Raw genomic sequence first — 43,836 nt, 5'->3', positions numbered from 1 at the left:
GCATGTCCGTGGCCCGCGGGTACTGGAATCGGATCGCGTGCCGGATCCGCTCGAAGTCCAGACCGAAGTCGTTGGACATCATCCAGAACTGGTTCGCCGCGGCGAACTTGATGTACCGCCAGGTGTTCGTGAAGAGCTTGGCCAGCTCCGCCTCCTCCGGCTCGAGGATGACGATCTGGCTGGCGAGGTTGCGGAAGAGCTTCTCGGCGCGCTCGGCCGCCTCCGGCGTGCGTGCGGCGACGATCTGCGGCAGCTCGAACAGCTCCGTCATCGCCTTGCCCTCGGCGATGCGCTCCGGGCAGAAGGCGACGTCGGCGTTCACCCCCAGCTTCTTGATGAGCTTCTCGGTGAGCGCGGTCACCCCCGGGTGAACGGTGCTGCGCAGGACGATGAGCTGGCCGTCGCGCAGGTACTCCGCGCAGCGCTCGATCGCCTTCGGCACCGCCGCGATGTTCGGGTTGAGGTGCTCGTCGACCGGGGTGCCCACGATGACGACGAGGTTCTCGGCCTCGGCCACCGAGGCCGGGTCGGTGCTGGCCTTGAGCCGCCCCTCGGCCACCGCGCGGGCGAGCGGCTCGGCGGCGCCCTCCTCGTCGAACGGCAGCGTGCCGCTGTTGACCACGGCGACGGCGGCCTCGTTGATGTCGTACAGGGTCACCTGCAGCCCACGGGAGGCCAGGGCGATGCCGAGTGGGAGCCCCACCCGGCCGCAACCGCCGATCACCACGACGTCGGTGGTGAACCCCGCCGATGCACTGACGTCTGACACGCGCTACCCCTTCAGGAAGATCGTGATCGGATCCGGCGTCATGACGCGGGCCGACCCTCATACGACGCCGCGAGCTGCGCGGAAAGTTGGGCTCGGCGCCGTGACGGTACCATCTCCGCTCCGCACCGGCCCGATCGCACAGGCCACACTGAGTCCGATATCGGATGCACGTGACGGCGGCCACATCCCAAGCATGTGACCGCCGTCGATGCTCTGGTCACGGCGCGATCACGCGCCGCGCAGCACCGCCCCGAAGCGCTCGGCCGCGACCGACACGGCGGCGTCGCGCGCGGCGAGCGCCTCCTCGCCGGTCAGCGTGCGGTCCGCGGCGCGGAACGTGAGCTTGTACGCCAGGGACTTGCGCCCCTCGCCGAGCTGCGCACCGGAGTACACGTCGAACAGCCGCACCGACTCGAGCAGCTCCCCCGCGCCCTCGGCGAGCGCGGCCTCGACGTCGCCGGCCGGGGTGGCCGCGTCGACGACGAGCGCGACGTCGATCAGCGCCGTCGGGAAGCTCGACAGCCGCGGCGCGATCCACACGCCGGGGATCGGCAGCGCGTCGAGGTCCAGCTCCATGGCCACGGTGCGCCGGGGCAGGTCCAGGTCGGCGCAGACCGCCGGGTGCAGCTCGCCCGCGTGCCCGACGACGGTGTCGCCGACGACCAGCGCGGCGCAGCGCCCCGGGTGCCACGGCGCCTGCGTCGCGGCGCGGACGGTCAGCTCGGCGCCGGCCGCCGCGGCGACGGTCCGGGCCGCCTCGACCGCGTCGGCCCAGTCGGCCGCGCGCCCGGCGCCCCACCAGCCGGCCGGCTCGGCGTCGCCGGCGATGACCGCGGCGACGTGCCACGGCTGGTGCGGCAGCAGCTCGTCGATCGCGGCCAGGTCCGCCTCGCTGGGCGGCCCGTCGATGCCGGCCGCCGGCGCGACCGGCACCGGCCCGCCGGGCAGGATGACCGGCGCGATCTCGAACAGCGCGACGTCGCGGTGGCCGCGGCCGAGGTTGCGCCGCAGCGCCGCGAGCAGCGGCGGCAGCAGCGTGGTGCGCAGCCCGGGCTCCTCGTCGGAGATCGGGTTGCGCAGCAGCACCATGTCGCGGCGCGGGTCGTCCTCGGGGATGCGCAGCGCCTCGAGCGTGTGCGCGCCGACGAACGGGTAGCTCAGCGTCTCGACGTAGCCCGCGTCGGCGAGCGCCCGCCCGACCGTGCGCCGGCGGCGCTGGGTCGCGGTGAGCCCCCGCCCGGGCGGCGCGACCGGCAGGACGCTGGGGATCCGGTCGTACCCGTCGAGGCGCAGCACCTCCTCGGCGAGGTCGGCCGGGTCGTTGAGGTCGTGCCGCCAGCTCGGCGGGGTGACGGTGAGCCGGTCATTCACGGCCACGACCTGGGTGCCGATCATCGCGAGGATCTCCAGCACCCGCTCCGGCGTGTAGTCGACCCCGGCCAGCTCCGACGGGCGGCGCACCGACATCGTGATCGACGCCGGCGGCACCACCGCGTAGACGTCGGTGACGCCGGTGGACACGGTGCCGCCGCCGTACTCGGCGAGCAGGGCGGCCGCGCGGGCGCACGCCGCCGCGGTGATCTGCGGGTCGACGCCGCGCTCGTAGCGCTTGCCGGCCTCGCTGGGCAGCTTGTGCCGGCGGATCGTGCGCGCGACCGAGCGCGGGTCCCAGTGCGCGGCCTCGAACAGCACGTCGACCGTGTCCGGCGCGACCTCGGTGGTGGTGCCGCCCATGACCGCGGCGAGCGAGACCACGCCGGTGCCGTCGGTGATGACGATGTCCTCGGGGTCGAGGACCCGGTTGACGCCGTCGAGCGTGGTGAGCTTCTCCCCGGCCTTGGCGCGGCGCACGACCAGCGGGCCGGTGAGCCGGCCGAGGTCCCAGGCGTGCATCGGCTGGCCCATCTCGATCATCACGTAGTTGGTGATGTCGACGGGCAGCGAGATGGACCGGATGCCGGCCGTGGCCAGGCGGGCCTTGATCCAGGCCGGGGTGGCCGCGGCCGGGTCGACGCCGCGCACGGCGACGGCGGTGAACCGGTCGCAGGCGACGCTGTCGAGGACCTCGATCGGGTAGGCCTCCGACCCGTCACCCTCCAGGGGGAGCACCGCCGCGACCGGGTCGCGGTAGGCGCCGCCGAGGGAGTGCGACAGCTCGCGGGCGATGCCGCGCACCGAGAAGCAGTACCCGCGGTCGGGGGTGATGTTGATCTCGACCACGACGTCGTCGAGCCCGACGATCGGCCGCGCCTCGTCGCCCGGCTTCGAGCTGTCCGGCGGCAGGACGATGATCCCGTCGTGGTCGTCGCTGATGCCGAGCTCCTGGCCCGAGCAGATCATGCCGTTGGAGACGTGGCCGTAGGTCTTGCGTGCGGAGATGGCGAACCCGCCGGGCAGGACCGCGCCGGGCAGCGCCACCACGACGAGGTCGCCCTCGGCGAAGTTGCGCGCGCCGCAGATGATGCCCTGGGGCTGCTCGCCGCCGACGTCGACGAGGCAGTACCGGATGGGCTTCTTCAGCCCCTGCAGCTCCTCGATGTTCTCGACGCGGCCGACGACGAGCGGCCCGGTGACGCTGGCGCCGGCGTCGAGCAGCTCCTCGACCTCCAGGCCGACCTTGACGAGGGCCTTCTCCAGCCCGTCGCCGTCCAGGTCGGCCGGCAGGTCGACGTGCTCGCGCAGCCACGAAAGCGAAACGCGCACCTCAGGCCTCCCATCCGAACGCCCGCGCGTACCGCACGTCGCCCTCCACCATGTCGCGCATGTCCGGCGCCTCGTTGCGGAACATCAGCGCCCGCTCGATGCCCATGCCGAACGCGAAGCCGGAGTACTCCTCCGGGTCGATCCCGCACGCGCGCAGCACCCGCGGGTTGACCATGCCGCAGCCGCCCCACTCGACCCAGCGCGGGCCGTCGCGGTGCTGCGGGAACCACAGGTCGATCTCGGCGCCGGGCTCGACGAACGGGAAGTACGACGGGCGGAGCCGGGTCCGGGCCTGCTCGCCGAACATGCCCTTAACGAACTTGTCGAGGGTGCCCTTGAGGTGGCCCATCGTGATGCCCTTGTCGACGACGAGGCCCTCGACCTGGTGGAACACCGGGGTGTGGGTCGCGTCGAGCTCGTCGGTGCGGTACGCCCGGCCGGGGCAGACGATGTAGATCGGCGGCCGGCGGGTCGTCATCGTGCGCGCCTGCACCGGCGAGGTGTGGGTGCGCAGCACGATGCGCGAGTCCTCCTCGCGGTGCGCGCCGGCGCCGTCGGAACCAGCGGCGACGAAGAACGTGTCCATCATCGAGCGCGCCGGGTGGTCCGGGTGCATGTTGAGGGCGTCGAAGTTGTACCACTCCCACTCGACCTCGGGCCCCTCGGCGACCTCGTAGCCCATGCTCACGAACAGGTCGCCGACCCGCTCCATGATCTTGGTCAGCGGGTGCTGCGCCCCGGCCGGGCGCCGCCCGGTCGGCAGCGTGACGTCGACCGTCTCCTGGACCAGGACACGCTCCTCGCGCTCGGCGGTGAGCGCCGCGAGGCGGGCGTCGAACGCGGACTGGATCGCCACGCGGGCGAGGTTGACGCGCTTGCCGGCGTCGGCCTTGGCGGCCGGCGGCAGCGAGCCGATCTCGCGGCGGGCGAGGGACACGGGCGCCTTGTCGCCGAGGTGCTGGTGCTTCAGCGCGGCGAGCGCATCGAGGTCGCCGGCACCGGCGAACGCCTTGTCGGCCCCGGCCACCGCGTCGTCGAGCGCGGTCTGGTCGAGCAGGGCCGGCTGCTTCGGATCGTACGGATCATTGCGGTAGGTCATCGGACTCTTCCCACGGGAGATTGGCCTCGGACAGTGTAGTGAGGTCCGCCCGCCGGCCGTGGGAAGGTGTCAGGGGGTGCCGCTAGAGAACGCGCTGCCCTGTCCGCCCACCGTCACCGGCGGGCTGCATAAACAGCGTCATCACGCACCCCTCATCGCTTTCGCGGAACTGTACAAGCATACTGCCGCGGCCGCAGCCAGATTCAGGCTCTCGGCGCCCCCGTACAGCGGCACCCGGACGCGGCGGTCGGCGTCGAGGTCCTTGGGCAGCCCGTGCGCCTCGGAGCCGAACAGCCAGGCGGTGGGCATTGAAAGGGCTTCGTCGAGGTCGAACAGGTCACTGTCGCCGTATCCGTCGGCGGCGAGCACCTGGACGCCGGCGGCGCGCAGGGCGGCAACGGTACCGGCGGTGTCGCGGGCGCGCACCACGGAGACGTGGAAGAGGCTGCCGGCGGAGGAGCGCACGGCCTTGCCGTTGTACGGGTCGACGGCGTCGCCGGCGAAGATCACGGCGGTGGCGCCCGCCGCGTCGGCGGTGCGCAGGACGGTGCCGGCGTTGCCGGGGTCGCGGATGTCGACGCAGACGGCGATCAGCCGGGGTCCGCCCGAAAGGACCGTGGCGAGCGGGACGTCCCGCTGGCGGCACACGGCGACGAGGCCCTGGGGCTGCATGGTGTCGGCGAGGGCCTGCATGGCGCTGTCGTCGACGAGGGAGGCGTCCTGGGCCAGCTCGGGATAGCGGCGGGCGGCCTCGGCGGTGGCGAAGAGCTCGGTGACGACGCCGGTGCGCAGCGCCTCGCGGACGGCCTGCGGGCCCTCGGCCAGGAAGCGGCCGGTCTCGTCGCGGTCCCGGCGGCGATGCAGGCGCCGGGCGGCGACGACCCGGGGCGTTCGAACGGTGAACACCCCGGGTCGCGACTGCTGTGCGTCAGACTGCGGCGGCAACGGCCGTCTTCGCCACCTGGACCAGGCCGCTGAACGCCTTCGAGTCGCTGACAGCGAGCTCGGCGAGGATCTTGCGGTCGACCTCGACGCCGGCGAGGCGCAGGCCCTGGATGAGGCGGTTGTAGGTCATGCCGTTCGCGCGGGCCGCGGCGTTGATGCGGGTGATCCACAGCTGGCGGAAGTCACCCTTGCGGTCGCGACGGTCGCGGTAGGCGTACTGCATCGAGTGCAGCACCTGCTCCTTGGCCTTGCGGTACAGCCGCGAGCGCTGCCCGCGATAACCGCTGGCGGTCTCCAGGACGGTGCGGCGCTTCTTCTGGGCATTCACTGCCCGCTTCACGCGTGCCACGGTTCTAACTCCTCATGCGAGACCGGCCCGGGGCCGTGGGCCGGTCGAAAGTCGAAAAGGTCGGGGGGAGAAGCGCCGCTGTTATCGGCCGAGGAGCTTGTTGACCTTGCGGGACTCCGAGTGCCCGAGCTCGACGTTGCCGCTGAGGCGGCGGGTGCGCCGGCTGGACTTGACCTCGAGCAGGTGCCGCTTACCCGCCGGCTCGCTGAGGATCTTGCCGCGACCGGTGATCTTCACGCGCTTCTTCATCCCGGAGTGCGGTTTGAACTTCGGCATGCTTGTGTTGCCCTTCATTCATCGGGTGCACCGGCACCCCGCCAGTTCTTCAGGACCGGTAGGGTGCCTCGGCGCTCCGGCGCGCAGCCGGGAACTCCGCGTTGTGCGGGGCCCGCCCGCACGACGCGGCTGGTTGATATGACGGTGCTGTTACGCCTGGTCGGCGGTGACGACCTCGGGCAGCTCGGCGACTGGTTCGCCCTCCGGGCCCGGTGCGCCGTCCGCCTTGGTTTCGCGGCTCTGCGTGGCCGCGGCCTTCACGTTGCGGTGCGGTGCCAAGACCATGATCATGTTACGGCCGTCCTGCTTGGGCGCGGCCTCGACGAAGCCCAGCTCCGAGATCTCCTCCGAGAGCTTGCGCAGCAGCCGGAAACCAAGCTCCGGGCGGCTCTGCTCGCGGCCACGGAACATGATCGTTACCTTGACCTTGTCGCCCGCCTTCAGGAACCGCACTACGTGACCCTTCTTGGTCTCGTAGTCGTGCGGATCGATCTTCGGGCGGAGCTTCATCTCCTTGATGACGGTCTGCTGCTGGTTACGCCGGGCTTCCCGGGCCTTGAGCGCGCTCTCGTACTTGAACTTGCCGAAGTCCATGAGCTTGCAAACGGGCGGGCGTGCCATGGGCGCAACTTCGACCAGGTCCAGGTCCACGTCGGCGGCCAGCTGGAGTGCGCGCTCGAGCGGGACGATGCCCACCTGCTCACCCTCCGGGCCGACCAGCCGGACCTCACGTGCCCGGATCTGTTCGTTGACGCGTGGCTCGACGCTGATGTGGCCTCCTCGATAGGTGTTTCAACTCCTGCGGTCAACGCATCCCGCAAGTCCGAAATTTCCGGCAACGCAAAAAACCCCGCCGCGCAAACGCGCAGGCGAGGGCCGCTTCGACCGGACCACAGCAGACGCTGCGGATCGATCGGACCGGACCCGGCCGCCTGAAAGCTGCGCGGGTGGGGACCTTGCGGCCCCGCTTCGGACACCCCGGTTGGGTCGGGATGCGGTCGACGCTGGCTACTCTACCACGGTCGGTGTCAAGCTCGCCGTGTGCAGGGCCCGAAGGGCGCGGGCGGCCTTGACGGCGTAGTCCTTGTCGGACATCTGCACCGCCATGACCGCCACGCGCTCGTCGTCGTGCAGGTCGAGGGTGAGCCAGGGCGCGCCGCGGCCGAAGGTGACCCCGCGCACCACGTCCCAGGGCAGGTCGTAGCTGCCGATGATGTTGCGCACCCGCACGCCCTGCTCGTCGGCCTCGACCCGGGGCCGGGTCATCAGCAGGATGCCGGCGGCGGCGCACAGGCCGAGGCCGATCATCGCCGCCTGGTCGCCGCGCTGGAAGTACCCAGGCCCGTCGCCGGTCTTGCCGTGCAGGCCGAACGCGATGAGCGTGAAGACCACGACGACGACGAAGGCCAGGACGTAAGCGATGAAGCGGGCCCGCTGGGGCCGTGCCGTCACGGGCGTAGGGGTGCTGCTCACGGCCCTAGTCTGCCACTACAGCCGGCAGGCGTGGATTCCGGTCACCAGGATGGCGCGGGCGCCCACGTCGTAGAGCTCGTCCATGATCCGGTGCACGTCGGCCTGTGGCACCATCGCCTGCACGGCGACCCAGCCCTCGCGGTGCAGCGGGGAGATGGTCGGCGACTCGATGCCGGGGGTCAGCGCGACGGCCGCGTCGAGCGAGTCGGCCCGCACGTCGTAGGCGAGCATGACGTACTGCCGGGCGACGAGCACGCCCTGCAGGCGGCGCAGCAGCTGCGGCACCCCGTTGGGCAGCTCCTCGCCCTCCCGGCGGATCAGCACCGCCGAGGACGTGAGGATGGGCTCGCCGATCGTGTCCAGGCCGGCCTGGCGCAGCGTCTTGCCGGTCTCCACCACGTCGGCGATGACGTCGGCCACGCCGAGGCGGATCGCGTTCTCCACGGCGCCGTCGAGCCGGATGACCTCGGCGGTCACGCCGTGCTCGGCGAAGTAGCGCTCCATGACGCCGGGGTAGGCGGTGGCGACCCGCAGCCCCTCGAGGTCCGACGGCGCGGAGCCCTTGACGGAGCCGGGCACCGCGGCGAAGCGGAACGTGGCGCGGCCGAAGTTGAGGTCGAGCACCTCCACGGCCGGGCTGCCCGCGTCGATGAGCAGGTCACGGCCGGTGATGCCCAGGTCGAGGTCGCCGGAGCCGACGTAGGTGGCGATGTCGCGCGGGCGCAGGTAGAAGAACTCGACGCCGTTGGGCTCGTCGCGGCAGAGCAGGTCCTTCGGGTCCGAACGCTGCCGGTAGCCGGCCTCCTGCAGCATCGTGGCGGCGGGCTGGGCGAGGGTGCCCTTGTTGGGCACGGCGATGCGAAGCATGTGAGCTGGTCTCCAGACGGGTGACGGGGATGTGGCAGGGGCGGCGACCGACCTACAGATGTCGGTAGACGTCCTCCAGCGACAGCCCTGTCGCCAGCATCAGGCACTGCACCTGGTACAGCAGCTGCGAAAGCTCCTCGGCGGTGCGCTCCCGGCCCTCGTGCTCGGCCGCCATCCAGCTCTCGGCGGCCTCCTCGACGACCTTCTTGCCGATGAAATGCACGCCCTTCTCCAGCGCCGCGACGGTGCCGGATCCGGGTGTGCCGGCCGCCGCCTTGGCGCTCAGCTCGGCGAACAGCTCGTCGAAGGTCTTCACGGGCACGAATTCTCGCAGGCCTTGCGCCCGAAACGGAATCCGATTGATGACAGGCGTGGCGCGGCTCACCCCACCGAGAACTCGTGGTCGTCGACCCACTGGACGCTGCTGTCCTTCGGCGAGATGTAGAAGGACTCCACCGTGTACCGCCCGGGCGGCAGCGTCACCGGGACCCGCGCCTCGCCGAGCGCCGGCGCACCGACGCTGAGCTGCACGACCTTCTCGTACACCACGCGACCTCCGTCGCCGCGGATGCGCAGGTTGACCGTGCCCTCCCAGACGATCCCGGCGAGGTACACCGTGAAGCTCTTGCCGACCTGCGCGCCCTGCGCCGGCTCGATCACCCAGACCGGGGCCTGCACGTCGAGCATCGGGGCCTGGTGCAGCACCCCGGCGGTGTCGGCGCTGCCCCACAGCCGCGCCACCGGCGCGCCGTCGACGAGGATGCGCACGCCGTCGCTCTTCCTGATGGAGGTGTACGTCGAGACGGCCGAGACCGTGTACACCAGCTGCTGCACGGCGAGCGCGGCCGGCCCGTCGTCCGCCGGCCCGGAGCCGACGTCGCCGAGGTCGACGGTGACCGTCGCGCCGTCGATGCCGATCCCGCGCACGGTGACGCCGGCGGGCCACAGGGTGCGGTAGTCCGGGTCGGCGGCGCGGCCCTGCAGCGACATCTCGACGGCGGCGCGGATGCGGCCGCGGTCGGTGTCCTCGGCGAGCGTCGCGGGCCGGAACTCCCGGTACAGGCGCCCGTCGCGGGCGAAGTACACGGGCAGGTTGACCGGCCTGGCGCCGGGCCCGACGCTGGTGCTTGGCACCGCGGACGTGTCGGGAACGACGGTGCTGCTCGTGGCGGGCGTCGGCGGACGGTCGGAGCGGTTGTCATTGAACACCACCACGCCCGCCGCGATCGCGGTCGCGACCGCCGCCACGGCGCCGATCATCGCCCAGCCGCCGCGCCGCCGCGCCCGGGCCGTGCGCATCCGGATCCGGGGCAGGGCGTCCGGCGACGTCTCGACCTCGTCCGCCCGGGCCCGCAGCGCCGCGCGCAGCCGCTCCTCGGGCGTGGCTCCCTGTGGCGTCATAGCGTCCGCTCCAGGCTCTGACGCAGCGCCGCCATGCCGCGGGCCGCGTGACTCTTGACGGCGCCGCGGCTGACCCCCATGGCGTCGGCTATCTCGGCCTCGGACAGCTCGCCGTAGTACCGCAGGACGATCGCCTCGCGCTGGCGGGTCGGCAGGCGGCGTACCGCATCCAGGACCTCACGGTGTGCGAGCAGGCTCAGCGCGCCCGTCTCCGCGCTCGCCACCACCTGCAACTGTGCCTCCTCCCGGGCGAGGTGGCGCTCGGCCACCCCGCGCTTGCGCAGCGCCGAGCGGGCGCCGTTGACCACGCTCGTGCGCAGGTATGGCAGCGCCTTGTCCGCGTCGCGCAGCCGCCACCAGCGGCGGTGCAGGGCGACGTACGCGTCCTGGACCACGTCCTCGGCCAGCCCGGAGTCGTGCAGCAGCAGTACCGCGAGGCGCACCAGCCCGCGGTAGTGCGCGGCGAACAGCGCGCCGATCGCGTCGTCGGCGCTCCAGCCCCGGGCGTTCTCGTCGCGCGCCGGTTCATCGGGGGTCGCAACCTGCACCGGCCCACCGTCCCATGCCGCGGCTGCGGCGTCGGCCATCACATCCAATCGACGCGCAGGTGTGCCCATCGGTTTACCGGACTGATCGCGTGGTTACCCTGTGCCTCGTGGATACGGAGCCGAAGTACACCGACGAAGAGTGGGGCCTGCTCGTCGGCCTCCCCCAGTCCGTCCTGATCGCCGCGTCCCAGGCCGAGGCCGACGGCAGCCGGCGCACGCGCGAGGAGTGGACGGCCGGCATGACGACCATCGCCGACGGCCGCGGCTCGTCCAGCCCGCTCGTGGCGAAGGTCGCGGACGAGGTCGTCGCGCGCCAGGGCGACGTCACCCACGGCGACGAGCCCCCGGTCATCGAGTTCCCGGACCGCGAAGCCGGCCTGGCCGACGTCATCACCCGGGCCCGCTCGGCGAACGAGCTGCTGGCCGGGAAGGCCGCACCGGCCGACGCCGAGGCGTACCGCTTCTGGCTCGTCACCCTGGCCGACGAGGTCGTCGGCGCGGCTCGCACCGGCGGCGTCCTGGGCCTCGGCGGCGATCAGGTCACTCCCGCCGAGCGCACCTTCCGCGACGAGCTGGCGACCGCGCTGGAGGTCTAGGAGTCCTCGACCAGGAACTGCCCGCGCCGCCCGTCGGCGGACAACAGCGCGAACGCGAGCGGCGCCGCACCGAGGTTCAGATAGAACGGGGTCCAGTTCGTGGCGAGCCGCAACAGCCCTCGCCACGCTCCCCCGTCCTTGTGCGGCGGTGGCGCCGCCCCGCCGATCGCATCGTCCTCGGGCTGCGCACCGAGGACGAGCTCGACGGTGTACTCGGCGGCCGACCCGTCCGGGTCGTAGAGCGTGGGCCCTTCGCGCAGGTCGCGCACCTCCCCGCCGTAGTCACCGCCCGGCTGGACGATGACGGCGTTCTCTCCCCCGTCGGGATAGATCACGTCGGGGTCGAAGTCCTCGACGTCGCGCCCGTGCTCGCCGTGCGTCACGAACACGTACGCGAGCCCTTCGCCGCCGACCAACCGCAGGTCGATCTGCGCGACGAACCGCATGGGCGTGCCCCAGCCGGCGCTGACCGGCCACTGCGGCTCCCCGATCCAGTGCGGCTGCCCACCGAACTTGGTGACCGCCCCGACGACGGGCTCCTCGGCCCGCTCGAACCCCGCGATGCGCCACTCAACCGGCATCGCCATAGCGTTCACCCTCATCTCGATGCAACGAGCGGCGCCCTGAGCGTTGCGTTGATTTTCAAGTGTTGCAACGATATTCGGCATCTGAACTGCGCTTATGCCTGCCTTGCGCAACGAGTATGTTGCACACTCTGCGAACGCAACGTAGCGTTTCTGACATCGGAAACAGCGCAGCCACAGAGGAGAACACGATGAACACCTTCGACACCACCGCCCCGATCGCCGCCGTCATCGACGTCCCCGCCGGGCGGGTGCAGGTCATCGCCGCCGACCGGGCGAACGCCACGGTCGAGGTCCGCCCGGCCGACGCCGGCAAGGGCCGCGACGTGAAGGCGGCCGAGCAGACGACGGTCGAGTTCCGCGACGGCGTCCTGCACGTCCAGGCTCCCCCGGCCCGGCACCAGGTCCTCGGCCCCTCCGGCTCGGTCGAGGTGACCGTCCAGCTGCCGGCCGGCTCCAAGGTCACCGCGAAGGCCGCCGCCGCCGAGTTCCGCGCCGTCGGCCGCCTCGGCGACGTCGCCTTCGACGGCGCGCACGGCACGGTCAAGGTCGACGAGGCCGCGAGCCTGAAGCTGACCGCGCACGTCGGCGACGTCGTCGTCGGCCGCCTGACCGGCCCCGCCGAGATCAGCACGGCCAAGGGCGACATCCGCATCGCCGAGGCCGCCGCCGGCGCGGTCGTGCTGAGCACGCAGGCCGGCAACATCGAGGTCGGCGCCGCCCGCGGCGTCTCGGCGTCGCTGGACGCCGGCACCGGCCTGGGCCGCATCGACAACTCGCTGAAGAACGACGGCGCCGCGGACCTGGACATCCGCGCCACCACCGGCTACGGGGACATCACCGCCCGCAGCCTGTGAACAGAGCGACAGATCCGGACGGCGGGGCCGTCCGGATCTGTCGTGCGTGGGTCAGGACTTGGCGACCAGGCGCAGCGCGACCGCCGCGTCCAGTGCCGCCAGCGCCGCGCCGTAGCCCTTGTCCTCGGCGGAGTCGGGGAAGCCGGCGCGTGTCCGGGCCTGCTCGTAGTTGTCCACCGTGAGCACGCCGTGCGCCACCGGGGTGGACTCGTCCAGGGCGACCCGGGTGAGGCCGTCGGTGACGGACTGGCAGACGTACTCGAAGTGCGCCGTGTCGCCCCGGATCACCACGCCCAGTGCGACCACCGCGTCGAAGCGCTGCGCCAGCGCCTGGGCCAGCACCGGAAGCTCGACGGCGCCGTCCACGCGCGCGACCGCGATGTGGTCGACGTTGGACGCCTCGCCGGCCTCGATCGCCCGGTTGAGCATGTGGTCGACCAGTTCGCCGTGCCAACGGGTGGCCACGATGCCGAGCGTCAAACCCGTGCCGTCCACCCGTTGCAGGACGGGTGCCCCACTCCCAGCCATTACGCCAGTCCCTCCGCGACCTCGTCGAGCTCGTCCAGCAGGTGACCCATCCGGTCCCGCTTGGTGCGCAGGTAGCGCACGTTCTCCGGGTGCGGCCGGGTCGGCAGGGGCACGCGACCCAGCACGGACAGACCGTACCCCTCCAGGCCCGCCCGCTTGGCCGGGTTGTTCGTGAGCAGTCGCATCGTCTTGATGCCGAGATCGACGAGGATCTGCGCGCCGGTGCCGTAGTCGCGGGCGTCGGCGGGCAGGCCCAGGTCCAGGTTGGCGTCGACAGTGTCCCGGCCGAGGTCCTGCAGCTGGTACGCCTGCAGCTTGTGCATCAGGCCGATGCCCCGGCCCTCGTGCCCGCGCATGTACAGCACCACGCCCCGGCCCTCGGCCGCGACCATCTTCATGGACGCCTCGAGCTGCGGGCCGCAGTCGCAGCGCACGGAGCTGAACACGTCGCCGGTGAGGCACTCGGAGTGCACGCGGACGAGGACGTCCTCGCCGTCGCCGAGGTCGCCGTAGACGAGGGCGATGTGCTCGCCGTTGCCGAACTGCTGCGTGTAGCCGACCGCGCGGAAGACGCCGTGCTCGGTGGGCAGCCGGGTCTCGACGACGCGCTCGATCTGCTTCTCGGTGTGCCGCCGGTACGCGATGAGGTCGGCGATGCTGATCAGCGCCAGGTCGTGCTCGGCGGCGAACCTGCGCAGGTCGGGCAGGCGCATCATCGTGCCGTCGTCGTTGACCATCTCGCACAGCACGCCGGCCGGGCTCAGGCCGGCCATCGTCGCGAGGTCCACGGCGGCCTCGGTGTGCCCGGCCCGGCGCAGCACGCCGCCGTCCTTGGCCCGCAGCGGCACGATGTGCCCCGGGCGGGAGAGGTCGTCCGGCCGGGTGTCGGGCGAGGAGAGCAGCTTGATGGTGCGGGCCCGGTCGGCTGCGGAGATCCCGGTGGTACCGCCGAAGCGCGCGTCGACGGTCACCGTGTACGCGGTGCCGCGCCGGTCCTGGTTCGTGCGGTACATCGGCGGGAGGTCCAGCCGGTCGGCCTCGGCTTCGGTGATCGGCACGCAGATGTACCCGGAGGTGTAGCGCACCATGAACGCGACCAGCTCCGGCGTGGCGAACTCGGCCGCGAAGATCAGGTCGCCCTCGTTCTCGCGGTCCTCGTCGTCCACGACGATGACCGCCCGACCGGCGGCGATGTCCTTGACGGCCCGCTCGATCGGGTCGAGGCCGGTGACCGGGGCGCTCATGACCGGGCCTTTCCGAGCAGCTTCTCCACGTACTTCGCCATGATGTCGACCTCCAGGTTGACCCGCTCGCCGACGCCCTTGGCGCCGAGCGTGGTGAGCTTGAGCGTTGTCGGGATGAGCCCGACCGAGAACGTGTCGTCCGTGACGGACGCCACGGTCAGCGAGATCCCATCGACGGTGATCGAGCCTTTCTCGACCACGTAGCGGCCCAGCCCCTCCGGCAGCGCGAACGTCACCGTCTCCCACTGGTCGCCGGCCTCCCGCGACAGGATCGAGCCGACCCCGTCGACGTGGCCCTGCACGATGTGCCCGCCGAGCCGGGTGGCGACGGTCGCGGCGCGCTCGAGGTTCACCGGCGCGCCGGAGCTCAGCGCGCCGAGGGTCGAGCGCTTGAGCGTCTCGCCCATCACGTCCGCGGTGAACACGCCGTCCTCGTTGTCGACCACGGTCAGGCAGACCCCGTTGACGGAGATCGAGTCGCCGTGGGCGGCGTCGGAGGTCACGGTGGCCCCGCGGATCGCGAGCCGGGCGGAGTCGCCCAGCTCGTCGATCGCGACGACCGTGCCCAGCTCTTCGATGATGCCGGTGAACACTTGCTCACGCACCTTTCACTGTTGCCGTCAGGCGCACGTCCGGCCCGATCCTGGCAAGGTCGACAACGTCGAGCGTCAATGCTTCGGCGATGCTGGAAATTCCCGCGAAGCCCAGCGCCGCGGGTCCGGCGCCGAGCAGCTTGGGCGCGAGGTACGCCACGACCCGGTCCACCAGCCCCGCCGCCAGGAACGCGCCCGCCAGCGTCGGGCCACCCTCCAGCAGCGCGACGCGGACCCCGCGCGCGTACAGCTCGCGCAACATGGCGGGCAGGTCGGCCCGCCCGTCCTCCCCCGGCGCGACGACCCACGTCGGCGCCGAAGAGTCGAAAACCTGCAAACCGGATTCGGTACCCCGTGAGCCTGCGACGATCACGCGCAGCGGCTGGCGGGCCGCGAGCTCGCCCTCCGGCGACCGGACGGTCAGCTGCGGATCGTCGGCCAGCACGGTGCCGATCCCGGCGATGATCGCGTCCACGCCGCCGCGCAGCCGGTGCACGTCGGCCCGGGCGGCCGGCGACGTGATCCACTTGCTGGTGCCGTCGGCCGCGGCGGAGCGCCCGTCGAGCGTGGCCGCGAACTTCCAGATGACGTAAGGGGTGCCGCGCGTAACGGCGGTGAGCCAGCCCTCCATGGCGTCGTGGGCGAGCTCGTGCAGTACCGAACCCATGTCGACGACGACCCCGGCGGACCGCAACGTCTCGGCACCGCCCGCGGCCAGCGGGTTCGGGTCGCGGACGCCGACCACGACGCGCGCCACCCCCGCCGCGACCAGGGCGCGCGAGCACGGCCCGGTGCGCCCGGTGTGGTTGCAGGGCTCCAGCGTGACGTAGGCGGTGCCGCCCCGCGCCCGCTCCCCCGCCCGCTCGATCGCCCGCACCTCGGCGTGCGGCCCGCCGGCCGGCGCCGTGCGCCCCTCGCCGGCGATCCGCCCGTCGGGCCCGACGATGACGCAGCCGACGTTGGGGTTGGGGCTGGTCTCGCCGAGGCTCAGGCGCGCCAGGTCGATGGCGCGCCGCATGAACGTCTCGTCGTCTGCCATGTCCCTCTCCGCTGGTCCCTCATCCGCGTGGTTCGTGATCACACGCGGGGGGACGCCACGGAACCCGGCAAAGCGCCGGGGAGCGCGCAGCAGCCCACCGGACCGCCCGCGAACGGACGGCACCGGATCCCGCGCGCTGAACTCCCATCCGGACTATGACCGTCGGCCCTGGACTCACACCAGGTCCACCGGCCGATGGCTTCGACCGGGTCGCGGGCTTCCGGCCCGTGTCGGGCCGATTACCGCCGGTTCGGAATTTCACCGAGCCCCGCCAGCGCGTGGTGGGTACGTAACTTGAGTCTTGCACACAACCCCCGGTCCTTACCGGGTCAAGTCCGGGATGTGCGTCACAGCTCCACGGCGCTGCGGCGGTCGACCGCCACGTAGTTGCCGTTGTGCTTCTTGGCCACCTTCTTCATCTCGGTGGCGATCGCGATGATCTCCCGCGGGTCGGTGAAGTTCCCGCTCTCGGGCGTGCCGATGGCCACCCCGATCGACAGCGTGACCAGGTTGGGCTGCTGGACCTCCCCGGCGCGCGAGATCACCTCGATGTAGCCGCGCTCGGCGTCCACGGGGTCGTAGAGCGCGTCGGAGGCCGCCTGGAACTCGAGGATCGCCTTGGTCGTGAGCTCCTTGAGCTGCTCCGGCGTGCACACGACCAGGAAGTCGTCCCCGCCGATGTGCCCGAGGAACGCGGGCGGCAGCCCGACCTCGACGACGGCCCGGTGCAGGGCCCGGGCGAGCGAGATGATGAACTCGTCCCCGCGCGCGAACCCGTACACGTCGTTGACCGGCTTGAACCGGTCGATGTCGACGTGCGAGACCGCGAAATCGCTCCCCGCCCGCGCCCGGTCGGTGATCTCCCGCAGGATCCGCGTGTTGCCGGGCAGGCCGGTCAGCGGCGAGACCTCCCGGTTCTCCTGGTTGCGCCGCAGCGTGGAGCGCACCCGGGCGACCAGCTCCAGCGTGTCGAACGGCTTGACCAGGTAGTCGTCGGCACCCGCCTGCAGCCCGATCACCTTGTCGGCCGTCTGGCCCCGCGCCGTCAGCAGGATCACCGGCATCGAGGCGGTCATCGGATCGGCCCGCAGCCGCCGCGTGAGCTCGAGCCCGTTGAGCTGCGGCATCATCCAGTCCACGACGGCGAGCGCCGGCTTGTACTCCAGGATCAGCGCGAGCGCGGTGGCCCCGTCGTGCGCCAGCAGCGTGTCGAACCCCTCGAGGTTGAGATTGACCTCGATGAACCGCGCGATATCGGCATCGTCGTCAACCACGAGAATGACGTCACGTTCGCCCACTGCCGTCAGGTCTCCTCACCGCACCATGCAAGCCGTGCTGTTGGACCGTACCCCGCCGGTCGCGCTGCGTCAGCTCCCCGTTGCGATGGCCCGCAGCTTCCGCACGGCCGCCGCGGGGTCCTCGGCCCCATAGACCGCCGTCCCGGCGACGAACGTGTCGGCCCCCGCCTCGGCGCAGGCGTAGATCGTGTCGTCGGCAACGCCGCCGTCGACCTCGATGCGCAGCTCGAGATGCCCGCTGTCGATGTACCGCCGGGCGGCCCGGACCTTGTCCAGCAGCTGCGGCATGAACGCCTGGCCGCCGAAGCCGGCCTTGATCGTCATGATGAGCAGCAGGTCGAAGTGCGGCAGCAGCTCGAGGTACCCCTCGACGGCGGTGTCCCGGTCGATCGCCAGGCCGGCCCGGCTCCCCGCGGCCCGCAGGTCCTTGGCGATCGCCACCGGATCGGTGGCCGCCTCGGCGTGGAACGTGACGTTGTACGCCCCGGCGTTGGCGTAGTCGACCGCCCACCGGGCCGGGTCGGCGATCATGAGGTGACAGTCGAACGGCAGCGTGGTCGCCTTGCGCAGGCTCTGCACCACCGGCAGCCCTATCGTCAGGTTGGGCACGAAGTGGTAGTCCATGACATCCACGTGCAACCAGTCCGCGGCCCCTTCCACGGCCCGGGCCTCATCGGCCAGCCGAGCGAAGTCCGCAGCGAGAATCGAAGGCGCGATCACGTTGTCCGACACAGCGTGATGCTATCGGCCCGCCTACCTGGGCGCGTTCGTTCGGGTGTTGTCCGGCGGATCGGCCGCCGGGGCTGCGAGAATGGTCACCATGGATGTGGTCGAGGCGATCGTTGGCGATCACGTGCGGTTCGAACAGCTGCTGCGCGCGCTGCGGGTCCGCGACGTCGACCTGGACGCCGTGCGGGAGCGGCGCGCGGCGCTGCGGGCCGAGCTGGCGCACCTGCTCATCGGGCACGCGATCGCCGAGGAGTCGGAGGTCTACCCGAAGCTGCGCGAGCTCGCTGGCGGCGGGGCGCACGTCGAGCACGGCGCGGACGAGCACGTCGAGGGGCACCGCAGGCTGCTGGCGCTGCTCGACGTCGGCGACGTGCTGTCGCCCGCGTTCGACCGGGCCGTGGGCAAGCTGGCCAACTCGCTCGCGCACCACGTCGACGAGGAGGAGCGCACGCTGCTCAACGACGCGCGGCTCCACCTCGGCGGGGCCGCCCGCGAGGCGCTCGGCGCGGCCTGGCTCGCCGAGCGCGACCGGCTCATCGCGACGGGATGCGGCAGCCGCGCGGCCGTCGCGGCGCTCGTGCCGGACGCGCCCTCCGGAGTGCCTGCGCAGCGGCGATCGGCCGACGCCCCGCTACGCGGACCGGCGTAGGAGCGCCACGAACATCGCGTCGGTGCCGTGGCGATGCGGCCAGAGCTGCACCGTGGGCCCGCTGCCGATCTCCGGCAGCGAGGACGGCAGATACGGGCGGGCGTCCACGAGATCCACGTCGATCGGCGAGCGCCGGGCCGCCTCCGTGACCGAGACCTCCGTCTCCGCCTGGTGCGGCGAGCACGTCACGTAGGCGACGACGCCGCCCGGTCGTACCGCGGAGAAGGCCGCCTGCAACAGCTCCCGCTGCAGCCGGGTCAGCGGCGGCAGGTCCGACGGCTGGCGGCGCCACCGCGCCTCCGGGCGCCGGCGCAGCGCGCCGAGGCCCGTGCACGGCGCGTCGACCAGCACGCGGTCGAACGCGCCGAGCGGCAGGTCGGGGTCCTTGCCGACGTCGCGGCCGTCGGCGTTGATCGTGTAGACCGGCAGGCCCTTGGTGGCCTGGGCGACCAGCGCCGCCCGGTGGTGTGCCACCTCGACCGCGGTGACGTGCGCTCCCCGCTCCGCGGCGATCGCGCCGAGCAGGCCCGCCTTGCCACCGGGGCCGGCGCACAGGTCGAGCCAGCGCTCGTCCGGGCCGTCGAGCGGCGCCGAGGCGAGGACGGCGGCGACGAGCTGGCTGCCCTCGTCCTGCACGTGCGCCAGGCCCTCGCGGATCGCGGGGATCGAGCCGGGGTCGCCGCCACCGGACAGGATCACGGCATAGGGCGAGTAGCGGCCCACCGTGGCGCCCCGCAGGGAGGCGGCGAGGTCGGCGGTGGCGATGCGGCCGGGGCGGGCACAGAGGTGTACCGCCGCCGGAAGATTGTCGGCGTCGAGGGCCAGCTCCGCCTCGTCCAGCGAACCCAGGGCGTCGGTGAACGCGTTCACGATCCACTGCGGGTGCGCGTGCACGAGCGCGGCGCGGGCGGCCGGGTCGGCCGGGGCCAGGCGCTGCATCCACTCGGCGCGATCGGACTCGCCGACCCGGCGCAGGACCGCGTTGGCGAAGCCGGCGGCGCCCGGCACCAGCGAGCGGACCAGGTCGACCGTCGTCGCCACGGCCGCGTGCGCGCCCACGCGCATGTGCAGCAGCTGGTAGGCCCCGATCCGCAGCGCGTCGCGCACCGGCGGGTCGATGCGCTCGACCGCCCGGTCCGCGGCCGCGGCCACGATGGCGTCCAGGGTGCCGGTCTGGCGCAGCGCGCCGTACGTCAGCTCGGTGGCGAACGCCGCGTCGCGCCCGCTGACGCCGTTCTCGCGCAGCAGGCGCGGCAGGACCAGGTTGGCGTAGGCGTCGTCGCGGTGCACGGCGGCGACGGCCTCGTACGCGACCTCGCGCGCCGGGTCGATCGCCGGGCGGCCACCGCGCGGCGGCCGGGCGAGCCGGTCGTCCCGCCCGCCGGCCGGGCGCTGGCCGGGTCCGCGCCGGGGCGCAGACCTCATCAAGACACGCTCTCCATCAGCACACTCTCCCCCGACTCCACCCGGGCGCCGCGCGCCCAGGCGTCGGCGGGCATCGGCTTCTTGCCCGGCGCGGTGACCGTGCCGAGGACGACCGGGACCGTGCCGGTGCCGGCGAGCACCCGGTTGCGCTCGACGGTGAGCACCCCCGGCGCCGTCGCGGGCGGCCCGGCGATGACGGTGGCGGCGGTGAGCGGCGTCACGGGCCCGAGCTTGAGCCGCTCGCCCCGGAACGTCGTCCACGCGCCCGGCGCCGGCGTGCAGGCCCGGATCCGCCGGTCGACCGCGAACGCCGGATCGGCCCAGCGCACCGCCGCGTCCTCGACGGAAAGCTTCGGGGCGCCCGAGATGCCTTCATGCGGCTGCGGTACCGCGGACAGCGCACCGTCCCCGATCCCGTCCAGGACCCGCACGAGCAGCTCGGCGCCCGAGACCGAGAGCCGCTCCAGCAGGTCGCCGGAGGTGTCGCGCGGCCCGATCGGCTCGGTCAGCGTTCCGTAGACCGGGCCGGTGTCCAGCCCCTCCTCCAGCAGGAAGACGCTGGCCCCGGTGATCTCGTCGCCGTGCAGGACGGCGTGCTGCACGGGCGCGGCGCCCCGCCAGGCGGGCAGCAGCGAGAAGTGCAGGTTGACCCAGCCGTGCCGCGGGATGTCGAGGGCGGCCCGCGGTACAAGCGCGCCGTATGCCACCACCGGCGCGCAGTCCGGCTCCAGGGCGCGCAGCTGCTCGAGGAACTCCGGGTCCCGCGGCTTGGCCGGGGTCAGCACCGGGATGCCCCGCTCGCTCGCCCAGGCGCTGACCGGGGAGGGCACGAGCTGGCGGCCCCGGCCGGAGGGCGCGTCGGGGCGTGTGACGACCGCCACGAGCTCGTGCTGCGAGGCGGCGATGGCGTCGAGGGCGGGCACGGCCACGGCCGGGGTCCCCGCGAAGACCAGCCTCACCGGATGCCGAACAGTCCGTGCGGGCTGGCCTTGACGACTGGCGGCGCATCGGGGTTGTACCACTCGGCCGCCCGGATCTCCTTCATCGCCTGCTTGCGCCGCTCGGCGTCGAGCCGGTCGACGAACAGCACCCCGTCGAGGTGGTCGGTCTCGTGCTGCGCGCAGCGGGCCATCAGCCCGGTGCCGACGACCTGGATCGCCTCGCCGTGCTTGTCGAAGCCCTTGGCGATGACGTTCTGCCGCCGCTTGGTGTCGACGTACACCCCCGGGATGGACAGGCAGCCTTCGGGGCCGTCCTGCTCCTCCTCGTCGGGGAACTCGAGAACCGGGTTGATCAGGTGCCCGACGACGTCGTCGACGTCGAAGGTGAACACCCGCAGCCCGACCCCGATCTGCGGGGCGGCGAGCCCGGTGCCGTTCTGCTGGCGCATCGTGTCGAGCAGGTCGCTCACGAGCTTGCGCAGCTCCTTGTCGAAGTCGACGACCGCGTCGGCGGGCGTGCGCAGCACAGGGTCGCCGAACAGGCGGACGGACTGGACGGTCAAGCGGCACCTCATTTGTCCGATTTGCAAGTTTCCCCGAATTCGGGTCGTTCAAGTCTAGGCTAGTGCTGTCACCACGAACGCTGACCGGATGGTGACGTTCGCGGTTCCTCGCCGCGCGATGCGGTCGAGCGACTCCTCATCACGGTGAATGGTGAGGCGGGCCACAGCCGGCCAGCGGATCCGTCACCGTCGGACCGCCCACGCAACGTGGCCGGCGACGACGGCGCGGATCACGCCGGGACGACCCGGCACCAGGTAGGTGCCGACCGACTCGACGGTGCGTAACGGCGCGCGGCAGGACTGCCGCCGCGGTGCGGACGCCGCCTCGGTTGGCTCCAGGAGTCCGAGTGGCGATGGTGGCGGCCGCGAAGAGGTCGCGATGCCCGCCGGTGCGGCACCATCCCGCGACGCCGTCGCGGGAACCGCGCCGTGGTGCAGCCTGTCCGGCGCCGCTTTGCGGCGGCGAACCAGGCATCGGCGTAGCGCCGCAGCACCGATCGGGCTCCGACTGTGTCCAGGTCGCCGAAGGTGGCCGGCCCCGCCGCGGTGAGTTCGCGGCACAACGCCTGATAGGACGCGAGCGGCGAATCGCCGTGCCGCCTTCGCCGGCTATTGATCTCCAGCACACAAGCCCAGACATCACCGGCCGACCGCAACAACCCGTAACAGCGGCCTCGTTGGGCCCGAGTCAGACGCAGCCCGACCCTGGCGGTGCGAAGCACCACCGGTGGGGCATCCGAATCGCGTCGGCGAGGCATGCCGCGATCCCATCACATGGGTACGACAAAACGGTGCCCAGCGGAAGCGGTCGGCACCGGCGGGGGCGCATTACCGTTGGAGCGTGTCCGACACGCCTCGCGTCTCGTTGCGGTCGTTGCTGCCCTACCTTCGCGATCACCGGGCCACCCTCGTCGTCGTCGGGGTCCTCTCCCTCTTCGGTTCCGTCACCACCCTCGCCCAGCCGCTGCTCACCCGGCAGGTCCTCGACGGCCTGCAGGCCTCGCACCCGGTGTGGCGCACCGTCGCGTTGCTCGTCGTGGTGCTCGCCGCCGTCGCGCTGCTCAACGCGCTGCGCGACTTCCTGCTCCAGCGCACCGCCGAAGGACTGGTGCTCACCTCGCGCCGGCGGCTGACGCGGCACCTGCTGCGGCTGCCCATCAGCGAGTACGACCAGCGCCGCACCGGCGACCTGCTCTCCCGCGTCGGCGCGGACACCACCCTGCTGCGGGCGGTCGTCACCTCGGGCCTGTTCGAGACGGTCACCGGCGCCGTCATGGTGGCCGGCGCCGCGACCGCGATGGTGCTGCTCGACCCGATCCTGTTCCTCACCGCCGGCGGCGGGCTGGCGCTCGGGCTGTCGATCGCGGTGGTGTTCTCCCGCCGCGTGCGCCCGGCGTCGGAGGCGGCGCAGGCGCGCATCGGCGAGATGACCAGCGCCGTCGAGCGGGCGCTGTCGGCCGCGCGCACGATCCGGGCCAGCAACGCCGAGGAGCGCGAGATCGCCACCGTCGAGTCGAGCGCCGAGGAGGCGTACGAGGCGGGCGTGCGCATCGCCCGCCTGCAGGCGCTCGTCGGCCCGGCCAGCATCGCCGCGATCCAGGGCGCGTTCCTGCTGCTGCTCGGCGTCGGCGGCGCGCGGGTGGCCGCCGGCACGATCAGCGTCGGCGACCTCGTGGCGTTCGTGCTGTACCTGTTCTTCCTGGTCATGCCGCTGGGGCAGGCCCTGCACGCCTACACGCAGCTGCAGACGGGCCTGGGCGCCCTGCAACGGATGGAAGACATCCTGGCGGTACCCCTGGAGCCCGACGCCGGCACCGCAGGCCCCGCCGGCGGCCTGCTGGCGGTGTCCTTCGACCGCGTCACCTTCGGGTACGCGGCCGCGTCCGAGCCGGTGCTGTCCGACGTGTCGTTCACGGTCCCCTACGGCACGCGCACCGCCCTGGTCGGCCCGTCCGGCGCCGGCAAGTCCACGCTGCTGCAGCTGGTCGAGCGCTTCTACGACGTGACCGGCGGCGCGGTGCGGGTGGCCGGTGTCGACGTGCGCGAAATGCCCCGGCAGGCGCTGCGGGCCCAACTCGGGTACGTCGAGCAGGAGGCGCCCGTCCTCGCCGGCACACTGCGGGAGAACCTGCGCCTGACGATGCCCGGCGCGAGCGAGGCGCAGATGCTGTCGGTGCTGGCCGCCGTCAACCTCACCGACATCGTCGGGCGCACGCCGCAGGGCCTGGACGCCCAGGTCGGCGAGGGCGGCGTGCTGCTGTCCGGCGGCGAGCGCCAGCGGCTCGCGATCGCGCGCACCTTGCTGGCCGCGCCGCCGATCCTGCTGCTCGACGAGCCGACGTCCAACCTGGACGCCCGCAACGAGGTGGCGCTGCGCGAGGCCATCGACACCGTCGCCCGCGACCGCACGATGATCGTCGTGGCGCACCGCCTGTCGACGGTCGTGGACGCGGACCAGATCGTCGTCCTCGAGGCCGGCCGCGTCGCCGCCGTCGGCCGGCACGAGGAGCTGCTCGAGACCAGCCCGCTGTACCGCGAGCTGGCCACCAACCAGCTCCTGGTCGCATGAGCCCCGACAACGCGCCCGCCTGGGTCGTCGCCGGCCCTCCGGGCGCCGGCAAGTCCACGGTCGCCGCCCTGCTGCTGCGCCTGCTCGCCCCGACGCCCGCCCTGCTGGACAAGGACACCGTCTACGGCGACTTCGTCGCGGCCACCCTCGCCGCCGCGGGCCGCCCACCGGGCGAGCGCGAGGGCCCGTGGTACGACGCCAACATCAAGCTCCACGAGTACGCCGGCCTGGCCGCGACGGCCCGCGAGATCCGCGCGCACGGCTGTCCAGTGCTGCTGTCGGCCCCGTTCACCGGCCAGATCTCCGACCCGGCCCGCTGGGCGTCGTTCGTGTCCGCACTCGGCGGCGAGCCGGTGCGCCTGGTGTGGGTCCGCTCCGACGCGCAGACGCTGCGCTCGCGGCTGACGGCCCGCGGCTCCTACCGCGACGGCCAGAAGCTGGCCCGCTGGCCGGAGTTCCTGGCCGCGATCCCGCCGGACCGCCCACCGGCGGTGCCACACCTGGAGGTCGACAACCGCGCCGGCGCCCCGCCACTCCTGGAGACCCTCCGCTCAGCCCTGACCTGACGCCCCGCGCACCACTCCCACGCGACACCACGGCATCGACCACCGTCCACGCACCGCCGCACCCTCACCTCGGCCTCGACCTGAACACATGATCGTGGAGACAAACGCCGACAGGCCCCGCCCGGCTGGCATTTGCCCGTATTTATCGCCTGACGAGGAATAAATCCGACAAGTCGTGGCGCGGAGCGCCCGACTTGTCGGGAACCAAACAAAACCAGAGCGACCAGAGCGACTAGAGCAGGTTGAGTGGGTCGATCTGGATGCGCACCGGGTCGGCGGACTTGCGCACCGAGCGCGCCCCGGCCGCCGCCTTGAGCGACAGCGCGAGCGCCTTGCCGGCCGACCGGGCGGTGCGGACCAGCATGCGCTCCTGGCCCTCGGCGGCGGGTACCGGACCGAGCACCTCGGCGCCCGGCGGCAGCTCGGCCAGCGACAGCAGCTCGGCCACCGCCGCGGCCGGCCCGGTCAGGGCGGCGATGCGCACCGCGGGAGGAAAGCCCAGCTCGCGGCGGTCGGCGAGCTCCCGCGCGGCCAGCCAGGCCGGGTCGAAGCGCAGCAGGGCCTGTACCGCCGGCAGGCCCCCGTCGGCGACGACCACGACCGGCGCGGCGGCGCGGGCCAGGGACGCCGCGGCGAACCAGCGGCGCAGCGCCTCCTCGGTGCCCCGCAGGTCGGCGCGGGTGAGGAAGGCCCACGCGTCGAGCAGCAGGATCGCGCCGTAGCCGCCGTCGGCCACTGGCTCGGCGCCGGGGGTGGAGACGACGAGGGCGGGCTCCCGCGGTACCGAGGAAAGGACCTCGTCCCGGCCCGACGTGCGCACGACCGTGCCGGGGAAGGCGCGCGCCAGCTCCTCGGCGGTGCGGCGGGCGCCGACGACCGCGGCGCGCAAGCGGCGGCCGCCGCACTCGGGGCAGGCGTGGCCGGCGGCGGGGCGGCCGCACCAGCGGCACGACGGGACGCCGTCCGCGGCGGGCAGGGCCAGCGGGCCGGAGCAGTGTGCGCAGCGCGCGGGGGTGTAGCAGTCGGCGCAGGCGACCGCGGGCAGGTAGCCGCGGCGAGGGACCTGGATGAGCACCGGGGCGCCGCCGGCCAGGGCGTCGCGCGCGGCCCGCCACGCGACGGACGGCAGGCGCGCGGCGGCCGCCTGCGGGTCGCGGGCGCGCTCGTGCTCGCCGACGGTGAGCACCCGGGGCATGCGCCGGCGCAGCTCGTCGCGGGCGGCGCCGACCTCGATCGCCCAGCCGGTCTCGACGAGCTGCTGTGCCTCCGCGGTACGACCGAAGCCGCCCACGATCGCCGCGCAGCCCTCCTGCTCGGCGCGGGCCAGCAGGACCTGCCGCGCGTGCGGGTAGGGCGCGCGCGGCTCGCTGTGCAGGTCGTCGCCGTCGTCCCAGATCGCGACCAGGCCCAGCGCGGCGACCGGGGCGAACGCGGCGGCCCTCGTGCCGATGACGATCCCGGCGGTACCGCGGGACGCCGCCAGGAACCGCTTGTACCGCTCGGCGGGGCCCAGCGCGGCGGACAGCGCGACATGATGCCCGGGCCCGCCGAGGACGCGCAGCAGCGCGGCGTCGAGGCGGTCGAGGTCGCGGGCGTCGGCGACGACGATGAGCGCGCCGCGGCCGGCGAGCAGCGCGGTGGCGGCGGCCTCGGCGAGGCGTGCCGGCCAGTCCTCGCCGGGCATGGCGGTCCAGACGGCGCGCGGCATCCGGCCGCCGGCGAGGGCCCGCAGCAGCGCGGCGCCGGCCGTGTAGCGGGCCCAGCCGTCGGGCGGGACGGCCGGCGCGTCGAGTTCGGGTGCGGTCGCGGGCGGGGCGGTCTCGGCCCTGGCGTGCCGCGGCGGGACGGCCAGGCGCAGCACGTCGGAGAGGGTGCCGGCGTAGCGGTCGGCGATCTCGCGGGCCAGGCGCGCGACCTGCGGTGTCAGCACGGGTTCGGCCGACACGGCGCGCTCGAGGAAGTGCAGCCGGCCCTCGTGCTCGGTCTCGGCGGTGCGCTCCAGGACGAAGCCGTCGACGAGCTGGCCGGCGAAGCGGACCCGGACGCGGGTGCCCGGCAGGGCCGTGCCGGCGGCGTTGTGCGGCACGAGGTAGTCGAAGGGCCGGTCGAGGTGCGGCAGCGGGCTGTCGACGCACACGCGCGCGATCGGGGAATCGTCGGCGGCGCGTTTCGGGGGCGCCTCGGCGCGGGCGGCGCGGGCCCGGCCGCCGGCATTTCCGGCAATGCGCTCGGCGGCGGCGCGCGGCTTGGCGTCCGACTCGGGGAAGAGCGCCGCCTCGACATCGGCCGAGGCCGACTCAATGGGCTCCGACCGGTCATCGCCGGGCGGTGACGCAATAGGCTCCGCTCGATCGGCGACCGGATCGGAGAATGACGTTGGCCGATCAATCCGGGGTGCGGGCTGATCGGCCAACGTCGGGTTGCTGTTGGAGCGTCAGGCGCCGGCGGCGGACTTCAGCTCGGACGTGCGGCTGGCCTGCTCCCACGTGAAGCCGGGCAGCTCGCGGCCGAAGTGCCCGTAGGCGGCCGTCTGCTGGTACACCGGCTTGAGCAGGTCCAGGTCGCGGATGATCGCGGCCGGGCGCAGGTCGAAGACCTCGTTGATGGCCTTCTCGATCCGCTCGACCGGCACGACCTCGGTGCCGAAGGTCTCGACGAACAGCGAGACCGGGTGCGCCTTGCCGATGGCGTAGGCGACCTGGACCTCGCAGCGCTCGGCCAGGCCGGCGGCCACGACGTTCTTGGCGACCCAGCGCATCGCGTAGGCGGCGGAGCGGTCGACCTTGGACGGGTCCTTGCCGGAGAAGGCGCCGCCGCCGTGGCGGGCGTAGCCGCCGTAGGTGTCGACGATGATCTTGCGGCCGGTGAGGCCGGCGTCGCCCATCGGGCCGCCGATCTCGAAGCGGCCGGTCGGGTTGACCAGCAGCCGGTAGCCGTCGGTCTCCAGGCCCAGGCCCTCGAGCTCGGGGGCGATGACGTGCTCGCGCACGTCCGGGGTCAGCAGCGAGTCGAGCGAGATGTCCGGGGCGTGCTGGCTGGACACCACGACGGTGTGCAGGCGCACCGGGCGCAGGCCGTCGTACTCGATGGTGACCTGCGTCTTGCCGTCCGGGCGCAGGTAGGGGATGGTGCCGTCCTTGCGCACCGCGGACAGGCGGCGGGCCAGGCGGTGCGCGAGCGCGATCGGCAGCGGCATGAGCTCGGGCGTCTCGCTGCACGCGAAGCCGAACATCATGCCCTGGTCGCCGGCGCCCTGCAGGTCCAGCGCGTCGCCGCCGGCGCCCTCACGGACCTCGATCGCCGAGTCCACGCCCTGCGCGATGTCGGGCGACTGGGAGCCGATCGACACGCTCACGCCGCAGGAGGCGCCGTCGAAGCCCTTCTTCGACGAGTCGTAACCGATGCCCAGGATCGTCTCGCGGACGATCTTGGCGATGTCGGCGTAGGCGCTGGTGGTCACCTCACCCGCGACGTGGACCTGGCCGGTGGTGATCAGCGTCTCAACGGCCACCCGGCTGCGCGGGTCCTGCGTGAGGAGCGCGTCCAGGACGCCGTCACTGATCTGATCGGCGATCTTGTCGGGGTGACCTTCGGTGACCGACTCTGACGTGAAAAGGCGGCGTGCCAACGGTGCTCCTAGGGGTTACGGCGTTCGACAGTTGATTCCGCCAGAGTGTACGACCTGGCGGTCGGGTATTGGTCGCGGACCCGTCATCACGCCCGGCGCCACACTGCACCAGCAGCGCTGCGATCAGGCAAAACGGTCAGCGACTCGATCTAAAATCCTATCAGCCAGATCGTCTTTGGAGAGTTCTGGCAATGCGTCCTGGCTACCGTCCGCACCGAGGATCACCGCCTGGTTGTGCTCGGCGCCGAACGTCTTGGCCATGCCGACCTCGTTGACCACGATGAGGTCGGCGCGCTTACGCAACAGCTTCTCGTGCCCGGCGGCCAGCGCCACCGACAGCTCCGCCGTCTCGGCGGCGAACGCGACGAGCACCTGGCCGTCGGGCTTGGCCGCGCCCAGCTCGGCGGCGATGTCCGGGTTGGTGACCAGCTCGATCACCGGCGCCGCGCCATCCACCTTCTTGATCTTGCTGGCCGCGAACGTCGCCGGCCGGAAGTCGGCGGGCGCCGCGGCCATCACCACGGCGTCGGCGGCCTTCGCGGCGGTGACCACGGCCACCCGCAGCTGCTCGGTGGTCTCCACCCGCACCACGTCGGCACCGGCCGGGTCGGGCAGCGCGACGTTGGCGGAGATGAGCGTCACGCGCGCGCCCCGGGCGATCGCGGCGCGGGCGATGGCATAGCCCTGCTTGCCCGACGACCGGTTGCCGATGAAGCGCACCGGGTCGATCGGCTCGCGGGTGCCGCCCGCGGTGACCACCACGTGCCGTCCGGCCAGGTCGGGCGCGGTCGCGCCCCGGCGCAGCAGGCGGGTCGCGGCGGCGAAGATCTCGGCCGGCTCGGGCAGCCGGCCCTTGCCGGTGTCGGCACCCGTCAGCCGCCCGACGGCGGGCTCGAGGACCACGGCGCCGCGCGAGCGCAGGGTGGCGACGTTGGCCTGCGTGGCCGGGTGCTCCCACATCTCGGTGTGCATCGCCGGCGCGAACAGCACCGGGCACCGGGCGGTGAGCAGCGTGTTGGTGAGCAGGTCGTCGGCCAGGCCGGTCGCGGCCTTGGCGAGCAGGTCGGCGGTGGCCGGTGCGATGACGACCAGGTCGGCCTCGCGGCCGAGGCGGACGTGCGGCACCTCGTGGGCACCGGTCCAGACGTCGGTGCTGACCGGCTGCCCGGACAGCGCGGCCCAGGTGGCCTCGCCGACGAAGGTGAGCGCCGCGGCTGTGGGCACGACCCGGACCCGGTGGCCCGACTCGGTCAACAGCCGCAGCAGCTCGCACGCCTTGTAGGCGGCGATACCGCCAGCCACGCCGAGGACGACACGAGGCCGTTCCCCGGTGTGGCGGTCGGGCATCGTCTGGCTCAGGGGGTCTCTTCGATGCGCTCGGCGGTCAGCAGCCCGCTGTTGATCTCGCGCAGGGCGATGGAGAGCGGCTTCTCCTGCGGCGTGGTCTCCACGAGCGGACCCACGTATTCGAGGAGGCCCTCACCCAGCTGGCTGTAGTAGGCATTGACCTGGCGGGCACGCTTCGCCGCGAAAATCACCAGGGCGTACTTCGACGTCGTCTTTTCCAGAAGCTCGTCGATCGGCGGGTTGGTGATCCCCTGCGGGTCTGCCACGGTTCCGGCCACGGAAAAACCTCAACACTTTCGCAAAATTGACGGCTCTTGGGAGCGTCGGACAGCTCACGAACCTGACAACCTTACCAGAGCTGCAACAACGCCGACGCGCCCGGACCGAGGTCCGGGCGCGTCGGGTCGATGTACCGGTCCGGGGGGACCGCCGGGCGGGTCACTTACCGCCGGCGAACTCCCCGAGCAGGGCCTTGCGCTGCTGGTCGCCCAGGCCGCGCAGGCGGCGGCTCTCGGCGATCTTCAGCTTCTCCATGATCTGCGTTGCCCGGATCTTGCCGATGCCGGGCATCGCCTGCAGCACGGCCGAGACCTTGAGCTTGCCGACGACATCGTCGGACTCGGCACGATCGATCACGGCAGCAAGGGTCGTCTTGCCCTGCTTGAGTTGCTCCTTCAGCTCAGCGCGAGCCTTGCGGATCTCAGCCGCCTTTTCCAAAGCGGCCGCGCGCTGTTCCGGGCTCAGTGACGGGAGCGGCACCAGGTCTCCTCAGGTCCCTTGAAAAAAGTGTTGATGGTCTAGCGCCGGGAAAACTAGCGGTCAGAAGCCATTTCGGCAACGTCGGAAGGCAAGATCGACGCCTTGTGAAGATTCGATGATCACGCAGTGACCGCAATTGCGGACGCACAGGATTCGCGCGCGCGGTCCGCCGCGGCCCGAAGCGCCGACACTTCCGGGCCCGCCGAGAGGACCTCGCGGGACCACGACGGCAGCACCAGCCCGAGCGCGTCGCCGAACACGGCGCGCAGATCTTCGGCCCGCCCGCCCTGCGCGCCGAGGCCCGGCGCGAGGATCGGTCCATTGAGATCGGTCAGCCTCAGCCCGGTCGTCCCGACGGTCGCGCCGATGACCGCGCCGACGCTGCCCATGGGGCTCACACCCGCGTTGACCTGCGAAATCTCGTCGACGATCACCTGTGCGACGGTACGCCCGTCCCCCGCGACGGCCCGCTGCACGGAGGCGCCCTCGGGGTTGGAGGTCATCGCCAGCACGAACGCGCCGAGGCCGTTGCGCTGGGCTTTGTCGATGATCGGGGCCAGCGAGCCGAAGCCGAGGTACGGACTCACGGTGACCGCGTCGGCGCACAGCGGGGACGCCGGATCGAGGTAGGCGTCGGCGTACGCGGCGGCCGTCGAGCCGATGTCACCCCGCTTGACGTCGAGGATCACGAGGCTGCCCGACCCGCGCAACTGTCGGATAACCGACTCAAGGACGGCTATGCCCCTGGAGCCGAAACGCTCAAAAAAGGCGGACTGGGGCTTGATCGCCGCGACCCGTCCGGCCAGGGCCTCCCCCACCGTCCGACCGAACGATTCCAGGCCCTTGACATCGTCGGAGAGGCCCCAACCGGCCAGCAGGGAGGGGTGAGGGTCGATGCCCACGCACAGCGGCCCCAGCGCGTCCATGGCGGCCCGCAGCCGGGCGCCGAAGGGTTTGGTCACGTCATGCTCCTCGTCGCGGCGACGGCGCCGCGGACCAGCCGCGGGCCGTGGAAGATGAATCCGGTGTACAGCTGGACGAGGGCGGCGCCGGCCTCGAGCATCCGCTGCGCGTCGTCCGGCCGCGTGATCCCGCCCACGCCGACGACGGGCAGGCCGCTCTCCTTGGCCACGAAACGCACCACCTCCAGCGCGCGGGGCGCCAGTGGCCGGCCGCTGAGCCCGCCGGCCTCGGTCGTGCTCACGCCGGGCCGCTCGACCGTGGTGTTGGTCGCGATGAGCCCGGCCACACCCACGCCGAGGCACACGTCGAGCAGGTCGCCCAGGGCGGCGTCGGTCAGGTCCGGCGCGACCTTCACCAGGATCGGCACCGGGCCGCCCAGCGAAAGCGCCTCGGCGCGCAGCGCGCCCAGCAGCGCCGACAGGTGCTCCTTGTCCTGCAGCTCCCGCAGGCCGGGCGTGTTCGGGGAGCTGACGTTGACGGCGAAGTAGGAGCCCAGGCCGTACAGCTGCCGGAAGCTGTGGACGTAGTCCTCCACGGCGCCGGTGAGCGGGGTCACCTTCGACTTGCCCAGGCTGATGCCCAGGGGCACCGGCAGCGGCCCCAGGGCGCGCAGCCGGGCCGCCAGCGCGTCCGCGCCGGCGTTGTTGAACCCCATCCGGTTGACGACCGCCTCGTACTGCGGCAGCCGGAACAGCCGGGGCCGGTCGTTGCCCGGCTGCGCGTGCTGCGTGACGGTGCCCACCTCGACGAAGCCGAAGCCCAGGCGCGGCCAGGCGCCCAGCGCCCGGCCGTCCTTGTCCATGCCGGCGGCGAGGCCGACCGGGTTGGGGAAGTCGACGCCGAACACGGTGCGCCGCGCCCCGGGCGGGCTGTAGGCCCGCCGCGCCCGGGGCAGGCGCGCCAGCACGCGCAGGGTCCGCTCGTGCACCGCCTCGGCGTCGCCGCCGTTCATCCGGAACAGCGCCGGGCGGACCGCCCGCTCGTAGAAGCTCACCGCGCTTCCCGCAGGGCCGCATGCAGCTCCTGCAGGGGCCGCACGGACATCTCGCCGCGGATGAGCGCCTCGATGCCCATGACCGCGGCCGCGGCGCCCGGCAGCGTGGTGATGCACGGGATGTCGCTCACCACGGCCGCGCTGCGGATCTCGTAGCCGTCCTGGCGGCCGCTGGAGCCCTGCGGCGTGTTGATGACGAGGGCGACGTCGCCGTCCGCGATCAACGACACCGCGTTGCGCCCGCCGCCTTCTTCAAAGTGCTTCGGCACGATCTCGCACGCCACCCCGTAGCGGCGCAGCACCTCGCCGGTGCCGGCGGTGGCGACGATCGCGAAGCCCAGGTCGGCCAGGCGCTTGACCGGGAACACGATCCCGCGCTTGTCCCGGTTGGCGACCGTGACCAGCACCGTGCCCGAGGTCGGCAGCGAGCCGTACGCCGCCGCCTGCGACTTGGCGAACGCGTGGCCGAAGGACGGGTCGATGCCCATCACCTCGCCGGTCGACTTCATCTCCGGGCCGAGCAGGTTGTCCACGCCCTTGCCCTCGGCGGTGCGGAAGCGCTTGAAGGGCAGCACCGCCTCCTTCACCGCGATCGGGGCGTGCTCGGGCAGGGCGCCGCCGTCGCCGTCGGCCGGCAGCAGCCCCTCCGCGCGCAGGTCCGCGATCGTGGCGCCGAGCGCGATGCGGGCGGCCGCCTTGGCCAGCGGTACCGCCGTCGCCTTCGACACGAACGGCACGGTGCGCGAGGCGCGCGGGTTGGCCTCCAGCACGTACAGCACGTCGTCCTTCAGCGCGTACTGCACGTTGAGCAGGCCACGCACGCCGATGCCCCGGGCGATGGCGGCCGTGTAGCGGCGCACCTCCGCCAGGTGTACCGCGGCGAGCGTGATCGGCGGCAGCGCGCACGAGGAGTCGCCGGAGTGGATGCCGGCCTCCTCGATGTGCTCCATGACCCCGCCGAGGTACACCTCGCCGGTCGCGTCGCACAGCGCGTCGACGTCGATCTCGATGGCATCGTCGAGGAAGCGGTCGACGAGCACCGGGTGCGCCGGTGAGATCTCGGTCGCCCGCCCGATGTAGTCGCGCAGCGTCGGCTCGTCGTAGACGATCTCCATGCCGCGGCCGCCGAGCACGTAGGACGGGCGCACCAGCACCGGGTAGCCGATCTCGTCGGCGATGAGCTTGGCCTCCGGGAACGTGGTGGCGGTCCCGTGCGCCGGCGAGCGCAGTCCGGCCTCGGTCAGCAGCTTGCCGAACAGGCCGCGGTCCTCGGCGAGGTCGATGGCGGCCGGCGAGGTGCCCACGATCGGCACGCCGGCGCGCTCGAGGCGTTCGGCCAGGCCCAGCGGGGTCTGCCCGCCCAGCTGCACGATCACGCCCACGACGCCGGGGCCGCCCGCCGCGCGGCCGGAGCCGTCCTCGGCGTGGAAGACCTCGAGCACGTCCTCGAAGGTCAGCGGCTCGAAGTACAGCCGGTCGGCGGTGTCGTAGTCGGTGGACACCGTCTCCGGGTTGCAGTTGACCATGACGGTCTCGTAGCCCTTGGCGCGCAGGGCCATGACCGCGTGCACGCACGAGTAGTCGAACTCAATGCCCTGGCCGATGCGGTTGGGGCCGGAGCCCAGGATGATCACCTTCGGGCGGTCCGACGGGGTGACCTCGGTCTCGTCCTCGTAGGTGCTGTAGTGGTACGGCGTGCCGGCGGCGAACTCGGCGGCGCAGGTGTCCACCGTCTTGTACACCGGCCGCAGCCCCAGCCGGTGGCGCAGCGAACGCACCCCATCCTCGCCGGCGAACTCCGGGCGCAGCGCCGCGACCTGCCGGTCGGACAGGCCGGCCCGCTTCGCACGGCGCAGCAGCGGCAGGTCGAGCACGGCCGCCTCGACGATCTCGGCGCGCAGCTCGACGAGCGCGGCGAGCTGGTCGACGAACCACGGGTCGAAGCCGGACACCTCGGCGACCTCGGCGACGGTGTGCCCCTGGCGCAGCGCGAGCTCGGCGGTGTAGAGGCGCCCGTCGTGCGGAATGCGCAGATCGTGCAAAACAGATTTGTCTGTTTTGTCCGGTACCGTCCAGAAACCGCCGGCCTTCGTCTCCAGCGACCGCATGGCCTTGCCCAGGGCCTCGGCGAAGGTCCGCCCGAGCGACATCGCCTCGCCGACCGACTTCATGGTCGTGGTCAGCTCGGCGTCGGCGCCGGGGAACTTCTCGAAGGCGAAGCGCGGGATCTTCACCACGACGTAGTCCAGCGACGGCTCGAAGGCGGCCGGCGTCTTGAGGGTGATGTCGTTGGGGATCTCGTCCAGGGTGTAGCCGATGGCGAGCTTCGCGGCGATCTTCGCGATCGGGAAGCCGGTCGCCTTGCTGGCCAGGGCGCTGGAGCGCGACACCCGCGGGTTCATCTCGATGACGACCAGCCGGCCAGTGCCCGGGTGGACCGCGAACTGGATGTTGCAGCCGCCGGTGTCGACCCCGACCTCGCGCAGCACGGCGATGCCGAGGTCGCGCAGCCGCTGGTACTCCACGTCGGTCAGCGTCATCGCCGGCGCGACGGTCACCGAGTCGCCGGTGTGCACGCCCATCGCGTCGACGTTCTCGATCGAGCACACGACCACGACGTTGTCGTGCTTGTCGCGCATGAGCTCGAGCTCGTACTCCTTCCAGCCGAGCACGCTCTCCTCGATGAGCACCTCGTGCACCGGCGAGGCGGCGAGGCCGCCGCCGGCGAGCCGCTCGAGGTCCTCCGGGGTGTGCGCCATGCCGGAGCCCAGGCCGCCCATGGTGAAGGAGGGGCGGATGACGACCGGCAGACCGAGGTCGGCGACGGTCGCGTGCACCTCCTCCATGGAGTGGCAGACCCGCGAGCGGGGCGTGTCGCCGCCGGCGCGGGCCACGATGTCCTTGAACAGCTGGCGGTCCTCGCCGCGGCGGATCGCCTCGATGTCGGCGCCGATGAGCTCCACGCCGTACTTGTCGAGCACGCCGGCCTCGTGCAGCGCCACGGCGGTGTTGAGCGCCGTCTGGCCGCCCAGCGTGGCCAGCAGCGCGTCGGGGCGCTCGCGGGCGATGACCTGCTCCACGAACTCGGGCGTGATCGGCTCGACGTAGGTGGCGTCGGCGAACTCGGGGTCGGTCATGATCGTCGCCGGGTTGCTGTTGACCAGGCTGACGCGCAGGCCTTCGGCCCGCAGCACACGGCACGCCTGCGTGCCGGAGTAGTCGAACTCGCACGCCTGGCCGATGACGATCGGGCCGGAGCCGATGACGAGGACGTGCCGGAGGTCGGTGCGCTTAGGCATTGTTCTGCATCAGCTCCGCGAATCGATCGAACAGGTAATCCGCGTCGTGCGGCCCCGCTGCCGCCTCCGGGTGGTACTGCACGGTGAAGGCCGGCACGTCGAGGCAGCGCAGGCCCTCGACCACGTTGTCGTTGAGGCACACGTGGCTCACCTCCACGGCGCCGAACTCGGTCGCCACGCGGCCCTCGAGGGGCGCGTCGACCGCGAAGCCGTGGTTGTGGCTGGTCACCTCGACCTTGCCGGTGGTGCGGTCCAGCACCGGCTGGTTGATGCCCCGGTGGCCGTACCCGAGCTTGTAGGTGCCGAACCCCAGCGCCCGGCCCAGAATCTGGCTGCCGAAGCAGATGCCGAACAACGGGATGCGGGCCGCCATGACCGCCCGGGCCAGCGCGACCGGCCCGTCGGCGGTGGCGGGGTCGCCCGGGCCGGGCGAGAAGAAGACCGCATCGGCGCCGAGAGCCCGGATGTCCTCGATGGTGGCCGAGGCCGGCAGCACGTGGGTGGTCACCCCGCGGGCGGCCAGGCGCCGGGGCACGTTGCGCTTGATGCCCAGGTCGATGGCCGCGACCGTGAGCCGGTGCTCGCCTTCGGCCTGCACGGTGTACCGCTGCGGCGTCGTGACCTCGGCGGACAGGTCGGCGCCGAGCATCTGCGGCTGCTCGAGCACCCGCTGCAGCAGCGCGTCGCGGTCGTCGTCGACGCTGGACACCCCGACCCGCATGGCGCCGCGCTCGCGCAGGTGCCGGGTGAGGGCGCGGGTGTCGATGCCGCTGATGCCGACGACGCCCTCGGCGGCGAGGCGGTCCTGCAGGCTGCCGGTGGCCCGCCAGTTGGAGTGGCTGCGGGACGGGTCGCGCACCACGTAGCCGGCGACCCAGATCCGCGAGGACTCGTCGTCCTCGTCGTTGACGCCGGTGTTGCCGATCTGGGGTGCGGTCTGCACGACGACCTGGCGGTGGTACGACGGGTCGGTCAGCGTCTCCTGGTAGCCGGTCATGCCGGTGTTGAACACCGCCTCGCCGAAGGTCTCGCCGGTGGCGCCGAACGCCTCCCCCCGGAATGTGCGCCCGTCCTCCAGGACGAGCAGGGCCTCTCTCCGCGTCACCGTGTCGCCTTTCCGTTCAGCACCGTCGGCTCGCCGCGCAGGTAGGTCGCCTCGATGCGGCCGCGCAGTTCCATTCCGGCGTATGGGGTGTTCCGGGAGCGGCTGGCCATGGCCGTCGGGTCGACGGTCCAGCGCACGCCCGGGTCGAAGATCGCGATGTTGGCCGGCGAGCCGACCGCGAGGGGCTCGCCCTGGCCGCGCAGCCCCGCGATGCGGGCCGGCGCCGCGGACATCCACTCGGCGATGCGGTCCCAGAGCGGGCCCATGGTCTGCACGACGATCGCGAGCGCCGTCTCCAGGCCGAGCATGCCCGGCCGGGCGTTGGCCCACTCGCACTCCTTGTCCTCCACGCTGTGCGGCGCGTGGTCGGTGGCGACGCAGTCGATCGTGCCGTCGAGCAGGCCCGCGCGCAGCGCCAGGACGTCGGCCTGGGTGCGCAGCGGCGGGTTGACCTTGAAGACCGGGTCGTAGTGCGTCGCCCGCTCCTCGGTGAGCAGCAGGTGGTGCGGGGTGACCTCGGCGGTGACCCGCCAGCCCTTGGACTTGGCCCAGCGGATCAGCTCGACGCTGCCGGCGGTGGAGACGTGGCAGATGTGCAGGCGCGCGCCCACGTGGCCGGCCAGCAGCACGTCGCGGGCGATGATCGCCTCCTCGGCGACGGCCGGCCAGCCGGTCAGGCCCAGGCGGGCGGCGACCACGCCCTCGTTCATCTGCGCGCCGGAGGTGAGCCGCGGCTCCTCGGCGTGCTGTGCGACGACCCCGTCGAACGCCTTCACGTACTCCAGCGCGCGCCGCATGAGCCGCGGGTCGGACACGCAGTGCCCGTCGTCGGAGAAGACCCGCACGCGGGCGGCGGAGTCGGCCATCGCGCCGAGCTCGGCCAGCTGCTCGCCGGCCAGGCCCACGGTGACGGCGCCGATCGGCTGCACGTCGACCAGGCCGGCCTCGCGCCCGAGCCGCCAGACCTGCTCGACCACGCCGGCGGTGTCGGCGACCGGCGAGGTGTTGGCCATCGCGCACACGGCCGTATAGCCGCCCAGCGCGGCGGCCCGGGAGCCGGACTCGACGGTCTCGGCGTCCTCGCGGCCCGGCTCGCGCAGGTGTGTGTGCAGGTCGACCAGGCCCGGCAGCGCGACCAGGGCGCCCTTCTTGGCGGGGTCGATCGCGACGATCACCCCGTCCTCGACGGTGATCTCCCCGACGCTGGTGCCCTCGATCTTCATGACTTGCCTCCCAGCAGCAGGTAGAGGACCGCCATGCGCACGGACACGCCGTTGGCGACCTGTTCGACGATCGTGGAGCGGGCGGAGTCGGCCACCTCGGGCGCGATCTCCATGCCGCGGTTCATCGGGCCGGGGTGCATGACGATCGCGTGCTCGGGCAGGCGGCGCATGCGGGGCACGTCGAAGCCGTAGCGGCGGGAGTACTCCCGCTCGGAGGGGAAGTACGCCTGGTTCATCCGCTCGCGCTGGACCCGCAGCATCATGACCACGTCGGCGCCGGGCACGACGGCGTCGAGGTCGTAGCACGTCTTCGCCGTCCAGGAGTCCACGCCGACGGGCAGCAGCGTCGGCGGCGCGACGAGCGTCACCTTCGCGCCGAGCGTGTGCAGCAGCTGGACGTTGGAGCGGGCGACGCGGGAGTGCAGCACGTCGCCGACGATGACGACGTTGAGCCCGGCGAGGCGGCCGAGGCGGCTGCGCATGGTGTAGGCGTCCAGCAGCGCCTGGGTGGGGTGCTCGTGGGTGCCGTCGCCGGCGTTGACCACGCTGCCGTCGACCCAGTTGGCCAGCCGGTAGGGCGCGCCGCTGGCCGGGTGGCGCACCACCACGGCGTCGGCGCCCATCGCCTGCAGCGTCAGCGCGGTGTCCTTGAGACTTTCACCCTTGGAGACGCTCGAGCCCTTGGCCGAGAAGTTGATCACATCGGCGGACAGGCGCTTGGCCGCGGCCTCGAAGGAGATGCGGGTGCGGGTCGAGTCCTCGTAGAAGAGGTTCACCACGGTCCGGCCGCGCAGCGTCGGCAGCTTCTTCACCTCGCGGGCCTGCAGGCTCGCCATCTCGGCCGCGGTGTCGAGCACCAGGGTGGCGGTGGGTGCGTCGAGGTCGGCCGCGCCGAGCAGATGCTTGATCATCACCGGTCACCCTTGTTCTTGATCAGGACGGCGTCCATGCCGTCGTGCTCGGCCGTCATCACCCGCACGACCTCGTCGATCGAGGTCGGGATGTTCTTGCCGACGTAGTCGGCGCGGATCGGCAGCTCGCGGTGGCCCCGGTCGACGAGGACGGCCAGCTGGACGGCCCGGGGCCGGCCGAGGTCCTTGAGCGCGTCGAGCGCGGCCCGCACGGTGCGCCCGGAGAAGAGCACGTCGTCGACGAGGATGACGCGGCGCCCGTCGAGGCCGCCCGGAGGGATTTCGGTGTGACCCACGGCACGAGTCGCCTGCAGGCGTAGATCGTCCCGATAGAGCGTGATGTCCAACACACCCACCGGGACGTCAAAGCCCTCGAAAGCGGCGATCCGGGCGGCGAGGCGCCTGGCCAGCGGAACACCGCGCGTAGGTATGCCCAGCAGCACAGTTTCGGCTGCCCCGGACGTCTTTTCCAGAATCTGATGGGCAATACGGTCGACCACCCGGGCGAAATCCGCCGCCGTCAGGATGGTTTTTCCCAGCTCAGTGCCGGTTGTCGGGGACGACAAAACCAGACCTCCTTCCCCGCCTCACCGGACGGGTCGTTAAAGGACGTCGAACGTCAACTACCCTAACAACCGCCCTGACCAGGGCAACGGAAGGGTCTCGACCACTTGACCACGCGTCGTCAGCCAGTTACGGTCACGCTCCGTAGCGATCGCTGGGGAAACCCCTCAGGCCAGTGACTGGGAGTGTCCGTATGCCGTCTGAGTACGCCAAGTCTCTTGGTGCTCGCCTGCGCTCCATCCGACAGCAGCAGGGGCTGTCTCTGCAGGGTGTCGAGGAGAAGTCGGCAGGGCGCTGGAAGGCCGTCGTCGTCGGGTCGTATGAGCGTGGCGACCGTGCCGTCACCGTCTCTCGCCTGGCGGAGCTGGCCGAGTTCTACCGCGTGCCCGTCGCCGAGCTGCTGCCCGAGGGCAGCGGCGTGCGGCACGAGCCCACCAACAAGATCGTCCTCGACCTGGAGCGCCTCTACGACGCCGGCGCCGAGGACCTCGCCTACGTCGCCCGCTACGCCCGGGCGATCCAGCAGCAGCGTGGTGACTACAACGGCCGCGTGCTGTCGATCCGCGCCGACGACCTGCGTGCCCTGGCGATCGTGTACGACGCCTCGCCCTCGGGCCTCGTCGAGCGGCTCAACGAGCACGGGGTGCTGGTCACCGACCCGCGCAGCCTGTTCCAGAGCTGAGCAACGCAGGAAAGGGGCCGCGCCCGGTCGGGTGCGGCCCCTTCTGCTGTCTTGGTAGTGATCAGGTGGCGTAGTCGGCGATGCGGCCCAGGATGCCGTTGAGGAAGCGCGGCGAGTCGTCCGTGGACAGCGTCTCGGCGAGCTCGACCGCCTCGGTGATCGCCACCGGGTTGTCGATCTCGTCGTTGTACAGCAGCTCGTACACGGCGATGCGGGCCAGGTTGCGGTCCACCACCGGCATCCGCTCCAGCGTCCAGCCCTCGGCGTAGCTCGACAGCAGCTCGTCGATGCGCTGCGAGTGGCTCTCGACGCCCTCGACGAGCTGGACCGTGTAGGGAAGGTAGCCGGGCTTGGGCTCCTCCAGGTTGGCCACGTAGGCGGTCAGCACCGACCCGCGCGGCTCGCCGCGCAGGTCGGCCTGGTAGAGCACGTCGAGGGCGCGTTTGCGCGCCTTGCGCCGCGCCGTCATCTGGGCGGTGACGTCACCGCCCAGGAACGATCCGTTGCCGGATGAGCTGTTGGTCACGCCCGGCCCAGGTAGCGACTGTCGCGGGTGTCGACCTTGATCTTCTCGCCGGTCGAGATGAACAGCGGGACGTTGACCGTGGCGCCGGTCTCCATCGTGGCGGGCTTGGTGCCGCCGGTCGAGCGGTCGCCCTGCAGGCCCGGCTCGGTGTAGGTGACCTCGAGGATCACCGAGGTCGGCAGCTCGACGTAGAGCGGCGCGCCCTCGTGGGTGGCGACGATCACCTCGGCCTCGGGCAGCAGGAACTTGCTGGCCTCGCCGACGGTGCCGCCGGGGACGGTGATCTGGTCGTACGTGTCCAGGTCCATGAACACGAAGTCCTCGCCGTCGGCGTAGAGGTACTGCATGGTGCGCTTGTCGACCGTGGCGGTTTCGACCTTGGTCCCGGCGTTGAACGTGCGGTCGACCACCTTGCCGGAGAGCACGTTCTTCAGGGTGGTCCGCACGAACGCGCCGCCCTTGCCCGGCTTGACATGCTGGAACTCAACGACGGTCCACAGGTCGCCGTCGAGGTTGAGCACCAGGCCGTTCTTCAGGTCGTTCGTGGTTGCCATGAGGTTTGACGTCACTTTCGTCGCTGCCGGCCAGCAGACCGGGAAGATGTGGTCCCGAGCGGCGTGAACATCCGCCGATGCGGGAAAAGGCCCGGTGAAGTGTACCGGGCAGGCAAAATCGGCCCGAAACAGTGTACCGGCCCTCTGATGACCAGGTTCACCGATCGTTAACCATCCATACAGATGACTCTGCCAGCGTGCCCGGGTGGGAAGACCGGACATCCTCAACCGTACTCTGGGCTTCGCCGGATCCGTCGCAATCGCGGTATGTGGCCTCGCGGCCGGAGCGCTTCCGGAGCGCGACCCGTTTGCGCACTGGCCGGTGATCCGTGAGTTACGCAACTTCCCACTGCTCGCGATCGCGGGCGCCTATGTCGGCATCGCGCTGTTGTGCGGCGCCTGGCTGCGGCTGCGCCGCTCGCTCGAGGACCACACGACCGGCGACCTGATCCGCACGCTGCTGTGCTGGGCGGGCCCGCTGGTGCTCGTGCCGCCGATGTTCAGCCAGGACGTGTACAGCTACCTCGCGCAGGGCGCGATGGTCCACGATGGCCTGGACGCCTACAAGTACGGCCCGGCGGTGCTCGGCGGCCGCTTCGCCGCCGACGTGCCCGCGATCTGGCAGGAGACCCCGGCGCCCTACGGCCCGCTGTTCCTGCGCGCCGCGGCGGCCGTGGTCAACCTCGCCGGCGACAACGTGGTCGCGGGCGTCCTGGCATTCCGGCTGATCGCGCTGGTCGGCATCGCCCTGGTGGTGATGTGCCTGCCGGGGATCGCGGCCCGCTTCGGGGTGGCGCCGCAGCGGGCGCTGTGGTTCGGCGCGCTGAACCCGCTGCTGCTGCTGCACCTGATCGCCGGCATGCACAACGACGCGCTCATGGTCGGGCTGATGACCGCCGGGCTCTACCTCGCGGTGCGCCGCCGGCCCGCGCTCGCCGCCGTGCTGATCGGCGCCGCCGCCCTGATCAAGGCCCCGGCCGCGCTGGCGCTGCTCACCGTGCTGCTGATCAATCCGAGGGCGTGGGCCCGCATCGGCGCCGTCGCGGCGGCCTCGCTCGCCGGCCTGCAGCTGGCCTCGGGCCTGGGCACCGGCTGGATCGGCGCGATGAAGACCCCGACGTCGGTGCGCAACGGGCTGTCGTTCAGCACCGACCTCGGCCTGCTGCTGGGCGCCGTGGGCTGGCCGGAGCCGATGCAGGTCATCCGCACCCTGGCCGCGGCCGCCGGCTGCCTGCTGGCCGGCTGGGCGCTGCTGCGGGCGCCGAACCCGGTCGCCGGGCTCGGCCTCGCGCTGAGCTCGATCATCCTGCTCGGCCCGGTCGTGCATCCGTGGTACCTGCTGTGGGCCTTCGTCCCGCTCGCCGCCGGCCTGCGCCGGGTGCCGCAGGCGGCGGTGTGGGGCTCGGTCGGGCTCTCGCTGTTCCTGCTGCCGACCGGGGCGCCCGGCTACCCACAGGCGGTCATCGCCGCCTCGATCGGCACCGTGGCCGGCCTGCTCTACCTGCGCATGCGCCCGCCGGCCGAGTCGGCGGCGCTCACGCCCTCCCCCGCGCCCGCGATGGCGCCCGTCCTCGCGCCGGCGACGCGCAGTGCGGCCGCGGTTCAGGCGGCGACGGCGCGGTAGGCCTCCGCGAGCAGCTCGTCGGCCGGGCCGGCCAGGGTGCCCGGCTCGGCGAGGCCGTCGAGCACCACGAAGCGCAGCGTCGCGCCGCGGGCCTTCTTGTCGACCCGCATGGCGGCGTGCAGCTCCGGCCAGGCCTCCGCCGGGTAGGACACCGGCAGCCCGAGCCGCTCGAGGATCTCGCGGTGCCGCGCGGCGACGTCCGGCGCGAGGCGGCCCGAGAGGCGGCCCAGCTCGGCGGCGAACACCAGGCCGACGCTGATCGCGTGGCCGTGCTTCCAGGTGTACCGCTCCCGGCGCTCGATCGCGTGGCCGAGCGTGTGGCCGTAGTTGAGGATCTCGCGCAGCCCGCCCTCGCGCAGGTCCACGGTGACGACCCGCGCCTTCACCGCCACCGAGCGCTCGACGAGCTCGGCGAGCACCTCGCCGGCCGGGTCCAGCGCGGCGGCCGGGCCGGCCTCGATGAGCCGCAGGATCTCGGGGTCGGCGATGAACCCGCACTTGACGATCTCGGCCATACCGGCGAGCAGGTCGTCGGCGGGCAGGGTGTCCAGCGCCGCCAGGTCGCACAGGACGCCGGCCGGCTCGTAGAAGGCGCCGACGAGGTTCTTGCCGGCCGCGGTGTTGATGCCGGTCTTGCCGCCGACGGCGGCGTCGACCATGCCCAGCAGGCTGGTCGGGACCGTCACCAGGCGCACGCCGCGCAGCCAGGACGCGGCGACGAACCCGGCCAGGTCGGTGACCGCGCCGCCGCCGACGCCGACGACCGCGTCGGAGCGGGTGAAGGCGGCCTCGCCGAGGGCGTCCCAGCAGCGCGCGGCGACGGAGATGTCCTTGCCGGCCTCGGCGTCGGGCACCTCGATCGGCAGCACGTGGTGCCCGGCGGCCCGCAGCCGCTCCTCGGCCCGCGTCGCGTGCTCGCGCACCGGCGCGGCGTAGATCACCGCGACCTGGTTGGCGCCCTTCACGAGGTCCGGCAGGTGGTCGAGCACGCCGCGCCCGATGTGCACCGCGTAGGTGGCGACGTCGACGGTGCTCACAGCCGGCCC

General features: G+C 72.4%; 45 protein-coding genes and 1 riboswitch (1 of these 46 only partly in view). Of the genes, 7 read left to right on the top strand and 38 right to left on the bottom strand.

All coding sequences use genetic code 11. The features are described from left to right. The 12 genes from ABD901_RS31010 to ABD901_RS30955 all read right to left on the bottom strand — a co-directional run. Positions 1-769: nucleotide sugar dehydrogenase (locus ABD901_RS31010; protein WP_345131955.1), on the bottom strand; the 769-nt coding region annotated here is incomplete at its 3' end. A 228-nt stretch (positions 770-997) separates the two neighbouring features. Further along, the gene (gene pheT, locus ABD901_RS31005; protein WP_345131954.1) at positions 998-3,472 is read right to left on the bottom strand and encodes a phenylalanine--tRNA ligase subunit beta; all 2,475 of its coding nucleotides are present in this window, start codon (positions 3,470-3,472) and stop codon (positions 998-1,000) included. Between the two features lies 1 nt (position 3,473). Then, positions 3,474-4,571, bottom strand: a complete 1,098-nt coding sequence (gene pheS, locus ABD901_RS31000) for a phenylalanine--tRNA ligase subunit alpha (RefSeq protein ID WP_345131953.1) — start codon at positions 4,569-4,571, stop codon at positions 3,474-3,476. Between the two features lie 141 nt (positions 4,572-4,712). Further along, positions 4,713-5,477, bottom strand: coding sequence for a TrmH family RNA methyltransferase (locus ABD901_RS30995; RefSeq protein WP_345131951.1), 765 nt, complete (start codon positions 5,475-5,477; stop codon positions 4,713-4,715). 22 nt (positions 5,478-5,499) lie between these two features. Further along, on the bottom strand, positions 5,500-5,865 hold the full coding sequence (rplT, locus tag ABD901_RS30990) for a 50S ribosomal protein L20 (RefSeq protein ID WP_345131949.1): 366 nt from the start codon (positions 5,863-5,865) through the stop codon (positions 5,500-5,502). 81 nt (positions 5,866-5,946) lie between these two features. Next, positions 5,947-6,141 carry a 50S ribosomal protein L35 gene (gene rpmI, locus ABD901_RS30985; RefSeq protein ID WP_345131947.1) on the bottom strand — a complete coding sequence of 65 codons (195 nt, stop codon included), beginning with the start codon at positions 6,139-6,141 and terminating at the stop codon, positions 5,947-5,949. A 150-nt stretch (positions 6,142-6,291) separates the two neighbouring features. Next, positions 6,292-6,912, bottom strand: a complete 621-nt coding sequence (gene infC, locus ABD901_RS30980; RefSeq protein WP_345131987.1) for a translation initiation factor IF-3 — start codon at positions 6,910-6,912, stop codon at positions 6,292-6,294. Positions 6,913-7,149: 237 nt separating this feature from the next. Continuing rightward, entirely contained in the window at positions 7,150-7,614 is a 465-nt protein-coding gene (locus ABD901_RS30975) for a PH domain-containing protein (protein ID WP_345131945.1), read from the bottom strand. 15 nt (positions 7,615-7,629) lie between these two features. Next, on the bottom strand, positions 7,630-8,481 hold the full coding sequence (gene hisG, locus ABD901_RS30970; protein WP_345131943.1) for an ATP phosphoribosyltransferase: 852 nt from the start codon (positions 8,479-8,481) through the stop codon (positions 7,630-7,632). A 52-nt stretch (positions 8,482-8,533) separates the two neighbouring features. Next, a complete protein-coding gene (locus ABD901_RS30965) occupies positions 8,534-8,797 on the bottom strand; it encodes a phosphoribosyl-ATP diphosphatase (protein WP_380139083.1) in 264 nt (87 codons plus the stop codon). A 65-nt stretch (positions 8,798-8,862) separates the two neighbouring features. Then, positions 8,863-9,882 carry a GerMN domain-containing protein gene (locus tag ABD901_RS30960; protein ID WP_345131941.1) on the bottom strand — a complete coding sequence of 340 codons (1,020 nt, stop codon included), beginning with the start codon at positions 9,880-9,882 and terminating at the stop codon, positions 8,863-8,865. Next, positions 9,879-10,430, bottom strand: a complete 552-nt coding sequence (locus ABD901_RS30955; RefSeq protein WP_345131939.1) for a SigE family RNA polymerase sigma factor — start codon at positions 10,428-10,430, stop codon at positions 9,879-9,881. Before ABD901_RS30955 ends, ABD901_RS30960 begins: the two co-directional genes overlap by 4 nt. 107 nt (positions 10,431-10,537) lie before the next feature. Here ABD901_RS30955 and ABD901_RS30950 point away from each other — a divergent pair, with 107 nt between their 5' ends. After that, on the top strand, positions 10,538-11,026 hold the full coding sequence (locus ABD901_RS30950) for a hypothetical protein (RefSeq protein WP_345131937.1): 489 nt from the start codon (positions 10,538-10,540) through the stop codon (positions 11,024-11,026). On the opposite strand, the gene ABD901_RS30945 is transcribed toward ABD901_RS30950, so the two are convergent. Continuing rightward, on the bottom strand, positions 11,023-11,613 hold the full coding sequence (locus ABD901_RS30945; protein WP_345131935.1) for a DUF1963 domain-containing protein: 591 nt from the start codon (positions 11,611-11,613) through the stop codon (positions 11,023-11,025). The genes ABD901_RS30950 and ABD901_RS30945 overlap by 4 nt on opposite strands. A 188-nt stretch (positions 11,614-11,801) precedes the next feature. Between ABD901_RS30945 and ABD901_RS30940 the strand changes: the two genes are divergently transcribed. Next, positions 11,802-12,467: a DUF4097 family beta strand repeat-containing protein gene (locus ABD901_RS30940; protein WP_345131933.1), complete on the top strand. Its 666-nt coding sequence runs from the start codon at positions 11,802-11,804 to the stop codon at positions 12,465-12,467. Between the two features lie 51 nt (positions 12,468-12,518). Here the strand turns inward: ABD901_RS30940 and ribH are convergent, their stop codons facing one another. The 6 genes from ribH to rpe form a co-directional block, all read right to left on the bottom strand. After that, the gene (gene ribH, locus ABD901_RS30935; protein ID WP_345131931.1) at positions 12,519-12,995 is read right to left on the bottom strand and encodes a 6,7-dimethyl-8-ribityllumazine synthase; all 477 of its coding nucleotides are present in this window, start codon (positions 12,993-12,995) and stop codon (positions 12,519-12,521) included. Continuing rightward, the gene (locus tag ABD901_RS30930) at positions 12,995-14,239 is read right to left on the bottom strand and encodes a bifunctional 3,4-dihydroxy-2-butanone-4-phosphate synthase/GTP cyclohydrolase II (RefSeq protein WP_345131929.1); all 1,245 of its coding nucleotides are present in this window, start codon (positions 14,237-14,239) and stop codon (positions 12,995-12,997) included. Before ABD901_RS30930 ends, ribH begins: the two co-directional genes overlap by 1 nt. Further along, on the bottom strand, positions 14,236-14,832 hold the full coding sequence (locus ABD901_RS30925) for a riboflavin synthase (protein WP_345131985.1): 597 nt from the start codon (positions 14,830-14,832) through the stop codon (positions 14,236-14,238). The genes ABD901_RS30930 and ABD901_RS30925 overlap by 4 nt, the downstream gene beginning before the upstream one ends. A gap of 4 nt (positions 14,833-14,836) precedes the next feature. Next, positions 14,837-15,871: a bifunctional diaminohydroxyphosphoribosylaminopyrimidine deaminase/5-amino-6-(5-phosphoribosylamino)uracil reductase RibD gene (ribD, locus tag ABD901_RS30920; protein WP_345131927.1), complete on the bottom strand. Its 1,035-nt coding sequence runs from the start codon at positions 15,869-15,871 to the stop codon at positions 14,837-14,839. Between the two features lie 131 nt (positions 15,872-16,002). After that, positions 16,003-16,151, bottom strand: a riboswitch (FMN riboswitch). A gap of 67 nt (positions 16,152-16,218) precedes the next feature. Next, positions 16,219-17,178, bottom strand: a complete 960-nt coding sequence (locus ABD901_RS30915; protein ID WP_345131983.1) for a GGDEF domain-containing response regulator — start codon at positions 17,176-17,178, stop codon at positions 16,219-16,221. 60 nt (positions 17,179-17,238) lie between these two features. Next, positions 17,239-17,901, bottom strand: a complete 663-nt coding sequence (gene rpe, locus ABD901_RS30910) for a ribulose-phosphate 3-epimerase (protein WP_345131925.1) — start codon at positions 17,899-17,901, stop codon at positions 17,239-17,241. A gap of 88 nt (positions 17,902-17,989) precedes the next feature. Here rpe and ABD901_RS30905 point away from each other — a divergent pair, with 88 nt between their 5' ends. Further along, positions 17,990-18,547, top strand: a complete 558-nt coding sequence (locus ABD901_RS30905; RefSeq protein WP_345131923.1) for a hemerythrin domain-containing protein — start codon at positions 17,990-17,992, stop codon at positions 18,545-18,547. Here the strand turns inward: ABD901_RS30905 and ABD901_RS30900 are convergent. Genes ABD901_RS30900 through def form a run of 3 tightly spaced genes read right to left on the bottom strand, consistent with a single transcriptional unit; the run spans position 18,530 to position 21,476 of the window. Continuing rightward, positions 18,530-19,972 (bottom strand): RsmB/NOP family class I SAM-dependent RNA methyltransferase, encoded by a 1,443-nt coding sequence (locus ABD901_RS30900; protein ID WP_345131921.1) that lies wholly within the window; start codon positions 19,970-19,972, stop codon positions 18,530-18,532. The genes ABD901_RS30905 and ABD901_RS30900 overlap by 18 nt on opposite strands. Next, positions 19,972-20,931 (bottom strand): methionyl-tRNA formyltransferase, encoded by a 960-nt coding sequence (gene fmt, locus ABD901_RS30895; RefSeq protein ID WP_345131919.1) that lies wholly within the window; start codon positions 20,929-20,931, stop codon positions 19,972-19,974. The genes ABD901_RS30900 and fmt overlap by 1 nt, the downstream gene beginning before the upstream one ends. Further along, a complete protein-coding gene (def, locus tag ABD901_RS30890) occupies positions 20,928-21,476 on the bottom strand; it encodes a peptide deformylase (protein WP_345131917.1) in 549 nt (182 codons plus the stop codon). Before def ends, fmt begins: the two co-directional genes overlap by 4 nt. An 841-nt stretch (positions 21,477-22,317) precedes the next feature. On the opposite strand from def, the gene ABD901_RS30885 reads away from it, so the two are divergent. Then, complete coding sequence (locus ABD901_RS30885; RefSeq protein WP_345131915.1) at positions 22,318-24,045, top strand: ABC transporter ATP-binding protein; 1,728 nt, start codon at positions 22,318-22,320, stop codon at positions 24,043-24,045. Beyond that, positions 24,042-24,611: a P-loop nucleotide/nucleoside kinase family protein gene (locus ABD901_RS30880; protein ID WP_345131913.1), complete on the top strand. Its 570-nt coding sequence runs from the start codon at positions 24,042-24,044 to the stop codon at positions 24,609-24,611. Before ABD901_RS30885 ends, ABD901_RS30880 begins: the two co-directional genes overlap by 4 nt. Positions 24,612-24,843: 232 nt before the next feature. Here ABD901_RS30880 and ABD901_RS30875 read toward each other — a convergent pair whose 3' ends face one another. The 12 genes from ABD901_RS30875 to pyrR all read right to left on the bottom strand — a co-directional run bounded on the left by ABD901_RS30875 (position 24,844) and on the right by pyrR (position 39,406). Then, positions 24,844-26,748, bottom strand: a complete 1,905-nt coding sequence (locus tag ABD901_RS30875) for a primosomal protein N' (RefSeq protein ID WP_345131981.1) — start codon at positions 26,746-26,748, stop codon at positions 24,844-24,846. A 297-nt stretch (positions 26,749-27,045) separates the two neighbouring features. Continuing rightward, positions 27,046-28,239 carry a methionine adenosyltransferase gene (gene metK / locus ABD901_RS30870; protein ID WP_345131910.1) on the bottom strand — a complete coding sequence of 398 codons (1,194 nt, stop codon included), beginning with the start codon at positions 28,237-28,239 and terminating at the stop codon, positions 27,046-27,048. Between the two features lie 123 nt (positions 28,240-28,362). After that, positions 28,363-29,586, bottom strand: coding sequence for a bifunctional phosphopantothenoylcysteine decarboxylase/phosphopantothenate--cysteine ligase CoaBC (coaBC, locus tag ABD901_RS30865; protein ID WP_345131908.1), 1,224 nt, complete (start codon positions 29,584-29,586; stop codon positions 28,363-28,365). A gap of 8 nt (positions 29,587-29,594) precedes the next feature. Beyond that, the gene (rpoZ, locus tag ABD901_RS30860) at positions 29,595-29,864 is read right to left on the bottom strand and encodes a DNA-directed RNA polymerase subunit omega (protein WP_344616982.1); all 270 of its coding nucleotides are present in this window, start codon (positions 29,862-29,864) and stop codon (positions 29,595-29,597) included. A 160-nt stretch (positions 29,865-30,024) separates the two neighbouring features. Then, positions 30,025-30,345 carry an integration host factor, actinobacterial type gene (gene mihF, locus ABD901_RS30855; RefSeq protein WP_190253177.1) on the bottom strand — a complete coding sequence of 107 codons (321 nt, stop codon included), beginning with the start codon at positions 30,343-30,345 and terminating at the stop codon, positions 30,025-30,027. 119 nt (positions 30,346-30,464) lie between these two features. Beyond that, positions 30,465-31,307: an orotidine-5'-phosphate decarboxylase gene (gene pyrF / locus ABD901_RS30850; protein WP_345131904.1), complete on the bottom strand. Its 843-nt coding sequence runs from the start codon at positions 31,305-31,307 to the stop codon at positions 30,465-30,467. Beyond that, complete coding sequence (locus tag ABD901_RS30845) at positions 31,304-32,302, bottom strand: quinone-dependent dihydroorotate dehydrogenase (RefSeq protein ID WP_345131902.1); 999 nt, start codon at positions 32,300-32,302, stop codon at positions 31,304-31,306. Before ABD901_RS30845 ends, pyrF begins: the two co-directional genes overlap by 4 nt. Then, a complete protein-coding gene (carB, locus tag ABD901_RS30840; protein ID WP_345131900.1) occupies positions 32,299-35,601 on the bottom strand; it encodes a carbamoyl-phosphate synthase large subunit in 3,303 nt (1,100 codons plus the stop codon). Before carB ends, ABD901_RS30845 begins: the two co-directional genes overlap by 4 nt. Continuing rightward, entirely contained in the window at positions 35,594-36,706 is a 1,113-nt protein-coding gene (gene carA / locus ABD901_RS30835) for a glutamine-hydrolyzing carbamoyl-phosphate synthase small subunit (protein ID WP_345131899.1), read from the bottom strand. The genes carB and carA overlap by 8 nt, the downstream gene beginning before the upstream one ends. Then, on the bottom strand, positions 36,703-37,929 hold the full coding sequence (locus tag ABD901_RS30830) for a dihydroorotase (RefSeq protein WP_345131897.1): 1,227 nt from the start codon (positions 37,927-37,929) through the stop codon (positions 36,703-36,705). Before ABD901_RS30830 ends, carA begins: the two co-directional genes overlap by 4 nt. After that, complete coding sequence (locus ABD901_RS30825; RefSeq protein ID WP_345131895.1) at positions 37,926-38,840, bottom strand: aspartate carbamoyltransferase catalytic subunit; 915 nt, start codon at positions 38,838-38,840, stop codon at positions 37,926-37,928. The genes ABD901_RS30830 and ABD901_RS30825 overlap by 4 nt, the downstream gene beginning before the upstream one ends. Then, positions 38,840-39,406: a bifunctional pyr operon transcriptional regulator/uracil phosphoribosyltransferase PyrR gene (gene pyrR / locus ABD901_RS30820; protein ID WP_345131893.1), complete on the bottom strand. Its 567-nt coding sequence runs from the start codon at positions 39,404-39,406 to the stop codon at positions 38,840-38,842. Before pyrR ends, ABD901_RS30825 begins: the two co-directional genes overlap by 1 nt. A gap of 191 nt (positions 39,407-39,597) precedes the next feature. Between pyrR and bldD the strand changes: the two genes are divergently transcribed. Further along, positions 39,598-40,086 (top strand): transcriptional regulator BldD, encoded by a 489-nt coding sequence (gene bldD, locus ABD901_RS30815; protein ID WP_033356835.1) that lies wholly within the window; start codon positions 39,598-39,600, stop codon positions 40,084-40,086. Positions 40,087-40,147: 61 nt separating this feature from the next. On the opposite strand, the gene nusB is transcribed toward bldD, so the two are convergent. Both nusB and efp read right to left on the bottom strand, forming a co-directional pair. Then, the gene (gene nusB / locus ABD901_RS30810) at positions 40,148-40,555 is read right to left on the bottom strand and encodes a transcription antitermination factor NusB (protein WP_345131979.1); all 408 of its coding nucleotides are present in this window, start codon (positions 40,553-40,555) and stop codon (positions 40,148-40,150) included. 53 nt (positions 40,556-40,608) lie between these two features. Then, positions 40,609-41,166: an elongation factor P gene (gene efp, locus ABD901_RS30805; protein ID WP_345131892.1), complete on the bottom strand. Its 558-nt coding sequence runs from the start codon at positions 41,164-41,166 to the stop codon at positions 40,609-40,611. A gap of 205 nt (positions 41,167-41,371) precedes the next feature. Here efp and mptB point away from each other — a divergent pair, with 205 nt between their 5' ends. Continuing rightward, positions 41,372-42,790 (top strand): polyprenol phosphomannose-dependent alpha 1,6 mannosyltransferase MptB, encoded by a 1,419-nt coding sequence (gene mptB, locus ABD901_RS30800; RefSeq protein ID WP_345131890.1) that lies wholly within the window; start codon positions 41,372-41,374, stop codon positions 42,788-42,790. On the opposite strand, the gene aroB is transcribed toward mptB, so the two are convergent. Together aroB and ABD901_RS30790 are read right to left on the bottom strand one after the other, a co-directional pair. Next, entirely contained in the window at positions 42,769-43,827 is a 1,059-nt protein-coding gene (gene aroB, locus ABD901_RS30795) for a 3-dehydroquinate synthase (protein ID WP_345131889.1), read from the bottom strand. The genes mptB and aroB overlap by 22 nt on opposite strands. After that, on the bottom strand, positions 43,824-43,836 hold the end of the coding sequence (locus ABD901_RS30790; protein WP_345131888.1) for a shikimate kinase. Its footprint extends 485 nt past the window's final position; 13 of the gene's 498 nt are visible here — the last part of the coding sequence; the start codon falls outside the window, past its right edge — the gene reads right to left on this strand; the stop codon is at positions 43,824-43,826. The genes aroB and ABD901_RS30790 overlap by 4 nt, the downstream gene beginning before the upstream one ends.

Source organism: Dactylosporangium darangshiense (assembly GCF_039537565.1).
GTDB lineage: Bacteria > Actinomycetota > Actinomycetes > Mycobacteriales > Micromonosporaceae > Dactylosporangium > Dactylosporangium darangshiense.
Note: the sequence above shows the minus strand (reverse complement) of the source record. Positions and strands in the feature narration are given on the sequence as shown.

Coding starts and splice junctions, on each gene's coding strand:
- pheS (WP_345131953.1), bottom strand. CDS start 4,571: ATGACCTACCGCAATGATCCGTACGATCCGAAGCAGCCGGCCCTGCTC.
- rpmI (WP_345131947.1), bottom strand. CDS start 6,141: ATGCCGAAGTTCAAACCGCACTCCGGGATGAAGAAGCGCGTGAAGATC.
- hisG (WP_345131943.1), bottom strand. CDS start 8,481: ATGCTTCGCATCGCCGTGCCCAACAAGGGCACCCTCGCCCAGCCCGCC.
- ABD901_RS30960 (WP_345131941.1), bottom strand. CDS start 9,882: ATGACGCCACAGGGAGCCACGCCCGAGGAGCGGCTGCGCGCGGCGCTG.
- ABD901_RS30945 (WP_345131935.1), bottom strand. CDS start 11,613: ATGGCGATGCCGGTTGAGTGGCGCATCGCGGGGTTCGAGCGGGCCGAG.
- ABD901_RS30940 (WP_345131933.1), top strand. CDS start 11,802: ATGAACACCTTCGACACCACCGCCCCGATCGCCGCCGTCATCGACGTC.
- ribH (WP_345131931.1), bottom strand. CDS start 12,995: ATGGCTGGGAGTGGGGCACCCGTCCTGCAACGGGTGGACGGCACGGGT.
- ABD901_RS30930 (WP_345131929.1), bottom strand. CDS start 14,239: ATGAGCGCCCCGGTCACCGGCCTCGACCCGATCGAGCGGGCCGTCAAG.
- ribD (WP_345131927.1), bottom strand. CDS start 15,871: ATGGCAGACGACGAGACGTTCATGCGGCGCGCCATCGACCTGGCGCGC.
- ABD901_RS30905 (WP_345131923.1), top strand. CDS start 17,990: ATGGATGTGGTCGAGGCGATCGTTGGCGATCACGTGCGGTTCGAACAG.
- ABD901_RS30900 (WP_345131921.1), bottom strand. CDS start 19,972: ATGAGGTCTGCGCCCCGGCGCGGACCCGGCCAGCGCCCGGCCGGCGGG.
- ABD901_RS30880 (WP_345131913.1), top strand. CDS start 24,042: ATGAGCCCCGACAACGCGCCCGCCTGGGTCGTCGCCGGCCCTCCGGGC.
- coaBC (WP_345131908.1), bottom strand. CDS start 29,586: ATGCCCGACCGCCACACCGGGGAACGGCCTCGTGTCGTCCTCGGCGTG.
- carB (WP_345131900.1), bottom strand. CDS start 35,601: ATGCCTAAGCGCACCGACCTCCGGCACGTCCTCGTCATCGGCTCCGGC.
- ABD901_RS30830 (WP_345131897.1), bottom strand. CDS start 37,929: ATGAAGATCGAGGGCACCAGCGTCGGGGAGATCACCGTCGAGGACGGG.
- ABD901_RS30825 (WP_345131895.1), bottom strand. CDS start 38,840: ATGATCAAGCATCTGCTCGGCGCGGCCGACCTCGACGCACCCACCGCC.
- bldD (WP_033356835.1), top strand. CDS start 39,598: ATGCCGTCTGAGTACGCCAAGTCTCTTGGTGCTCGCCTGCGCTCCATC.
- nusB (WP_345131979.1), bottom strand. CDS start 40,555: ATGACGGCGCGGCGCAAGGCGCGCAAACGCGCCCTCGACGTGCTCTAC.
- efp (WP_345131892.1), bottom strand. CDS start 41,166: ATGGCAACCACGAACGACCTGAAGAACGGCCTGGTGCTCAACCTCGAC.